36 protein-coding genes (1 of these 36 only partly in view) are annotated in these 41,341 nt (G+C 61.9%); 13 read left to right on the forward strand and 23 right to left on the reverse strand.

Translation table 11 applies throughout. From position 1 onward, the window contains the following. The 3 genes from D0550_RS05195 to D0550_RS05205 all read right to left on the reverse strand — a co-directional run. Window positions 1-849, reverse strand: the 5' portion of a protein-coding gene (locus D0550_RS05195) for an L-lactate permease (protein WP_116808044.1). The gene continues 798 nt to the left of window position 1, outside the view; the window shows 849 of its 1,647 coding nt (coding positions 1-849); the start codon lies at window positions 847-849; the stop codon falls past the left edge of the window. Window positions 850-861: 12 nt separating this feature from the next. Next, window positions 862-1,752 carry a phosphatase PAP2 family protein gene (locus D0550_RS05200; protein ID WP_116808045.1) on the reverse strand — a complete coding sequence of 297 codons (891 nt, stop codon included), beginning with the start codon at window positions 1,750-1,752 and terminating at the stop codon, window positions 862-864. A 118-nt stretch (window positions 1,753-1,870) separates the two neighbouring features. Next, entirely contained in the window at window positions 1,871-2,509 is a 639-nt protein-coding gene (locus D0550_RS05205) for a DUF2799 domain-containing protein (RefSeq protein WP_116808046.1), read from the reverse strand. Between the two features lie 108 nt (window positions 2,510-2,617). On the opposite strand from D0550_RS05205, the gene D0550_RS05210 reads away from it, so the two are divergent. Further along, window positions 2,618-3,421: an agmatinase family protein gene (locus D0550_RS05210; RefSeq protein WP_116808091.1), complete on the forward strand. Its 804-nt coding sequence runs from the start codon at window positions 2,618-2,620 to the stop codon at window positions 3,419-3,421. A 2-nt stretch (window positions 3,422-3,423) separates the two neighbouring features. On the opposite strand, the gene D0550_RS05215 is transcribed toward D0550_RS05210, so the two are convergent. From D0550_RS05215 to D0550_RS05230, 4 genes are all read right to left on the reverse strand, one after another. Next, on the reverse strand, window positions 3,424-4,050 hold the full coding sequence (locus D0550_RS05215; RefSeq protein WP_153067043.1) for a DUF429 domain-containing protein: 627 nt from the start codon (window positions 4,048-4,050) through the stop codon (window positions 3,424-3,426). Between the two features lie 72 nt (window positions 4,051-4,122). After that, window positions 4,123-4,566, reverse strand: a complete 444-nt coding sequence (locus D0550_RS05220; protein ID WP_116808092.1) for an SRPBCC family protein — start codon at window positions 4,564-4,566, stop codon at window positions 4,123-4,125. A gap of 117 nt (window positions 4,567-4,683) precedes the next feature. Next, entirely contained in the window at window positions 4,684-5,823 is a 1,140-nt protein-coding gene (locus tag D0550_RS05225; protein ID WP_116808048.1) for a lactonase family protein, read from the reverse strand. Window positions 5,824-5,919: 96 nt separating this feature from the next. Further along, window positions 5,920-7,827 carry a TolB-like translocation protein gene (locus D0550_RS05230; protein ID WP_116808049.1) on the reverse strand — a complete coding sequence of 636 codons (1,908 nt, stop codon included), beginning with the start codon at window positions 7,825-7,827 and terminating at the stop codon, window positions 5,920-5,922. A 171-nt stretch (window positions 7,828-7,998) separates the two neighbouring features. On the opposite strand from D0550_RS05230, the gene D0550_RS05235 reads away from it, so the two are divergent. Then, on the forward strand, window positions 7,999-8,979 hold the full coding sequence (locus D0550_RS05235; RefSeq protein WP_116808050.1) for a DODA-type extradiol aromatic ring-opening family dioxygenase: 981 nt from the start codon (window positions 7,999-8,001) through the stop codon (window positions 8,977-8,979). A 3-nt stretch (window positions 8,980-8,982) separates the two neighbouring features. Here D0550_RS05235 and D0550_RS05240 read toward each other — a convergent pair whose 3' ends face one another. The 6 genes from D0550_RS05240 to D0550_RS05265 form a co-directional block, all read right to left on the reverse strand. Further along, a complete protein-coding gene (locus D0550_RS05240) occupies window positions 8,983-10,299 on the reverse strand; it encodes a LysR family transcriptional regulator (protein ID WP_116808051.1) in 1,317 nt (438 codons plus the stop codon). An 87-nt stretch (window positions 10,300-10,386) separates the two neighbouring features. After that, window positions 10,387-12,045, reverse strand: a complete 1,659-nt coding sequence (locus D0550_RS05245) for a thiamine pyrophosphate-binding protein (protein WP_116808052.1) — start codon at window positions 12,043-12,045, stop codon at window positions 10,387-10,389. Then, the gene (locus D0550_RS05250; RefSeq protein ID WP_116808053.1) at window positions 12,045-12,920 is read right to left on the reverse strand and encodes a substrate-binding domain-containing protein; all 876 of its coding nucleotides are present in this window, start codon (window positions 12,918-12,920) and stop codon (window positions 12,045-12,047) included. Before D0550_RS05250 ends, D0550_RS05245 begins: the two co-directional genes overlap by 1 nt. 76 nt (window positions 12,921-12,996) lie before the next feature. Beyond that, on the reverse strand, window positions 12,997-13,848 hold the full coding sequence (locus tag D0550_RS05255) for an amidohydrolase family protein (RefSeq protein ID WP_116808054.1): 852 nt from the start codon (window positions 13,846-13,848) through the stop codon (window positions 12,997-12,999). A gap of 37 nt (window positions 13,849-13,885) precedes the next feature. Continuing rightward, window positions 13,886-14,746 (reverse strand): HpcH/HpaI aldolase family protein, encoded by an 861-nt coding sequence (locus D0550_RS05260; RefSeq protein WP_116808055.1) that lies wholly within the window; start codon window positions 14,744-14,746, stop codon window positions 13,886-13,888. A gap of 30 nt (window positions 14,747-14,776) precedes the next feature. After that, entirely contained in the window at window positions 14,777-15,799 is a 1,023-nt protein-coding gene (locus D0550_RS05265) for an amidohydrolase family protein (RefSeq protein WP_116808056.1), read from the reverse strand. A 193-nt stretch (window positions 15,800-15,992) separates the two neighbouring features. Here D0550_RS05265 and D0550_RS05270 point away from each other — a divergent pair, with 193 nt between their 5' ends. Then, window positions 15,993-16,967, forward strand: coding sequence for an ABC transporter substrate-binding protein (locus tag D0550_RS05270; RefSeq protein ID WP_116808057.1), 975 nt, complete (start codon window positions 15,993-15,995; stop codon window positions 16,965-16,967). A 41-nt stretch (window positions 16,968-17,008) separates the two neighbouring features. Here the strand turns inward: D0550_RS05270 and D0550_RS05275 are convergent, their stop codons facing one another. Both D0550_RS05275 and D0550_RS05280 read right to left on the reverse strand, forming a co-directional pair. Further along, entirely contained in the window at window positions 17,009-18,322 is a 1,314-nt protein-coding gene (locus D0550_RS05275; protein WP_116808058.1) for a M56 family metallopeptidase, read from the reverse strand. Beyond that, complete coding sequence (locus tag D0550_RS05280; RefSeq protein WP_116808059.1) at window positions 18,319-18,705, reverse strand: BlaI/MecI/CopY family transcriptional regulator; 387 nt, start codon at window positions 18,703-18,705, stop codon at window positions 18,319-18,321. The genes D0550_RS05275 and D0550_RS05280 overlap by 4 nt, the downstream gene beginning before the upstream one ends. 150 nt (window positions 18,706-18,855) lie before the next feature. Here D0550_RS05280 and D0550_RS05285 point away from each other — a divergent pair, with 150 nt between their 5' ends. The 3 genes from D0550_RS05285 to D0550_RS05295 all read left to right on the forward strand — a co-directional run bounded on the left by D0550_RS05285 (window position 18,856) and on the right by D0550_RS05295 (window position 20,905). After that, on the forward strand, window positions 18,856-19,602 hold the full coding sequence (locus D0550_RS05285) for a MotA/TolQ/ExbB proton channel family protein (RefSeq protein WP_116808060.1): 747 nt from the start codon (window positions 18,856-18,858) through the stop codon (window positions 19,600-19,602). A gap of 111 nt (window positions 19,603-19,713) precedes the next feature. Then, the gene (locus tag D0550_RS05290) at window positions 19,714-20,307 is read left to right on the forward strand and encodes a hypothetical protein (protein WP_116808061.1); all 594 of its coding nucleotides are present in this window, start codon (window positions 19,714-19,716) and stop codon (window positions 20,305-20,307) included. A gap of 7 nt (window positions 20,308-20,314) precedes the next feature. Continuing rightward, on the forward strand, window positions 20,315-20,905 hold the full coding sequence (locus tag D0550_RS05295) for a HEAT repeat domain-containing protein (protein WP_161965645.1): 591 nt from the start codon (window positions 20,315-20,317) through the stop codon (window positions 20,903-20,905). Between the two features lie 129 nt (window positions 20,906-21,034). Here the strand turns inward: D0550_RS05295 and D0550_RS05300 are convergent, their stop codons facing one another. The 3 genes from D0550_RS05300 to D0550_RS05310 form a co-directional block, all read right to left on the reverse strand. After that, window positions 21,035-21,982 carry a HupE/UreJ family protein gene (locus tag D0550_RS05300; RefSeq protein WP_116808063.1) on the reverse strand — a complete coding sequence of 316 codons (948 nt, stop codon included), beginning with the start codon at window positions 21,980-21,982 and terminating at the stop codon, window positions 21,035-21,037. Continuing rightward, a complete protein-coding gene (locus D0550_RS05305; RefSeq protein ID WP_241520729.1) occupies window positions 21,982-22,821 on the reverse strand; it encodes a peptidyl-prolyl cis-trans isomerase in 840 nt (279 codons plus the stop codon). The genes D0550_RS05300 and D0550_RS05305 overlap by 1 nt, the downstream gene beginning before the upstream one ends. 105 nt (window positions 22,822-22,926) lie before the next feature. After that, entirely contained in the window at window positions 22,927-25,179 is a 2,253-nt protein-coding gene (locus D0550_RS05310) for a hypothetical protein (RefSeq protein WP_116808065.1), read from the reverse strand. 207 nt (window positions 25,180-25,386) lie between these two features. Here D0550_RS05310 and D0550_RS05315 point away from each other — a divergent pair, with 207 nt between their 5' ends. Both D0550_RS05315 and D0550_RS05320 read left to right on the forward strand, forming a co-directional pair. Further along, window positions 25,387-26,019: a putative 2OG-Fe(II) oxygenase gene (locus tag D0550_RS05315; RefSeq protein WP_116808066.1), complete on the forward strand. Its 633-nt coding sequence runs from the start codon at window positions 25,387-25,389 to the stop codon at window positions 26,017-26,019. A gap of 3 nt (window positions 26,020-26,022) precedes the next feature. Then, window positions 26,023-28,668 carry a fused MFS/spermidine synthase gene (locus D0550_RS05320; RefSeq protein ID WP_206606099.1) on the forward strand — a complete coding sequence of 882 codons (2,646 nt, stop codon included), beginning with the start codon at window positions 26,023-26,025 and terminating at the stop codon, window positions 28,666-28,668. A gap of 7 nt (window positions 28,669-28,675) precedes the next feature. Here the strand turns inward: D0550_RS05320 and D0550_RS05325 are convergent, their stop codons facing one another. Next, window positions 28,676-30,685: an alkaline phosphatase D family protein gene (locus D0550_RS05325; protein WP_206606100.1), complete on the reverse strand. Its 2,010-nt coding sequence runs from the start codon at window positions 30,683-30,685 to the stop codon at window positions 28,676-28,678. 170 nt (window positions 30,686-30,855) lie between these two features. Between D0550_RS05325 and D0550_RS05335 the strand changes: the two genes are divergently transcribed. Then, a complete protein-coding gene (locus D0550_RS05335) occupies window positions 30,856-31,953 on the forward strand; it encodes a saccharopine dehydrogenase family protein (protein ID WP_116808069.1) in 1,098 nt (365 codons plus the stop codon). Window positions 31,954-31,957: 4 nt separating this feature from the next. Here the strand turns inward: D0550_RS05335 and D0550_RS05340 are convergent, their stop codons facing one another. The 3 genes from D0550_RS05340 to D0550_RS05350 form a co-directional block, all read right to left on the reverse strand. After that, window positions 31,958-32,947 carry a S41 family peptidase gene (locus D0550_RS05340; protein WP_116808070.1) on the reverse strand — a complete coding sequence of 330 codons (990 nt, stop codon included), beginning with the start codon at window positions 32,945-32,947 and terminating at the stop codon, window positions 31,958-31,960. Between the two features lie 199 nt (window positions 32,948-33,146). After that, complete coding sequence (locus tag D0550_RS05345) at window positions 33,147-34,586, reverse strand: alkaline phosphatase PhoX (protein ID WP_116808071.1); 1,440 nt, start codon at window positions 34,584-34,586, stop codon at window positions 33,147-33,149. A 57-nt stretch (window positions 34,587-34,643) separates the two neighbouring features. Beyond that, on the reverse strand, window positions 34,644-35,252 hold the full coding sequence (locus D0550_RS05350; RefSeq protein WP_116808072.1) for a rhomboid family intramembrane serine protease: 609 nt from the start codon (window positions 35,250-35,252) through the stop codon (window positions 34,644-34,646). A gap of 184 nt (window positions 35,253-35,436) precedes the next feature. Here D0550_RS05350 and D0550_RS05355 point away from each other — a divergent pair, with 184 nt between their 5' ends. Then, complete coding sequence (locus D0550_RS05355; RefSeq protein WP_116808073.1) at window positions 35,437-37,311, forward strand: MFS transporter; 1,875 nt, start codon at window positions 35,437-35,439, stop codon at window positions 37,309-37,311. A gap of 119 nt (window positions 37,312-37,430) precedes the next feature. Here D0550_RS05355 and ald read toward each other — a convergent pair whose 3' ends face one another. Then, on the reverse strand, window positions 37,431-38,543 hold the full coding sequence (gene ald / locus D0550_RS05360; RefSeq protein ID WP_116808074.1) for an alanine dehydrogenase: 1,113 nt from the start codon (window positions 38,541-38,543) through the stop codon (window positions 37,431-37,433). 138 nt (window positions 38,544-38,681) lie between these two features. Here ald and D0550_RS05365 point away from each other — a divergent pair, with 138 nt between their 5' ends. From D0550_RS05365 to D0550_RS05375, 3 genes are all read left to right on the forward strand, one after another. After that, window positions 38,682-39,143, forward strand: coding sequence for an Lrp/AsnC family transcriptional regulator (locus D0550_RS05365; RefSeq protein WP_116808075.1), 462 nt, complete (start codon window positions 38,682-38,684; stop codon window positions 39,141-39,143). 170 nt (window positions 39,144-39,313) lie between these two features. Beyond that, on the forward strand, window positions 39,314-40,378 hold the full coding sequence (locus D0550_RS05370) for a phytase (protein ID WP_116808076.1): 1,065 nt from the start codon (window positions 39,314-39,316) through the stop codon (window positions 40,376-40,378). 273 nt (window positions 40,379-40,651) lie between these two features. Next, a partial coding sequence (locus D0550_RS05375; RefSeq protein ID WP_153067044.1) for an IS110 family RNA-guided transposase occupies window positions 40,652-41,341 on the forward strand: 690 nt, incomplete at its 3' end.

Consider the following 41,341-nt stretch of genomic DNA (forward strand, 5'->3'; position numbering starts at 1 on the left):
ATTCTCGGGTTCGCCGCGCTTCGTCGAGCGCCAAATGCTGGCAGGTCGCCACACCCGCAGAAACAACGTGAGCGCGCCCATCGAGCACAGTGCGGCCACGATATCGACCAGCCACGGCCCATGGAAGTTAGCAACGAGATACTGCGGAATCGCAAACGCCACGCCGGCAACCAGGATCGCAGGCCACACCTGCAACATGCCGCGCCACCCGGCGAACGCGCAGATGAGCCAGAACGGCACGATCACCGAGAAGAACGGCAGCTGCCGCCCGATCATGCCGCTCAGTTCGTGCACATCGAGACCGGTCACACTGGCGAGCGCCAGCACCGGCGTGCCCAAAGCGCCGAACGCCACCGGCGCGGTATTCGCGATCAGCGACAATCCCGACGCAGCCAGTGGCGAGAATCCCAGCCCGATCAACATCGCGCCCGTCACCGCCACCGGCGTGCCGAATCCCGCGGCACCCTCGAAGAACGCGCCGAACCCGAAGGCAATCAACAGCAACTGCAGCCGCCGATCAGGCGTGATTCCGGCGATGCTGTCTTGAAGAATGCGGAACTGCCCGCGTTGCTCCGTCAGGCGATAGAGAAAGATCACATTGAGAATGATCCAGCCGATGGGCATGAGGCCGTAGGCTGCACCGAACGCTGCGGCCCGCGTCGCCATGCCCGTCGGCATCCCGAACGCGACAATCGCAATGGCAAGCGAGCTGGCGATGCCGAGCAACGCCGCCGCATGCGCTTTCATTTTCAGAAAGCCGATACACCCCAGCAACACGACGACCGGCACGGCGGCCATGAACGTGGACACAATGGCGTTGCCGAAGGGATCGTAACTTTGTGCCCACATACCCCGCTCCTGCTATGAAATCTTAGTTCCTGTCAAACCTGTGTCCTGCTGCCTGCGGCGGAATGCTTCGAGACCTGCAATCCACGCCGTCAACCAAGCGGCGCCGAATGCGTACCCGCCGAGTACGTCACTGAAGTAATGGACCTGCAATATCACTCGACTGAAACCCACGCAAACGATCACTGTCATGGCAATTGCCGCCACCGGCAAATGCCAGCGCGGCTTGGAGTGAATCACGATCAAGTATGCGAGCAGGCCGTAGACGATGAATGCACCTGACGAATGACCGCTCGGAAAGCTCCAACCGTGCGCGGATGCAAATCCATGCAGATGCTCGGGCCGGGAGCGCTCGAAGATGGCTTTCAACACCACGTTCAGCAGCCCACCGCCAGCAGTCACGACGATCCACGTGATCGCCAGCACCCAGCGGCGTCGAAACAGCATCAACACGGCGACGATTGCGGCCAGTGGTATGAGGAACCCTTTATCGCCTAAGTGGGTAACGACCGCGAAGATGCGCAGCTGTTGCTCGCTCGCGTGCTGACTCAACGCGGCACTCAGGGCGGTGTCGAACTGCTCGAGATCTTCGTCGACACCGATTCCGTCCGCGATCTCCACGAAGCCGACGCATGCCATGATCGCAATCGTCATGCTTAGCAGGACCTGCACCCCCAGCCGGCGCGCGAGTTGCCAGACCCCGTGCACGGCGCCAGGGATTGGCAGCCGCCGGACGTGAGGGCCTATGCCAGCAAGCAATTCCTGCAGACGCCCCATGACCCGAGCGCCATAGCGTTGCAGGACATACCAGAGCAGCCACGCGCCCAGCAGCATGCCGAGCGTGATGACGAGCAGCACGGCCCAGAGATGGACAGCCAGAAATTCTGCAAATTTTTCAGTTGTCATCGTCCAGCGTAGTCGCTCTCGTCATGGCAGGCGGCGATGCGCTGGTGATCGTAGGCTGTTCGCAGGGACGACAGCAATCTGAACGCGGCGATTGGCCCGCCGGGGGGGCGTCCCGGGATCAGGGAATCTGCAAGGTCGCCCGATAGTCCTGCAGGTCGCGCTCGCAATGGACGCGCTCTTCTTCCAGCTGCCGGATTTCTGATTTGAGTTGTCCGACGCGCTCACCGAGATGTTTGACGTCCACCACGGCCTGCGCACGCTCCTCCACCGTCGCGTCACTGCTGATCGCGACCGCCGAGCGTTTGACGATCTCGGATTCGGCCGCACGCAGATCGCCGCGTCGCGAATCCAGCTGATAAGAAACATTCGACAGCCGGGACTCGAGCGTGTACAGCTGACGGCCGGAGTGATAGGCATCGGCAAAGGCCGGATCCAGATCGGACGGACAGATGCCACTGTAGCCACCGCCCTGCGAGCCCAGCCTGAACCCGTTGGCCGGCACGCAGTACTCGCGCAGCCCTTCGGCCCGGCCTGCCTGGTACGCCGTGAGATCCGGAATCACTCCATGCTTCGCGCATGCCTTGCGATGCTGGCCGATGCGATCGCCGGAATATCCAGCAGCGCCATCCTCGAAACCGACAGTGCGCCAGTCCACGGTCAGGCACTCCTCCCGATCCATGGTCGCGCAGCCACCGATGGCGAGCAGCAGCATCGCGGCGCCTGCACGGGCAATGGATGGGATTTTCAGCGTTCGCATGTAAGTCTGCCCTCGACGGAGGCCAAGGCCCCTAAAGTACCGGTGCGTACGGGATCGGCACGTGAGCTATGTCACAATCGCTCGCTCGTTCCCATGGAGCGTCGCCCCATGACCAAGATCGCACTGCTCGGCGTCCCGCACGATGATAACTCTTCCTATCTCAGAGGGCCGGCCGAGGCGCCGGACCTGATCCGTCGCGAGCTGCACAATGACGCGTACAGTCTGTGGAGTGAAACCGGCGTCGACCTGAGTGTGCCCGGGCGGCTGGTGCACCATGGGAACATTCAGTTCACTGGCGACCGCGACCCGTGGGAGCTCATCGAGCAATCCGTCGACAACGCGCTGGGATCGGGCGATCCGCTCATCTGCCTCGGCGGCGATCATGCCGTAACGTATCCCATCATGCGTGCGGTACGCCGTCACCATCCGAGCCTGACGATCCTCCATATCGATGCGCACGCCGACATCTATCACGCGTACCAGAACAACCCTCGCTCGCATGCATCGCCGTTCGCGCGAATCATGGAAGAGAAGTTGGCGGATCGGCTGATCCAGGTCGGTCTGCGGACCATCTGCGACGAGCATCGCGAGCAGTTCAAACGCTTCGGCGTCGAGGTGATCGAAGCCGGGCGCTGGAGCGATTGCATGCGGCTGGAGTTCGAGACACCGGTCTATATTTCGCTGGATATCGACGGCCTCGACCCCGCCTTCGCCCCCGGCGTATCACACCGCGAGCCCGGCGGGCCTTCACCGCGTCAGGTCATCGATCTGATCCAGTCGATCAAGCAACCCATCATCGCGGCGGACCTCGTCGAGTACAACCCTCGCTGCGACATCTCCAATCAAACCGCGCTGGTGGCGGCCAAGATGGTGAAGGAGATTGCAGGGATGATGGTAAAGACCAGGGCGTGAGCTCACCGCGTCGGCACGACGATGATGCCGTCGGCGGCATCTCCGTAAGTGCGGACGCGCCCGAGAAGGAGCGCATGCGCCGTCAATGCGCACAGAGCAGCGTCGCGCAAATCCACATTGGTGAGCGGCCTGGTATCGATGCCCGCTTCTTCGAGCAGCTCGCGACGCCGGCGTACTTTGTCTTTCCTGCCAATCGTCCCTCCCGCCAGCTCACACGCGATCGCGTGTGGAAACGTTTCGAAGCAGACGGGCTTGATGACGGCCTTGCCATCGAACAAGCGAAAGCTCGGCAGCAGCGCCGTGTACATGTCGGCGCCGTTCAACATCCAGCCGTAATAATCCGTAGGATGCCCCTGGGCTTGCTTCAACGTTGGCGTCGAGAAGCACGATAGACGCTTCGCGGCCAGCTCGCGCTCCGCTGAGCGCTGGCGGCCATCGCGGCTCCAGCAGCAAGGCGCATCGATCCCGACAGCCTCCACTTTGTTATCCCGGCACCAGCGAGCAATGGCGTTGAAGTCGCACGATTCCGTGTGCGCGAAATACTTTCCCGCCAGCAAGGCGACTGCGTGAAACCCTTTGCGCCGCCCGCCGACATCGATGCCTGCCGTCACCTGTTCTTTGATTGACATGCACCGCCGATATTGCCACAGCGGCTGTGGCTCGCCCCGGGCCGTCAATGGCCCGAGGCAATCCGCAATCGCTCAGCCAGGGATCTCCGGCTCGACGAGCTTGGCCAGCTGTTCGAGCGATTCCTGCCAGCCGAGGTAACAGGCGTGCACCGGGATCACGTCGGGAATGCCTTCCTGCACGATGTGGATCTCCACGCCAACCAACACCGGCGTGATGACGATGCTCGTCGGCATCTCGCCCGGCAGATTCGGGTCGTCGAAAGTGCTGACGTAACTGATCTTCTCATTCGGCACCAGCTCCTTGTACGTGCCACCGAAGGAGTGCGCCTGGCCGTTGGTGAAGTTGGTGAACGACGCGCGATACTTACCGCCGACCTTGGCATCCAGCTGGTCGACCTTGCAGGTGAAGCCATACGGCGGCAGCCATTTCGCAAAGGCCTGGGCGTCGAGAAATGCGCGATAGACGCGCTCGGGCTTGGTACGCAACACGCGGTGCAGTTTTACAGTGCCTGGCATGGCTCTCTCCTGTGAATCAATGGCGAAAATCGAGCATTCGAGGCAAGGACGACCGAGAGCCACGGCCGCCGACATCATGCTCTGACATTTTGCCCGCCAGTCGATGCCCTACGATGGCTACTCGGAGGCAGACAGGAACGTGACGCTCGACGGCTGCATCACGGGCAGCCACCCTTCACCTGCTGCCAGCTTGCCAGTCGCCGGGTCCACAGAGAATACGTTGATGGAGTTGGAACCGTTGTTCGCCACGATCAGCCAGCGTCCGGTGGGATCGAGCGAGAAATCCCACGGCGTCTTGCCTGTCGCCGCAATGCGCTGCACTTCGGTCAGCTTGCCGCTCTGCTCGTTCACCGCGTACACCTGCAAGGCATGGGCGCCGCGATTGGCTGCATAAAGGAAGCGCCCATCACGACTCGTCTGAATGTGCGCTCCATTCCTCGTCCCCGTGAACGAAGGCCCATCAAGCGATACGATCTGCACCTGCTCGAGTCTGCCGCTCTTCGCATCCCACCGATACGACACGACGTCGGCGCTCAGCTCGGTCACGAGAAACACGAACTCCCCGCCCGGATGAAACGCCAGATGCCGCGGCCCGGACCCAGGCGCCACAGACACGAATGGCGGTGCGCCCGGCGTGAGCTGATGCGTGGCTGAATCGAATCGATAGACAAACACCCGATCGGCACCGAGATCCGCTGCGAACACATATCGATGCGAAGGATCGACGACCACACCATGAGCGTGCGGAGACGTCTGCCGACGATGCGGACCCGTGCCGTAGTTGGCCTGCTTTGCATGAAGCTCGCCGAGACGCCCGTCACTCGCGACAGGTAGCCAACTCACATGGCCCGTGCGGAAGTGAGCGACGAAGATCGACTTCGAGCTCGCATCGAACGTGAGGTGTGTGGCACCGCCGCCGCCTGAAGCGACGCTGTTCAGCACGCTCAATTTGCCCGTGGCTCGATCCGCCGCAAGACTGAAAACACTCGATTCATCCTGAGTGTCACCGGCTGGATCGCTCACGGCATACAGCACAGGCAGCGACGGATGAGCGAGCAGCCAAGTCGGGCGATTGATATCGGCAACCACCCCGCCGGGAGTCAGACGCCCGGTGTTCGAATCGAAGCGCGCGACGGCAATGCCCTGCCCCGGCTCTGTGGCTCGATTCCCGAAATAGACCCAATGCTCATCGGCACGCGACGGCGCAGTGGCGAACAGGAAGCAGGAGACCATCGTCAGCAGCAGAGCGCGCCCCATCGTCACAGACTCCCCGATTCAATAATCAAAGCTTACCTACGCAAACAGTGGCGCCGTGCGGACACAGCGCCACTGCCGCGCTACTCGGCGATCAGCTCAAGGCTTGGGAATGTACAGCGGCATCGCCTCTTCCCAAAGGGTATCGGTGACGGCGTACTTGCCGCTGCCATCGGCATTCATGATCCAGTTCTGACCGTCCGGCTGGAAGGTGTTCTCGTAGAGCGCCACTTCGTCGCGGAAGCCGAACATGCCCGTGCTCCACAGGATCTTGCCGTCGTAGCGCCAGATCGCGTGACCGTCGTTCGCGCCCGAAGTCGTCAACCGCTTCAGGCCCGTGCCGTCCGGCTTGATGGTGAACACATCGAAGTTCGTCTCATCCACCCGACGCGTAAACACGATCTTGCTGCCGTCCGGCGACCAGCTCGGCAGATTGTCCGCCTCGGTGGTCAGCACCTGAGTGGTGCGATCCGTCAGGTTCAGGATGCGCAGGCCTTTCACCGTCTCGCTCCACACGCGATACACGATCTTGTTGCCGTCCGCGGAGTAGCTCGGGAAGCCCGAATGGATCGAGCCATCGGTCAGCACTTCCAGCCCCGTGCCGTCGATGCGAATGCGCTGAATGCTGGCAACGCCCGTGCGACGCTCCTGGAACCATTGGCCGACGCCGAACGCGAGCCATTGACCGTCCGGCGACCACGTCGGTTGAAACGCGCCTGCCAGACCGCGCGCCACTTGATCCGGCGGCAGACCGCTCATCGTCGAATCGTACACGCGACGACGGTTCGCGCCGTCCTGCGCATCCATCACGTCGATGGACGAGTTGATGTGTTTTGCGGTGATGACCAGGGTCGACTTGTCTTTCGACAATTGCGGAAACACGTCGGTGTACTTGTACTCCCAGCCGCTCTCGAAGCTGTACATCGGTGCGTACTGCGCATACGCCGGCAGGAACGAGACTTTCTCGTAGATCACCTTGCCGCTCGTCGAATAGCGCGGCGATCGCCAGCCCTTCATCGCCGCCATTGTACCCGCCGTGGTGTAGATGCCTTCGAGCGGACCGCCCTTGATGTGATACGCAATCGTGGTCGCATCCAAGTATTGCGGGAACACTTTGTAACCGCCGCCGGTGGTGTACTCAGTGCGAACGCCCGTCGTAACGTCGACCGACACGATCTGCGAAGCCACCAACGCGATCCTCTCCGGACGCCGCGCGCCCCAAGTGTCTTCGGTGGTGCTCTCGTAGAACACGACGCGCTTGCTGTCCGGCGACCACGATGGCGAGCCCTGCGAATAGCCGGCGCGCGTCGCGACCTGACGCCAGCCCGAGCCATCGGGCTTGATGACATAGATGCTGTTTTCCTGCGTGCGTTCCCAGCCATGCGGTGCGTCGTGACCGCGCCACTCACTGTTGCGATCGGAGGAGAATGCGATCCACTTGCCGTCCGGCGACCACGCCGGCTTCATGTAGCTGTGCGGCTTGCTGGCATTGAAGGGAATCGAGGCGGTGAGATTCTTCAAGGCGCCGGTCGCAATGTTGAGCGTCCAGACGTTCGTCCAGCCGGTATTGCGCGACGAAACAAACGCGATGAACTTTCCGTCCGGCGAAAACACAGCCGAATCGTCCACGGCCGAATGATTGGTCAGGCGCTGCACGCTCGTGCCATCCGCCTTGACGCGATAGATGTTTGAATTGCCGCGGCCGTCGCGCTCCGACGTGAATACGATCCACACGCCGTCCTTGGAGAACGAGGCGTGATAATCCATCTGCGAGGTGGCGAACAGCGGCGTCTCGCCCGTGCCGTCGGCGTTTGCGATGTACAGGTCGGACTTGGTGGGACCGAGTCGATTCAACAGGATGCTGCCCTTGGTGCCGCCACCTTGCGCGACCACGGCCGGGACAAGATTCCAAGTATTGGCATCTTCAGCTAGAGCTTCCGGGCTGTGCCCGATGTGGGCGGCGAGCAGCGCCACGGAAACCGCACTCAGAACTTTCCTTACGTTCATTGCTTCCTTCCCCCGTTTTGAGCGTGCTTGTCGAACGCCGGGGATCTTTACACCGCAGCTCACACGGGCCCTGATTGGTTTCCAGTCACTGGATATAACTTCGACCGGCGATAGGGCGGCGGCGCGGCGGCGAATGTGCAACGATCACACTTCGCATTCTGTGGAGAAGACATGGCCCGGATAGTCCTTGGTATGGCGGTGCCTCACAGCGGCATGCTCGGCAAAGCCGCCGAGAGCTTGCTGGAGGATGGCGAGCGCGACCGCAAGAATCCGCAGCTGTGGTTTCGCAATCGCAGCTGGACATTTCCAGAGTTGGCGGCGGCGCGCACCAGCGAAGGCCTCGATAAGTACCTGACGCTCGAAGAGCGCCGTGCCCGCATGGCTCGCTGCGGTCAGGCGCTGGAAACGTTGCGTCGTGTGTATCTCGAACATCAACCTGACGTCGCCGTCATTCTCGGCAAGGATCAAAAGGAAATATTCATCGATACGTCGCCGTCGCTGGCGATCTACATGGGCGACACCATCCATAACGGACCGCCGCAACGGGCCGTGTACGCGCCTGATAAACCAGTCACGTACCCCGCGCACCCGGAGCTGGCGCTGCATCTGATCAAATCGTTCCAGGACGCCGGCTTCGACATGACCGAAGTGCTCAAGTGGCCGGACAACGTCTGGATGAAGCCACAGGGCCAGGTCGTGCCGCATGCGTACGGCTTCATCTATCACCAGATCATGCGCGATGACGTCGTGCCGAACGTGCCCATCATCATGAACACGTTCTATCCGCCGAATCAGCCGTCGATGCGCCGGAGCATCCAGTTCGGTAAGACGTTGTTCGAGGCCATCAAAGCCTGGGACAGCGACAAGAAAGTCGCGTTGATCGCCTCGGGCGGACTGTCGCACTTCGTGTGGGACGAGCAGCTCGACCAGCAATTCCTGCAGTATTTCCGCGAGTACGATTTCGAGGGCCTGGCGCAGATCGACAACAACTCGTATCAGTCCGGCACTTCGGAAGTGAAGTTGTACGTGCCGGTGATGGTCGCGAGCTCGCAGCTCGGCTTCAAGATGAACCTGGTCGACTACGTGCCGGTGATTCGCACCGAAGCCGGCACCGGTGAAGGCTTCGGCTTCATGTACTGGTCGGACCGCTGACGTTTATCGGGTCGGCGCCGGTGTCAATGCGGGACGCAGCGCCGACTGAATGCTCTGACTGCCGCTGTGCTTCGATTCAGTCAGACGCTTGAGCACCGTCTCCGGCTTGAGCGAGCCGACCACCTGACGATGGATCAGCTCCAGGAAGTTGGCTTGCAAGTGGGTCGGCAACCAGTTCTCGCGCGTCATCAAGCCGATGTACGGCACCGGCTCGATCGGACCGAACGGTACCGCGGCCAGCGCGTCCTCCTCGTACAACAGCTCATACGAGGTCAGCAGCGTCAGCCGATCGCTCTGGGACAGCAGCAACCGCACCGTCGGCAGCGAGCAGGTCGCAATACGCGCCATCGGCTGGCGGCGACCGTCGAACAGCTTGTCGTAGCGAATGCGCCGCGCCGCACCGGGTGTGCCGATGATCCACTCGTAGTCAGCCAGATCGTCGAGCGTGACATGCGATTTCTGGTGGAGCGGATGTCCGTGGCGCGCGACGACGACGTACGGAGTGGCCGCCAGCGCCTGATGCTTGAGATCGTCAGCGACGCGATCCCTCAACAACCCGATGACCACGTCGACATCACCGCTGCGTAGATAGCGGATCATGTCGTCGGCATTGCCATTCAGGATGCGAACGTTCGCATTCGGGTACATCGAGACGAACTCGTTGATCACCGACGCCAACAGCACGCTGCCGGCAAGCAGCATCGCGCCGATGACGATTTCACCACCGATGTTGCCGCGAGCTGCTTCGACTTCTTCGATGCCCCACTGAATCTCACGCAACGCCAGCTTCACCTTGCGAGCGAACTCGGCCGCGGCATGGGTTGCGACGATGCCGGATGCCGTTTGCGTGTAAAGCGGTGTGCGCAGATTGCGTTCGAGATCTCGCGCGGCCCGTTGCAACGAGGTTTGTGAAACACCGAGCGACCGCGCCGCCTGGGCGAACGAGCCGTTCTCGACGATGGCGATGAGGCTGCGAATCTGCGTCTTTGAAATGCGGCCGGCAATACGCGCGATCGGAATGGGGCGGCTGGGCACGCCGAGCTCGATCAGCGCCTGCTCGAACTGCGCGAACAAGCGCTGCGTGCGGCGATGGAAAATGATGCCGAACTCGTTGAGATAGCTACCGCTGGCGCGCCGGTCGAGCAACGTGACGCCCATCTGCTCTTCGAGCTTGGCGATGGCCTGAGTGACTGCCGGCTGGGACAAATGACATTCGTCGGAAGCCCGCCGCACGCCGTGCAGCTGACCGACGCTGTCGAACACCTTGAGATGACGGATGCTGGTAGGAAACTCCGTCGGCTGCACACTCGACTCGCTCATGCCACCCCCAACTCGATCTGGACGGTGGTTATTCCTGCCGTCCTTATAGTCCGATCCGGTCTCAGTCTAGCCCAGAAAACCCCGTTTTCATGTAACCGTTTGTGACGAAATCCGGAACGCCGGCGACAGCTGCACCGGATCCACGATCAACTCCAGCACCGCCGGCCTGCCGCTGGCCGCCGCCCGACAATAGGCCGCCGGGAAGCATTCTGTGGTTGCGACGCGCTCCGCGAATGCACCATAACTCCGGGCCATCGCGACAAAGTCCGGATTCACGAGGTCCGTCGCGACCACTCGCCCGGGATACCGCCGCTCCTGATGCATGCGAATGGTGCCGTAGGTGCCGTTGTTGACCACGAGCGTGATCACATTGGCGCCGTGCTGAACTGCGGTGCCGAGTTCCTGCGGATACATCTGGAAACAGCCGTCGCCCGCGAACGCGATGACTTCGCGATCCGGATAGCGCAGCTTGCCAGCGATCGCCGCCGGCACGCCGTACCCCATAGCGCCGCTTGTGGGCGCCAACTCCGTGCGCAGCTGCCGATAACGGAAATAGCGGTGCAGCCAGACGGTGTAGTTGCCTGCGCCGTTTGCAATAAGTGCATCGTCCTGCAGATGCTCGCTGAGCCACGCGACGACCGCTGCCATATCGACGAACTTCGACGTCGGCATCACCGGCGTACTGAATTTCACATACGCCTCGCGCGCTTCTCGCAGCCATGCCGTGCGCTTGTCGCGCCCGGCCACGTCGATGCCTGGCAGCGTATTGGCGAAATCTGCGAGACCGCAGGCGATCGCCAGCGCTGGCTGATACACGCGACCCAGCTCATTCGGGTCCGGATGCACGTGAATCAGCGCTTGGTGCGGCACCGTCGGCGTCAGCAACGTATAGCCGTTCGTTGTGTTCTCTCCGAGCCGCGAGCCGATGGCGATCACCAGATCCGCGCTCTTCAGCCGTTCGGTCAGATTTGCATCGGCGCCGAGGCCGAGGTGGCCACAGTAGTTCTCGTGGCGATTGTCGATGAGATCCTGGCGGCGGAAGCTCGCGACCACCGGCAACTCATTGCGACGCGCGAACTCGACAAGATTGCGACAGCTGCTCGCCGTCCAGCCGGTACCGCCCACAACGAGCAAGGGCCGCGATGCCGCGCCAAGCATCGTCGAGAACGCATCGAGATCAGTCGCTCTCGGTGCCGCACTCGCCGCACTGATGGACTTCGCGTACGCGGGCGACGTGACCACTTCCGACAACATATCTTCGGGCAACGACAGTACGACCGGCCCCGCTCTGCCCGACATCGCCACTCGATAGGCTCGCGCGACGTACTCGGGAATGCGAGCCGCGCTGTCGATCTCCGCCGCCCACTTGGCGAGCGGGGCAAACATCGCGCGAAAGTCGACTTCCTGAAATCCTTCGCGATCGCGCGCATGTCGTGCAACCTGGCCGATAAACAGAATCATCGGCGTGGAATCTTGAAGCGCGGTGTGCACGCCGACAGCCGCATGCGTCGCGCCCGGCCCGCGCGTGACGAAGCAGATGCCAGGCCGGCCCGTGAGCTTGCCGTCGGCCTCGGCCATGTTCGCAGCGGCCCCCTCATGCCGAGCGCTGACCACTGCGATCTCGGACGCATCGTGTAATGCGTCCAGCACGGGCAAATAGCTTTCGCCCGGCACGCAATACACGCGATCGACACCCTGCGCGCGAAGCGCCTCTACCAGAATCTGACCACCGCTCGCCCTGTCCATCAAACACCCAGGCCGGCGGTCACATCGTTGAACAATTCATCGACCTTGATCCGGCGCGGGATGATCTTCTGCTCGTACGACCAATCGATGGCCATTTCCAGACCCTTGCGATTGGCCTCCAGGCCCAGCGGCGGCAAGCCGGCCACCACCGACGACGGGGCGTACGAGCGGCTCTCTTTGATCATGCGAGCGATCTCGCGCACGACGTCGGGACGCTGTTTGGTGAGATCTTCGTGCACGACGAACAAATGATTGATCGGAATCAAACCTTCACGCTCGTACCACTGAGCGGCGGCCTTGTGAGGATCCGGCACCAGCGTGCGCACGCGCGGATCCTTCGGCATGTCGACGCCGAGAATGGCGGCAGCGACTTCGCCATTCATCATCATCTCGTCGATCTTGCTGCCCTTCGGCAATTTGCGGCAGTTCGGCGGATCGCTGTATTCGCTCAGATGCGACTCGTCGACCGTCAGCCACGCGACCTTGTCGAGATCCACGCCGTATTCGTGCTGAAGGATGCCGCGCACCCACAGCCCTGTCGTTTGCGCATACGTGCGCACGCCCACGATGCGACCTTCGATGTCTTTGGGCTGCAGCTCACCGTGCTCGATGTTGAAGCCAATGCAGTGATGTTGGAAACGACCCGAGATCGGCGTCGGCAACAGCACCCAAGGCTTGCCATAAGCCTTGGCTTGCAGATACGTGATGATGGCCAGCTCGCCGCAGTCGAAGGCATTTTCGCGCAGCATGGCTTTGAAGCCGTCGTGCGCCGTCTTCGGGCCACGACAATCCAGAGTGACCAGCGGCGAAGTGACGCGGCCATCCTTCATGGCCAAGGTGACGGGGTAATCGGCGAGGTTGGTTCTAAGCTGCATAGGCCGCCACGATGCGCTCGGCGCCGTGGCGGCGCTAATCCAAACCTGATGCTGAGCTATAAGTATTGCGCGCGCATCAAGCCAGTGCGGGATACAGAACCTGAGCTGTCTTGGCGAAGATCCATTCTCTCTCCTGCTCGGACACGCAGGCGAGACTGTGCCTGGCAATTTCCAGATTGCTGCTCAGCTCGCCCTCCGACGCCGGGAAATTCGAACCCCATGCCAGACGATTCGCACCGAACACATCCACCAGCCGCGGGAAGAATGTTTCGGCCGACGCCTGCTCCTTGCGCACGTCGCCGAAGATGCGCGGCGTCAGCTTCAAATAGATATTCTCGAATGGCGCCAGACCGAACAGACTCGACGCCCTCTTGTACGGAGGACCATCGGTCACATCGGGGCGTCCGAGGTGATCGAGCACGATACGCACTTTGGGAAAGCGCTTGGCCAGCCCCGCCACCTGCGCCAGACCGACGGGATCGGTCTGAATGCACATCGACAGCCCCAGCTCGCCGAGCAACTGCCAGGTTGGGAACGAGCGCGGATCATCCAACGTGCTCGGATCGAATGCCGCCGTGCTCCCGCCGGTAAATAGGCGAAAGCCGTTGGTACCGCGCTCGACCCAATGGCGAATCATCTTCGGCGCATCGGGTTGCAGAACATCTACTGAACCCACTGCTGTGAGTCGATGCGGAAATCGGGCAATGGAGTCGCACAGGTAGGAGTTGTCATAGCCGTAGCAGGTCGACGCTTGCACGATCGCGGCCTTGTCCACCCCGGCTTCATCCATCGCAGCGATCAAGCCTTCGGCAGTCACGGGCCGATCCTTGGACCAGTCGGACTGTTTGCCGAACAGCGGCGCGCGCGGATAGCGGCCGATATCGGGCGAACAGATGTGCGGATGTATATCGATGAACCGGGCGACCATGCTTTGTTTCACCTTGTTTGAGACGGTGGCGGTGGGCTCAGCCGCCCGCCAGTTGCCGTGCCTTCTCGATGGCACCGTAAGTCTTGACGGGCGAGGACATGAGGAACGAATAGCCCTGCGCCACCACGCTTTCGACGTTCTTGCTCGTCACATGCGGATGACCGACGCGCATGCCGTGCTTCTTGCACGTGGCGACGATCTGATCCATGGCTTCCTTGACGATGGGATGTTCGTACTGACGCGGTACACCGAGCTCCTGACTCAAGTCGCCCTCGCCGATCAGCACGCAGCCGATGCCGGGCACGTTGCGCAGGATGTCATCGAGGTTCTGCACACCAGCAACGTCCTCGATCATCAGGAACACCAGCACTTCACCCTTGGGATTGAGTGGCCATACATCGGCGCGTGAGTAATATTCCTGCTGCGTGAGTCCCCAATAGCGAGAGCAGGTGTGCGGGCCATCGCCGCGCATGCCGATGGGCTCGTGGTAAGGCGCATCTTTCGGCCGCGGATAACGACAGGCTGACACCGCGTTGTAGGCTTGTTCGGCGGTGCTCACGTGCGGCCACACGACGCCATACACGCCGCGATCCAGCGCCTGCTTCGCGAGCCATTGATTGTTCTCGACGCCATTGGCGGGAATGCGAACGATGGGCGTCACCGTCGGCGCGAGCGTGCCGCTTTCAAGGATCTGCTTGCGGTTCAGCATGAACTGCAGCGTGACCTCGAGTTCCTCGGCATCCCACGAGTTGTGTTCCATCTCGAACACGACGGCATCGTACGGCGCGCTGCTGAACTCGATCGCCGCTCGACGCCCCGGAGGAGCGAACGAGGCATACGCCGGCCGGCCCTGTTCCCAAGCCTTGATGATGCCGTTGAGACGCGGAAGTTCCGACACAGAGACTCCTTCAGACCGTGCAATGAATAGTTACTTGCCGAGCTTCTTCAGCCGCGCATCCAGGCGCGGATAGACACGACGCGCGTTCGCTTCGAAGATCTTGTTGCGGTCCTGTGCCGACAGCCTCGAGCACGCATCCACGTATTTCTTCGTATCGTCGAAATACTCGCCGGTGTCCGGGTCTCGGCCGCGCACCGCGCCGATCATTTCCGAGCCGAACAGAATGTTCTCGATCGGTATGACGTTGGTTAGGAACTCGACACCCTGCTGGTGATACACACAAGTGTCGAAGTACACATTGTTCAACAGCGTTTCGATCTCGCGCTTCTGATCGAGTGCGATCCCGCGATAGCGTCCCCAGTGATACGGCACGGCACCGCCGCCATGGGGAATGATGAAGCGCAGCTTCGGGAAGTCCTTGAACAGGTCGGACAGCAGGAACTGCATGAACGCCGTCGTGTCGCCGTTGATGTAGTGCGCGCCGGTGCCGTGGAAGCACGGGTTGCACGACGAGCTGACGTGGACCATGGCCGGCACATCCAGACGCACCAGCTCTTCATACAGCGGATACCACCAGCGGTCGGTCAGCGGCGGATCCTTCCAATAGCCACCGGAAGGATCGGGACTCAGATTGCAGCCGACGAAGCCGAGCTGCTCGACGCAACGGCGCAGTTCCGGAATACAGTTCTCGGGCGATTGCCCAGGCGACTGCGGCAGCTGGCACACCGGTGCGAAGTGGTTGGGGAACAGCTCGCAGACCCGATAGATGAGATCGTTGGCGACCTCGGACCAGACATAGCTGGTCTGCTGATTGCCGAGGTGATGCGCCATCTGTCCGGCGATCGGCGAGAAGATCGTCAGGTCGCCGCCGCGCTCCTGCTGCATCTTCAGCTGGCCACCGCCAATGGCCGCGCGAATCTCGTCGTCGGAGATCTTCAGCTCTGAGGCTTTTGGTTGGTTGGCCGGCTCGTTGACGGCGGCAAGCTGCCTGGCGCGCCAGTCATGCAGGGTCCGGGGAGCGGTGGTGAAGTGACCGTGACAATCGATAATCATTGCTGCAGCTTGGGCGAGTCGTTGCTCACCACAAGCTAATGCATCCGGGCCGGAATCGATCATTGATTTTGCGGCTGCCCCGATAAGTCTTCCGGGCAGGGAGAACTTATAGCTTGGGGGCGCCTTTTGATTGCACCGGCGGGCGGACGGTTGGGCATTGTTGGCGCGCACGAGACTACCAGGAGAAACTGTTTTGGCTGCCAAGGTGCATCTGAAAATCGCGGTGGCGGACTACCCGCACACCGCCGCCGTGCGCAACGGCTCGATTCCCATCGAAGGCGTCGACGCCGAGATCGTCACGGTCGAGCCGCAAATCGCCGCCTTTCGGCGCATGGTGCGCCAGGTTGAATTCGACGTCTGCGAGCTGGCTCCGACGACCTACATCATCGCCCGCGCCCATGGCGCCCCCTTCGTCGCTTTACCTATCTTCGTCCTGCGCCGTTTTCATCACGCCGGCTTGCTGGTCCGCCCGGACGCGGGCATCGCGACCCCGAAGGATCTCGAAGGTCGCAAGGTGGGCGTGCGGGCTTATTCCGTAACGACCGGCGTCTGGACGCGCGCCGTGCTGATCGATGAGTTCGGCCTCGACTCGTCCAAAGTGACCTGGGTGGTGGACGACGAAGAGCACGTGACACAACTGCAGCTGCCGCCCAACGTGATCCGTACGCAGCCGGGTCGCTCGCTCGCCGACATGATGGCTGACGGCGAACTGGCCGCGGGCTTTCACGGCAATGCGGGCGTTGGTCGCACCGGCAATCCCACCGGTGGCTGGAAGACTGTCGAGGCGCACTATCCCGACCTGTTCCCGAATGCGGAGGCGCTCGAAGCCGATTGGTACCGGCGCACCGGCATCTACCCGATGCATGGGACCATTGTCGTGAAGGACTCCGTGTTGGCCGACTATCCCTGGGTTGCCAGGTCGCTGTTCAAGGCCTTCTCGCAAGCGAAGGATGAATGGCTGAAACGCTTGGATGCCGGCGAAGCAAAGAGCGCGTCCGATCAGAAGTACGCAAAGCTGAGACAGATCGTGGGCCACGACCCGCTGCCCTACGGCATGGCTGCGAATCTGCAGACCATCGAAGCACTCGCCACCACAGCGTACCAACAGAAGCTGACGCAGCGGCCGATGCAGGTGCAGGATCTGTTCGTCGATCCAGAGAAGCTTTGAGCACAATGCAGCCCGCCTCTGTGCGAGGCGGGCTGCCGCATTCAGAGGTAGGTGCGACCTGCTACCAGCTCGCCCGGCACCCAGGCGCAGTCGATATCGCACCCTTGTTTGACGTACAGCTGCAGGTTGGAATTCGTGCGCAGAATGTTCTTCAACAACTCGCGGTACACGCTGCGTTCACTGGCTTCGCTGTCGGAGCGCCAGCTCGCGCGGATGTCGTAGTAGACGCGATCGATCAGCTCGGGATCTCCGTTCACACGCGAGTCGGGATACGCCCGCGCAATCAGATCTCGCAAAGAAACGTGGTCGAGCGACAGGCGGCCGGCGGGATCGAACTTCGCGTCGCGCCACCAAACCGGCTCGGACGATGTAAGCGTGATCGCCTCGAAGATGATGCGCCCGCCATCTGAGGTCGCACGCGCGGCACCCGTGGTAACACCCGCCAGCACGGGGCCATAGCAGAGCGCCATCGCGGTCATCAGCAACAACGCGAAGCGGGGCTGATCGATGGGCGAGGCACGCTCCGGACTCAGAATGGACGTCATCCGCTGCTTCAAATCGCCGCCGCTCGAAGCGGCCACACCAGCAAATCTCGCCGTCACGCCGAGCCGGCAGACGTGCAGCAGCGACTCCGCGTACACCACCTGCTCATGACCATCCTCGATAACCGATTCGTCACAAGCCGCCTCGCGCTCGCGCAGCAGATTCGCGCCAATCCACCACACCAGGGGATGGAACCAGAAAGCCACTTCGATGAGCTTGTGGATGGCGGCGGTCAGATTGTCACGACGGCGGACGTGACACATCTCGTGCGCGAGCACGGTTTGTATCTGCGATGCACTCAGCTCGCGCATGACAGCCCGCGGCAATATCAGCACCGGTCGAAAAACACCGAACACGCCGGGCGTCAGACCCGCTGCAGTGACGCGAACCGGGATGGGCAAATCCATTGGCAAATACGGCGCGGACGCCAGCATCGAACGCATTGCCAGCCATTGCGTCAACCAGCGCAACAGCAGCGCGACCGAGCCCAATGCCCAGACCGTGATCGCGATCGTCGTTAGATTCGGCAGCACCGAGTGATTGAGTCCGCCGACGCCGTCGATAGAAGGCACAAAGAGGGCGCTGCCCGTTTCGATCCACCGCGGCGCCAGCGTGATCGGCGCTGGCAACGACCGGCCGAGGTAATCGCCCAGCTGTTGTAACAAGCTGAACGGCAGCAGGAACTTCAACGACGCGCACAACCAGATCCAGTAACGGATTTCGGCAGCATTGCGCCGGCACACTCGCGTCAGCCCCCATGCCGCAATCAGGACCAAGGTCGATTGCCACAGGTGCAACGCGAGTGCGGTCATGCGCTCTCGTCCTTCTTGCCGATCCCGCGCAGCAGCTTCTCGGCTTCCTTGATGTCACCCATCGTCAGTTTCCCCGACTCGATGAGATGCGCCATCACCGGCTGTGCCCGCCCGCCGAACAGGCCGAGCAGGTCATCGATCAGGCGGCGCTCGGCCGCTTCGCGCGTGATGGTGGCCTCGAATATATGCGCGTTGCTGATTTTCTTGGCGCGCCTCAGCATTTCCTTCGCTTCCAGCCGGTACACCATGGTCTGCACTGTGGTGTACGCAGGCCGGCGCCGCTTTGGGAAGGCATCGTGAATCTCACGGATGGAGCAGGCGCCGTGGGTCCACAGCGTCTCCATGATGGTCAATTCCAGCTTGCTGAGCTTCTGCGACGGCATTCCGACCTCAACCTATCAATGGCAGCCAGCCTACGCCCGTTGTAGTAGATCCTGCAAGTCGCTTGCACAGCTCTACTACAACTGTCATAGTCATTACGACTTCTGTGGTCGATGATGGATGAATATCTTGTAACAACACGAGGCAGTCCCATGGCCAACGATGCAGCAGCGGTCCACAATAAATTCGATATCTTTGGCTTTCTCAAAGAGGCGGACGGACTGGCCTATGCCATCCTGATCATCCTGGTGGTGATGTCATTCGCCTGCTGGTTCATCACGCTGACCCGGCTTTGGGACCAGCGCAGCATCAACAAGGATTTCCAGGAGACGCGCCGGAAATTCTGGACCTCGGGCAATCTGCACGACGGCATTGCAGCGCTCGGTAACCGTGAGAATGTGTTTCGCATGCTGGCCGAGGACGGCATCCGCGCGAAGCAATATCACCAAGGCCATCTCACCGCAGAAATGCCGCTCAACGAATGGTTGGCGATCGCTCTGCAACGCTCGATGGAAAGTGTCACCGCGCGACTTTCAATGGGCCTGGCCATTCTGGCCACGACCGGCTCGGTCTCACCGTTCATCGGCCTGCTCGGCACCGTGTGGGGCATCTTGAATGCATTGACCCGCATCTCCCTGTCCGGCCAGCCCAGCCTCGAACAAATCGCCGGCCCGATCGGCGAGGCGCTGGTCATGACCGCCATCGGTTTGTTCGTGGCCGTGCCCGCGGTCATGGGCTACAACTGGCTGCTCCGGCGTAACCGGGCCATCCAGGAACAGATGCGCCTGTTCGCTGCCGACGTTCACTCCTATCTGGTCGGCGGGGCCCGCTTCGACACCGCTACTCCAGTATCGCGGATCCAGACAAATCGCACGGCACCGGTCGCAAAGACCGCTTGAGCGATTGGCCATCAGCGCTTCGGACGCGCTGATGGGGGTTTCCATACGCCTGTCACAATCCCGACATATCCTGGTCACGGCGACTTTTGCTCACGACAGGTTGTTCGGCTCATGAAACGGTTCGGCAAGGCTCCCGCGCTGCTCGCGCTACTCATTTCGTCCACTCTGACCAGTGCCTCCAGCATGGCCGACCCGTTACATAAGTACGGCAATGAAGGGGCCTGGTGTCATGTCGACAGCGGCTGGCTGTTTCCGCAGGACGTGGGGCATTTCGCGCGGGTGTTGCAGCCATACAATATTGACGGCAACAACGATGCGGGCGCGGAGTATCGCCAGGAGACGGGAGCACTGAAAGGCGCAATCGAAGTGGATGTGTATGCCGCGGACTCGGCGGCGATCGACGCAAACATCGATGGTGCGAAAGCAACGGCGGCGCGTAAGGCGGGTGAAGGCGCGAAGATCGACTCGGAAGCACCGTTTCAACTCGATGCCGCGAAAGACTTGAAGGGCATCAAGATCAAATACGCGACCGACCCGGAAACGCCCGGCGAGCACACCAATCTTTATTACTTCACGACGGGTCGCTGGCACGTGAAGGTACTGGCCCACGCCAAGCTCGCGGACAATGACCACGACGCGGCGCTCGACGCATTCGTGCAAGCGCTGCCGTGGAATTCGCTGGGCACGAACACTGGCATTCACTGAGGCCAAGATGCGACCTTCAGTCATCATCATCGGTTCGACGATGCTCGCCGCCTGCGGCGGCCTTGCTTATATGCACGTGAGCCGAGAGTCGCCTGAGACCGCTGACGTAACATCCGCAATGGCGCGGGCGCCAGAACAACTAGTAGCAGCCGAAACATCGGCAGTCGAATCCGAGGCAACGACAGCGACCAGCACCGCCGTAGCGCCCCCAACGGCATCTGAAACTAAAACCGAATCAGCCGCGGCCGCTGCCGCCGCACACCGACCCACGCGACCCGACACGGTCGAGCAATGGATCAAGGATACGCAAGACAGCGATCCCAAGATTCGCGCCGCCGCGATTGCCAAGCTGGCCAATGCGCCGAAAGCTCAGGCGCTGCCTGCGCTGAAGGACGTGCTCGACACCGGCGAGCCGGAAGTCGATCGTCACATTGCGCTACGTTCCCTGCACTCCCTCGCCTTGCGCGATGGCGACCGCGACAGTCAGGTCAGGGACGTGATGCGCCGTGCGATCTATCACAGCGACAACGACGGCGTCACCCAGACCGCGCAGTCGCTGCTCGACGATGTCGAAGCAGCGCTGACGGAACAGCAGTAGAACTAGAAGCTCGCGGTCAACCGCACGCTGAGCAACTCGACCGGGCACTCAGCCCGGGCCGCGATAAAAAAGGCGGCGCTCAAGGCGCCGCCGGTCTGGCGAATCATGCTGACCATTGCGATGTGTCGTTCACGCCAGGATGCCAACGACGCGATCGATCGACCAATAAGCCGCGAGCCCGCCGATGGCATAGAGCGCCGGTGTCCGCGCAGCGACAAATTGCGGCCGCGTTGCCAGGGCGCGATACACCCCGTAGCAAAGGATCACCACCAGCAGCTGCCCCATCTCCACGCCCAGATTGAATGTGAGCAATGCCACGAACAGATTGTTCTGCGGCAGGCCGATTTCTGACAGCGCGCCCGCGAAGCCCAAGCCATGGATGAGACCGAACAGGAACGCGACCAGTGCCGGCCAGCGCCGTGAAAGCGTTTGATCCTTGTTCAGCGCTTCGCCGGCGACCAGCATGATGGACAGCGCGATCGTTGCTTCCACCGGCGGCGGACGCAGCGTCAGCAAACCCAGCGAACTCAACGCCAGCGTAAGGCTGTGCGCGAGCGTGAAGGCGCTGATCGTGTACACCAGTCGTTTGTTGAAGCCGACCAGGAACAGCAGCGACAGCACGAACAGCAAATGATCGAAGCCGGCGAGGATGTGCTCGACACCCAAGGTCACATAGGCCCACGCGATCTCGCCCATGCCGCGCTTGTCGTCGGCCGAGCCATACAAGTGCACTTCCGGTTGGCGGGTGGTGAGCGTAAACACCCGGTTCTGACCATCGAGCCAGAAAATCTTCACGATGGCGGCCGAGTAGTCCGCGCCGACGCCGTCGACGCGGAGCGTGCCGAACAAGCCTTTCTCGCCGCAGTGGAGCATGTTCATGTCCGCCTCGCAGCTCTCGGGCCACACGGGCGCGAGCACGACGGCGGGCGCCTTGTCGCTGCTGGCCGTCCATTGCCACAAGAATTCGCCCGGCGAGGTCTCGCGCACTTCCATTTCCGCCATGCTCAACTCATGGGCGGAGACGGCGCTGGAAACCAGCGCCAGGAGCGCAAGCAGTAACAGATGAAGCTTGCGCATCACTGCTTCACTCCATCGATCACGATGGTGTACTTCTTTGCCAACACACCGACGGCGGCGCTGCGTTGCTCGGACATCACGGCGTCCGTCCAGTCTTGCGTCACGACGCCACGCAGCCGGTCGAAATCTGCCGCCTCAGCGGCAACGGCGGATTCGAGCCGCATCGCGCGCCAGCCACCCTTGGTCTGCAAGGCACGCCACTCACCCGGCGGCGAGCTTTCCAGCGTGGTTGCGAACTCTTCGCCATAGGCCTGAACGATCGTTGCGTGCGGACGATCCGTGAACACGCGCAGCCCGGCTTGCACGTCAGGCGTAGCTCCGGCATTCAGCGCGCTGACGAACGAGCGCACCGTGGCTTCGGAAACCTCGCCGGACAGCACGGCTTCCTGGAAATTGAATCGCTGTGGAGTGTCATAGCGGGAGCGGTTCTTCTCGAACCATTCGCGCAGCACTTTTTCGTCGTACTCGGGACGCTTGGTGCTGGTATCGACCATGCTCAGCGCCTTGAAGATCACGCGCTCGCGGATGGACTTGTCGCCCTTGTCGAGGCCCAGCGCCAGGCCTTCGCGATATAGCACTTCGTTATTGAGCCACACCTGCCGCAGCGCGCGCAGCTCCTCGGCATTGGGCTTGCGCCCCCGAGCGGCTTCGAACGTCTGCTGAGCTTCGGCGTCCACTTGGGCATCCAGCTCGATGCGATTCGGATCGTCGGCCTGGCCGGCGATCAGCGAGTCGACGCCAAACAGCACGGCGCCGATCAGAATGAAATGAAACAACGGCTCGCGCGTCCAGCGGACGCTCTTGGCCGGCTCGGCGGTCGAGCTGGCAGTCGAACCCATCTCGGAACCCGACAAAACAGATGACATATGTAATCGCCCCGACAGAAACAAAGGAACGCCGCGCGTTGCCGCGCGGCGTTCTGATGGTCTCGATAGCGAGAAGGGTTACTTCACGCCAGCGACAACGACGCCGTTCTTCACTTCGATGAAGACCGGGTTGCTGTAGAACCACAGGTCGGCCCAAGCGGCCACGTCATAGCTGACGTACTGCTGACCCGTGACGGCCGGGAAGCGCGCCATGTGGGCCGGGCAGCCGTCGATGTCGGCGCCGGTGTAGACCGTGTTGGCCGGAATCGGCGTGGACATGCTCGTCGTGCAGGGGATCCGCAACTTGGACGGATCGCTTGCGTTCGTGAAGATGTCCGCGAGCGGGTTGCCGTCCGCATCGGTCTCATAAGGCGTAGACGCCGGCAGGTTGGTGCCACGCAGACGCAGGTACTGCGAGGCCTTCACGCCGGACACACGGAACGATGCGATCTTGTACTCGCCGTCCGACTTCCAGGTGCCGTTGCCAAAGGTCTTCAGAATGCCGGCCGAGGTGTTCTTGGCACCCGCGGGCACGGTGTTCATATCCGGGTTGTCGGACCAGTTATCCGGCCACTGACCCGAGTACTCCGGCGAGCTCGGCTTCTTCATGCCGGTCACCAGACCGCTGATCACGTCGAAGTGATCCAGCTCGGGCTGGTTCATCGGCTGCGTCTTGTTGATCTGGAGCAGCGACGGGTTCGCGAAGGTGTACGGCGAGTAGTTCACGCCGGACGGATCACGCACCACGACCGCCACAACCACGTCGTCGTTGTTGTTGATCTTGAGCTTCTCGCCCATGACCGCGCAGTTCGCGTTGATGTTTACTTCGGTGCCGTTCTTCGCCGCTTCCAGAGCCAGCGCCTCGAGCTCGGCCGCGCCGGCGTCGCCTTTGAAGCGCTTGTCGGAGCAAGCAACGAATGCCAGACGGTCGATCAGCTGACCGGAAGCGGTCCAGCTGTTGCCGCTGCGCAGACCGTCCACGATCTCCTGCGGATTGGCGATGCCACCCTTCTCACGGCTGGTCTGACGCACCATCACGAAGTCGCGCTGATATTCGCCAGGATAGAAGTCCTGGGTAGAACGGCGATCGTCCGGAGCGAAGCTGCCGCGGTTGTGCCAGTCGGAGCTGGCGAAGAACCAGAAGTTGCGGCCGTCGCCCAGCAGCGCGTCCCACACGCCGCCGACCTGCGCGCCATAGACGCCAGTGCCGCCCCAAGTCGTGCTGCCGACGCTGTCGACGCGAACGCCACCGATGCTGTTACGGTCGGGGCTGTATTCGCCGCGGTTGTCAGAAGCGTGGTGGCCAGGCTGCGTTTCAAAGCCGAACGCGATCTTCGGCGCGGCATTGTTGAAGTTACGCAGGTGCTCGATGTTGAAACCGTTGTTGCCGTCCGGGTTGAACGGTCCAGCGCGCTCGAGGTGCGCCGGCACGTAGTAGCTGGTGTACGGATGGTAAGCAGCCATCCACTTCAGCGCGTCGACGGTCTTCTGGTGACCGCGCTCGCCGCTGCCAGCACCGCCGGCCGGGAACAGCTTGGCGGCATTCGGCTTCCAATCCGGATTGTTGGAATAGTCGATGCCCGGGATCGAGCAATCCCAGTTGTTGGCGCCACCGCGGCTGTTGTCGGTGTCACCGCGATCGAAGCAGTACGACCACTGAGCGAGCGCCGTCGCATCGCCGACCGGCACGTAGCTGCCCGGACCCACGGCGCCGTGCTTGCCGACGACCTGGCCGCTGACCACGGCCATCGAGGTGTGCTCGTGACCCGCCACCACGGACTCCAGGCCCGTGAAGATCGGCAGATTTTTCTGGCCGCTCAGATACTCGTTGACCGCATACTGAAATTCCTGGATCGACTGCCAGCGCCACATGCTGGGATTCGCCTGCGAGGCGAGCGCAGTGGTCGAGGTGCCGTTGGAAGAGCCGGTGTTGCCCTTCACGGCGGCGGCGCCAATGCTGTTTGCCCAGGTGGTGGTCGGGCCGCGACCCTGCACGTACGGATACGGCTCCGAGCTCAGCGAGGCGTCTTCGACGAGCGTGCAATTACGATTGCCGCTGCCGCCGTGGCCGGCCTGCACGAACCAGTCGAGACCCCAGGGCGTGTCCTGCGTGTCGACCGACTTCTTGATCATCTTCTGCATCGACAGAGCGCCGTCAGAGCAGGTGGTGTGATTGTGGAAATCGCCGGTCGCGTACACGCCCTTGGCGCGCGGGCCCACGTCCGGTGCGGAGTTGCCCGAATCCTTGGCTGATGCGGCGGCCATCGTGGCCACACTGAGAACCGCCGCGACCGCGGTCGCGATCTGGCTCCGGGTGATTGCAACTGTCATTTGTATCGAAGCTCCCTTCAAGCTGTCGGGTGTTGTGAGAAGGTTCCGCAGCCTAGAGAGCCGATATGACTACATTGTGAACGCTAGATGATGCTTGCACCGCTTTCTGAGAAGTCGGTCGGCACTGCCGTCATAAAGCTGTAGCAATTCGCTTCCTACAATTGAAGGTTGCGCCAGCGCGCGAATTCATCGAAGCAGTCTCTACAAATGTCTGGTACGCCCGAGGTCATTGGCCTTTTTCCCACGCCGTTCATGCGCATTCCCGGCGCGCTCGATCGTCAGCTGGTCGATGGATTGGTCGCGCATTTCAGCGCGCACGCACACACCCTGAACAATTCTTCGGCGAACCTCTCGCACACGACGATGCTGAAGCCCTCGGACAGCCCGCTGCTGATCACCGCGGCAACCGCCATCACGCCCATGCTGAGCGAGTTCGGCGCGTTGCTGTTCGGCGAGCGTCTGCCGTGGGCACTGAAGGAAATGTGGGTAAACCTGCTCGACACCGGCGGCCGCCAGGCCATGCACAATCACGCCAACAGTTTCATCTCCGGCGTCGCGTACTTGACGCCGACGCATCCGGACTCGCGCACGGTGTTCATGAAGTCGCCGGGCGGCACCGAGTTCTCTTTCAAGAACGATCACGCCGGTGTGGTCACGGGTCCGTACAACGCCGAGAAGTGGATCAGCCCGCAGCCCGAGCCGGGCGATATCGTTTTGTTCCCCAGCTACATCATGCACGCCGTGCCGCCCAACCCCGGCGAGCGGCGCATCACGCTGGCGTTCAACGCAATCCCGACGCAGCTGGATTCGTGGGGATACAAGATTGGGTTCAGTGGCTGAAGCATGGCCACCGGCGAGCAATTTCCAAGCGTCCCCGCCTCCGAGGCGGCTCGCGTCGAGGGCGGGCGCTCGCGTCAGATCGCGCTGGCTTGCTTATTAATGGTCGCGTCCGGCTTTGCCGGCCTCGCTTATCAAATTGTCTGGACTCAGCAGAGCACGTCTTGGCTCGGTCACGAATCGGCGGCCGTGCTGGCTGTCGTTGCGGCGTTCTTCGGCGGCTTGGCACTTGGCGCGCTAACGCTCGGCTCACGTATCGATCGGAGCGCGCGGCCGGCTCGGTGGTACGCGGGATGTGAGATTGTCATCGGCGTGTGGAGCCTGACGCTCGCCGCACTGCTCGAGCCTGCGTCGAGCGCGTTGCTTGACTTGATCGGCCCCCAGCCGTCTGCGACATGGCACTGGTTCATCGCGTTCTTCGGCACCGCGCTGCTGCTCCTTCCTGCGACGGTTGCAATGGGCGCGACGCTGCCCGCGATGGAGCGCGTGTTCGCGACCACGCCATCGAGAAACATTTCGATCAGCGCGCTCTACGCAGCCAACACCGCCGGCGCCGTCGTCGGCGTGATCGCCGCCGCGTTCTGGCTCGTACCACAACTTGGGCTGGCGCACTCGGCCCTCGCCTGCGCCCTCCTCAACTTCGCCTGCGCGGCCGCCGCGCTAAGTTTGCGAACGAACGGTGCGAGCCAAACAACGAACTCGACAACAGTTGGCGACGTCGCGCGTCGCCCCTCTCATGTGCTGTATCTGCTTGCTGCCACAGGCTTGCTCGGCATCGGCTATGAGGTGCTGGTTGTTCGGGCGCTCAGCCAGGTCGCAGAGAACACGGTTTATACGTTCGCGCTGTTGCTGGCGGTCTATTTGATTGGCACAGCGATTGGCGCGGCGCTTTATGGGCGGTGGCTGGCTGGCAAACCCTTGTCGAACAACAACTCAGCCACCCTGCTCATTCAAACCCTCGCTGCCACCTGCCTCCTCGGTACCCTCCTGCTCGCCGGCGCCGACGACATCAAGAACTGGCTGATCGCCGCATTCGGCCCAAGCGTCGCATCGGCGCTGGCGGGTGAAGTCGCCATCGCAGTCATCGCATTCTTGTTGCCAACCATCGTGATGGGCGCACTCTTCAGTCACCTCAGCACTACCGCTCGCGACGGTGGCATCAGCTTCGGACACGCCATTGGTGTGAACACCTTGGGCGCGGCAATTGCGCCACTGCTCTTCGGTGTCGTGCTCCTGCCCATGCTCGGCTTGAAGCTCGCCTTGCTGCTCATCTCCGCCGGCTACTTATTACTAGCCGCGCGCAACGCATGGTCCGGCCCTGTGCAATGGACGATGGTCGCAGCGACCGTAGCCTGCGCAATCTGGAGCCCATCGCTACACAACACGCACATCCCGGAAGGCGGCCGTTCAGTCAGTTATCTAGAAGGCGTGATGGCCAGCGTCAGCGTGATCGAAGACGACTCAGGCGTCGCGACACTGCACATCAACAACCGCCAACAGGAAGGCAGCAGCACCACCCTGCTCGCGGATGCGCGCCAGGCACTCCTGCCCATCCTCCTCCATCCCAATCCGAAGCGTGCATTGTTTCTCGGCCTGGGCACGGGACTGACCGCATCCTCGGCGACGTTACAACCCTCGCTACAAGTCGATGTCGTCGAACTGGTGCCGGAGGTGATCGACGCCGCCAGGCACTTCGAGACCTCCTATTCGCGCTCGGCCGATCTTTCACGCATGCACACGATGAGCGCCGACGCACGACGCTTCATTCGCACGAGCGAGCAACGATACGATGTGATCGTCGCCGACAACTTTCATCCAGCCCGCAGCGGCTCCGCTTCCTTATACACAGTCGAGCACTTCGAAGCCGTCCGACAGCGGCTCGCCGAGGAAGGGTTGTTCTGCCAGTGGTTGCCACTGCATCAGCTCGATCTGGACACTCTGCGCAGCATCGTTCGCTCCTTCCTGGCCGTTTATCCGCAGGGCTCCGCAGTACTCGCAACGCTCAGCCTCGATACGCCGACCCTTGGATTGATCGCCCATCGCGATAACGAGCTCTTCAGTCCGGAACAAGTGCGCGCTCAGCTTGCTAGCGCGCAGGCCTACAATGTTGAAAGCTTCGGGATCTCCGACGACCTGGCCTTGCTCGGCAACTTCATCGCCGGACCGCGCTCGCTTGCGACCTTTGCAGGTAGCGCGCCGCTCAACACCGACGATCGCCCCATCGTCGCGTATCGCGCGCCGAACATCACTTACTCGCCCATCTCGACGCCGCGCGAGCGCCTGGTGGAACTGCTCAGCAACGTCGCAGTCAGCCCCAAGGAGATCCTCACGGGCGAGCCAAACTCAGATTGGGATCGCAGGCTCACCGCCTATTGGCAGGCACGCAATCGCTTCATCGAAGCGGGCCGCAACGTGCGCCCGACCTCCGATGTCCGCGACATGCTGGCGCAAGTAGGCGAGCCACTGCTGGAAGTGCTGCAGATCAGCCCGGAGTTTCGCCCCGCCTACGATCCGCTGGTCCGAATGGCCGCCGCCCTCGCCGGTACGGACAACCTGGCCGCACGTTCCTTGTTGAGCGAATTGCAGCGAGTACAGCCTGATCGACCGGAAGCCGCGCAGCTGTTGAATGCGCTCGACTCGCAGCATCAATGAGCGCTGCTTACAGCGACAGCCCGGGATCGCCCTCGATTACCTGCTGCCGCAGGACCGGACGCTCTCCCGCCTTCCATCGATCCACGGTGTGCCGGACCCGATAAAGCATCGGACCACCGTCGTTCACGAAGCTGCGCTCGAGAGGCCTCGGAATACAGACGAACTCACATTCGGCACTTTCGCCACTGACCCGCAAAGTGGCATAGCCATGACCGCCGAGATCGAGGAATTTCAAGTGCGGCGCCAGGCTGGGATTGGAAAGCCGCAGTGCCGCTTGCAGATCGCCGCTCTTTGCATACTCCAGGCAAGTGAGCACCCCATGATGCAGCAGCAGGTTCACTGCCGGCTCCTGCTTGCCGCCGCGGTCCGCGATGTACAGCGCCCGTAGCGGATGATCCTTCGGAAAGCGATGCTCGAATGCTTCGACCAGCCCCGGCGCGGAGATTGACCCAGTGATGAATGCAGCGCCGACCGGATCGAAGGTCGACGGTGGCAATGCCTTGCTGGCGAGCCCTGCCCAGAAGCTGTGACGATCTCCGGAGACAGTCACGAAGTTTGCGATCGCCGCGTCGCGAATGTAATCGTAGATTTCTGCCCGCTCGCGATACGCCGTGCCGTAGTCGCCACCACCCCCGAAACAAGCGTATCCCGCTCCCGGCCAACGCTCGCCCACGCCCGCCGGAAGATTCTGCGGATCGGCGCGCCAGTCCAGCGTGCCGAGTGAGTTGCCCCACACCTTCCAGGTTTGCTTCGACGCCTGCAATGTTTCCAGAAACCATCGCTTCTGGCGCTGGCCGAGGATGGTTTGCGGCGGCCTGCCGCCCTCCCCCGCATCCAGCCGCTCGATGATCTCCTGCGGAATCAGCTCCGGAAAATTCGGATTGTCCAACGCCGCCGCCTCGGGACGGCTGGTCGGCTCTTCGGAACGGTAGCTGTGCTGATCGGTAATGATCAGCTGCAAGTGCTGACCCCATTGCAAAGCGCGATAGCCGATCAAGCTGTCGATGGCGGCAATGTTGTTGGGCTCCGAGCTCAGGCCATGAGCGTCGAATGTTTGCAACGGCACGTCTTTCACGGCCGGCGCCTTGAATCGCTCCAATGATTGCTTACCGGGACGCGCCACGCGCGCTGGCTGATATTCAAACCACGCTTGATTCGCCGCGACCTTGCGCGTCTGCGCCGGGCGATTCTGCCGATCGAATCGTTGCTGCGACTGCCAGCCCATCCACGAGAATTCATGGTTGTCCCACATGGCCACGAACGGCCAGCGTGCCCGCGCCGCCTGTAGATCGGGATCGCGCAGATACGCGCGATACACGGTGCGATAGTCGGCCAGCGTCACCGGAATATGAAAGCGTCCGACTTTCTCACCTTGCGGGTAACGCACAACGTCCCGAATGCGCCGGTCGTAACGATGCCCACCCGGCACGTCCTCGGGATAGTCGATCACCTCATAGATGAAGTCGCCAAGATGCAGCACGAAGGCCAGCTGATCCGCAGCCGCGGCGCGCTCGTCCTCATACATCATGCGACGGTAGGCGTTCTGCGCGCCTTCGCAAACATTCTGACAACTGACGAAGGCGAACTTGACTGGATTGGTATCGCCCGGCGCCGCTGCAGTTCGCGTGCGACCGATGCGACTGCCTCGGCCACTCGCGTCAATGAATCGGTACCAATAAACGCGAGCCGGCTCGAGCCCGGCGACGAGGACGCGACAGGTATGATCCGCCGCCGCAAGCGCGCGCGTACTCGCACTGGCCACCAGATGCTCGAACCTCGGCGTGTCTGAGACTTCAACGGTCAATGGCACCGCTGAAACCTTCGACGGCACCGAAACTCGTGTCCAAAGCAGCACGCTGTCGCTGGTGGGATCACCCGACGCCACGCCCTCCGCAAAGATGTCAGGCGCCTCACGCCACGTGCGAGGCTTTGCGCCTTGCGCAGCCGGCAGGGCCAGGGTCGCGCCCATCGCAGCGGCCGCCTGAATGAGCTCACGCCGGGTCAATCTGTGCATCATCGTGACCTCCTATCGTGACAATCACTATAATGAGCCGCAGCTGCCGAACCAATGGCAGCTCGTCGCGCCCCATGCTCATATCCGACCTGTCTGCACCCCAGGAATGTATCGTGATGGACACGGATGCCTGCGAAATGCTCCCTACCGTCGACAGGTCTTTGAGCTGACTCATGAAGTCAGTAGCCGTTCTTGGCGGGTATGGCAACTTCGGCCGTCGCATCGTCGCGGCGCTGGCACACGAGCCCAACACTCGGGTGTTTGTTTCGGGTCGCGACTTGAAGCAAGCGACTGTCGTCGCGCAGGACATTGGCGGCGCGGCGGAACCCCTTCGCCTCGACGCTCACGCAAGCGACTTCACTGCCGAGCTTCGCAAAGTGAACGCCACTGTGGTGGTTCACACGGCAGGTCCGTTCCAAGGGCAAAGCTACTCAGTACCGCGCGCCTGTGTTGCCGCCCGTGCGCACTACATCGATCTCGCCGATGGACGCGAGTTCGTATGCGGCATCAAAGCGCTCGATGCAGAGGCAAAACTGAATGATGCGCTGGTCGTTAGCGGCGCGAGTTCCTTGCCTGCACTTTCATCCGCGGTCGTCGATGCACTCGGCGCGCAGTTCGCCTCCATTGACAGCATCGATCACGGCATCAGCTCTGGTGCCAGACCGCCCGGCAAAGCGACGATGGATGGCGTCCTCGCCTATGCGGGCAAGCCATTCAAACAATGGCGCGACGGACAATGGCGGCAAGCGCGCGGCTGGCAGGATCTGACCCGTCGTTTGTATCCCACCCCGATCAACGGCCGCTGGATCGCGAACTGCGACGTTCCCGACCTCGACTTGTTTCCTGAGCGCTATCGCCCGGTCCACACCGTGCAATTCCGTGCCGGCGTCGGCCCGGCCTCGAGCATGATCGGGCTTTGGCTCGCCTCGTGGCTGGTGCGGATCGGATTGCTCACATCGCTGCAAAGCTGGGTGCCAACGCTACATCGAACCGCGAGCGCCCTGGCGCGCTACGGCTCGAAGCGCAGCGCCATGCATGTAACCGTTCGTGGCGTCGGACTGAACGGCGAGCCTGCCGTGCGCAACTGGTTTCTGCTGGCCGACCAGGATCACGGTCCCTTCATTCCCTGTTTCCCTGCTATCGCATTGGCGCGCAAGCTGGTGCGCGATGAGATATCGATTCGCGGCGCCATGCCGTGTATGGGCCTGCTCACCGCCGACGATATCATTGCCGTCGGCGACGGGCTCGACCTGCGCGTCGTCGTGGGTTGACGCGTTACTTTACCGCCCGCGGCTCCTTCTTCTCCGCAATGAGCGCGAGCGCCTTGTCCAAGGCTTGCGCCTGATCGACCAACACGTCCGGTTGCACACCCACGCCCTGCCAGTTCTTGCCGGTGATGGGATTCACCGATTTCTCCACGACCGACCACAAAACGAAGTGCGGATGAATGCGCTTGTACGTAAAGGGATGCGCGCCGCCGCCCGATGGCTCACCGACAATGGTCGCACGCTGCAGCGCCTGCAGATCGTAAGCGAGCGCCTCTGCCGCCGAGAAAGTTCGCTTCGATGTCAGCACGTACACAGGCTTGGTCCCGCCGAACTTTGCGCCGGGAACATAGGGCAAGGTGAAGTTCTGCGTCGTCTTGCCGGACGGGCGATGATAGATCCCACTGAGCGGCTGCCGCGTATCGAAGAGATAACTCGCCACTAGTGCGAGTGTGTCCTCGCCGCCGCCATTGCGGCGCAGGTCGATGATCAGCGCGTCGGTGTGAGCGATGACCTGCATCGCTGCGGCAATGGTATCGCCGCCCATGCTGGCCGGAGGAAACACGGCCAGGTCGAGCAAGCCGATGTTGTTGTCGAGACGCTCTGCTTTGCGCACACCGAAGTTCACATGCGCGCCGTAGTAGCGCTCCCTCTCCTGCTCGCTGAACCCGGCGTCCGCCGCGGCTTGATCCGACGGCAGCTCTTTTTCTGAATACTCGACATTGAGATGACCGTCGCCCGTCTCCGCTCGCAACTTATCTCCCAATGCTGCCGCGAACGCAGTGCCGTCGCCTGCGTTCTTCAGCAACTCTTGCACCGACTTGTTACGCAGCTTCGTGGCGACGCGCCGGCCTACGTCCGGATCGATGTACTCTTTTTCCAGATGCGCGATGACCGCATCCAGCACTTGTTTCCGATCCGTATCCGTGACAGGCGCAGCAAATGCGGATGAGATGAAGAGCGCAGCCATGGCTGCGGCAGCTGACTTGATTCCCGGCATGTTTTTCCTGCAAATTCCCGACGAAGTCGTGCTTTACCCATTGGATTGAAACGCCGGCAAGCCGTTCCCGAGACCCGTACCGGGCCTCACCCGATCGTGCTCTGCCTCGTTTCTTACTGCTCGAAGATCTCTGATGCCGGTGCCGCGATAATCGTCGCAGGACTGAGCGTGAAAGACGGCGCCGTGGGCTATGTCACCCTTACAGCGCGCCGCTGTCCCAAGGACCCGTGATGGCGAGCGTGATACCCGGCGTCTGCAGGTTCGCGAACAACCACCTGTCGTAAAAGCACGCGCCACACCACTCGGTGTTGGCGTAATTGCCCGCTGAGACGAGCTTGGCAACCTGCCCCAATCCATTCAACGCCGTGTCGGCCTGCTGCAACTGAGCAGCGGTGAAGTTCATGCGGTTCTCCGCAAAGATGAACGTGCCGCCGTCTTGTGTCAGACCGCGCAGACGCTGGGGGCTGTTGCCACCGTCTTCACACAACACGATGCCGCCACGCGGGCTGACAGTGATGGTGTCCGGATTGTTGGCCTCGTTGTTGCCCACGCCGGCACCAGCGGAATTGAACACCATCGTCAACGCCTCGCGATTCGGGTCGTAGCAGAACACTTGACCCTGACGAGCGACGCCGCCGCTCGTGCTGACGAAGTAGATCTTGCCGCTGTCGTAGTAAGCACCTTCCAGACGCGCGAAGGCAGCGCGGCTCGGAGCGGAGTCGTAGACGCGACCATTGAGCGCTTCAACATCCGTCACCTGCACCCACTCGACGTCCCAGGTAGTACCCGCGGGGAAATCGAGATACACGTCGTTCAGGCCGCTGAAGTTGAAGTCGTCGGCGCCCGCTACCTTGAGCGCCCACAGCGTGCCTCCCAGCTGCAGCTTGCCGTAATGATTCGGCACGAACTTGTAGAGCGCGCTCGGCGTGGCGTCTTCTGTTTGATACACGATGCCGGTGATGGGATCGACAGCAACGGCTTCCCACGCCGACTTGCCCATCGCATACAGCGGCTGACCCGTGGCCGCGCCGTAGCCAGGCACTTCGAAGATCCAGCCATGCCGCACGCCGGCTGGAGAAACATCGCCGGTTTCTTCGCAGCTCAGCCACGAGCCCCAATATGTGCGGCCGCCGTCGCAGTTACGCACTGTGCCCGTGAGCGAAGCGTGGGAACCGGTGAACTTACCCGTCACGGTATCGAACAATACATTGGTCGTGCCGCCGCGAGCATAGGTCGGATCGTAAGCAGCGGGCGCATTGAACGCGACGCCGTCGGTGCTCTGTTCATGGTTGCGAACCAGCACGATCTGGCTGGCCTTCGCCGCGACCACGGCCATGCCGTCGTGCCGGCTGGGCGTGAGCTGACCGTCACTCATGGGCTGACCGGTCCAGCCGAAGCTGCGATACGTGAATCCGGCGGGCAACGCGATCAGCGGCAGGCCGGTAGTGAGATCGTTGACCGGAGCGACCGGCCCATAGTCCTCGGAATACGGCAGCTGCGCCGCACCCGCTTCGCGACGCGCAAGCATCGCAGCAAAAGAAATCGACGCGACCCCCACCACACCGTTGCGGATGAATTCACGACGATTGCACACGGGACGAACTTCATCCGTGCCCGGATCACGAGTTTGATCGGTCATTGCTGAGCCTCTCAACTTTCTCGAGATGAACCGCGGCCGGCAGCCAACGTGTGAAGCTTAGCGGCGCCTGCGTCGTTGCGCCTGCCAGTAACGGATGATCACGAAGCCGGTGGCCATGCCACCCAGGTGTGCGAAATGAGCGACACCAGCCATGGTCTGCGTCACGCCCATGACCAATTCGAGAATGCCGTACAACGTGACGAACAGCCACGCCGGCATCGGGATCGGCGGAAACAGGAGCAACAACGTGCGCTTCGGGAACGCCATGCCGAATGCCAGCAGCAAGCCGAAGACGCCGCCCGAAGCTCCGACCATCGGTGAAGGCGGACTACTCGCCGCAGTGACGACGATGAGATGCATCATCGCGGCACCTATCACGCACAGCAAGTAGTACACCAGATAGCGCCGCGTGCCGAACAACCGTTCGATATCGGAACCGAACATGTACAACGCGAACATATTGAAGAACAGATGCGCGAACCCGCCGTGCATGAACCCGTAAGTCAGCAACTGCCAGACATGGAATGCGGGGTAGCCATACTGCGCCCCCTGTGGCGGCCATAATGCGAACAGCACGTCGATCAGCCCGCCGAGCAGATATTGCAGGCCGAACACGACGACGTTGAGGGCGATCAGTATTTTATTGACGGGCGTAATTGTCGGCATCGACGCTCTATGCGGGCGAACCGGGATCGGTTAAAGCAAGCTCCAAAACAAAAGCCCACCATGCGGTGGGCTCATAAGGGGATCGAGGTTACAGCAAGGGGTCCTGGATTTCGACCGTGGCCGGGCGCAGCAGTTCCCCCCAAACGTGTAGGATGCCGCCCAGGTCGGACTCACGGTCGAGCGAATGGCCGAACAATCTCAGTTCAAACTGCTGTCCCAACGCCGCTTCCTGCCGTTCTTCGGCGCCCAGGCGCTCGGCGCGTTCAACGACAATGTCTACAAGAACACGCTGGTTATCGTCGCAACCTACCACGCCACGAGCTATACCCGGCTCGAGCCGGCACTGTTGACCAATGTTGCAGCCGGACTGTTCATCCTGCCGTTCGTGCTGTTCTCCGGCATGGCCGGACAACTGGCCGACCGCTACGACAAGTCGCGCATTCTGAAGTTCGTGAAGGCCGCCGAAATCGCCATCATGGCGATCGCCGGCCTCGGTTTCGCCACACACAGCATGGAAGTGTTGCTCGCCGCGCTGTTCCTGATGGGCATGCACTCCACGTTCTTCGCGCCGGCCAAATACGGCTTGTTGCCCGAAGTACTGCGTAACGCGGAATTGGTCGGCGGCAACGCCATGGTGGAAATGGGCACGTTCGTGGCCATCGTGCTCGGCACTTTGGTCGCCGGATTGCTCGCCGCCGACGGCAGCATTCCACTAATCATCACGACGCTCGTGGCAATCGCATTGCTCGGGTTCCTGAGCAGTCTCGCGATTCCAAAACTGCAACCGGCGGCCCCGACGCTCGAGATCGATTGGCGCCCCTGGACGTCGACCTGGGAAAACCTGCGCGCTGCCCGTGAGTCACGCACCGTGTTTCTTTCGATCCTGGGCATCTCCTGGTTCTGGTTCTATGGCGCACTGGTGCTGGCGCAGTTGCCGCTCTACACCAAGGACGTGCTCGGCGGCAGCGAAGAGGTCGTCACCGTCCTGCTCGTGATGTTCTCCGCTGGCGTCGGCATCGGCTCGTTGCTCTGCGAGCGCCTGTCGGGAGGCAAAGTGGAAATCGGCCTGGTGCCGTTCGGCTCCATCGGCCTCACGGTGTTCGCGGTCGATCTGTTTTTCGCGACGCCGGCGCTGGTAGGCAACAACTTGTCGGCGCGCGACTTCATCCAAGCGGCAGGCTCGTGGCGCGTGCTGCTGGACATGGCACTGATCGGCATGTTCGGCGGCCTGTTCATCGTGCCGCTCTACGCAATGGTTCAGCAGCGCACGCGCCGCGAGATCATGTCGCGCGTCATCGGCGCCAACAGCATTCTCAACGCGGTATTCATGGTCGTTGCAGCCGGCTTTGCCGCACTCGCACTGCACGCTGGAATGACGATTCCGCAATTGCTGCTGTTGACCGGTGTGCTGAACGCGTTCGTCGCCATTTACATCTACAGCCTGGTACCCGAATTCCTGCTGCGCTTCGTCGCGTGGCTGCTGATCCACTTCGTATATCGGCTCGACCGCCGCGGCATCGAGAACATTCCCGAAAGAGGCCCGGCGCTGCTGATCTGCAATCACGTTGGCTTCGCCGATGCCATCGTGATCTCGGCGGCTTGTCCGCGGCCGATTCGTTTCATCATGGAAAGCAGCATTTTCAAGATTCCGGTGCTGAGCACCCTGTTCCGCGGCATGAAGGCAATTCCAGTCGCGCCCCAGAAGGAGGATCCGGAAGTCTACGAGCGCGCGTTCCAGCTGGTGGCCGCCGAGCTGCGCGCCGGCAATCTGGTTTGTATCTTTCCCGAAGGCCGGCTCACACCTGATGGCGAGATCGGCGAGTTCCGCGCCGGCATGATGCGCATCTTGAACGAAACACCAGTGCCGGTGGTGCCGTTGTCGTTATCGGGCCTGTGGGACTCGATGTTCTCGCGCAAATACAAACAAGTGTGGCAACGCTGGCCGCGTCGCTTCCTGGCCAAGATCACATTGCGGGCCGGCGCGCCGATCCCGGCCGAGCGGGCCGACCTGCAAAGCCTGCGCCAGCGAGTCGTCGAGCTGCGTGGCGCGGCTCAGTAAATCGACCCAAAAAAAAGCCCGCCATAAGACGGGCTCAACAGGGGGATCGGAGTGTCAACGCCGGCTATGACAACACTGTGGCGCTACGTTGACACTTGTTCAAAGGTACTGCCTGGTCGTCAAGCAGCGACACGATACGGCTGATAGGCCAGTTTCAAATCGTTGGCCACGGCCTCACACGTGATGGCGCCGGCATGAACATTCAAGCCCGCCGCCAGATGCGGATCGGCAGCCAGCGCCTTTTCGACGCCAAGATCGGCCAAAAGTTTCACGTAAGGTAGCGTTGCGTTGGTCAACGCGAACGTCGAGGTGCGCGGCACGGCGCCGGGCATGTTGGTCACGCAGTAATGAACGACCCCATCGACCACGAACGTCGGATCGGCGTGCGTCGTCGGTCGGCTGGTTTCAAAGCAGCCACCCTGGTCGATGGAAATATCCACCATCACCGCGCCCTTCTGCATCTTGCTCACCATCTGGCGCGTCACGAGCTTCGGCGCAGCGGCACCCACGATGAGCACCGCGCCGATGACCAGATCCGCCTGAGTCACCAACGATTCGATCGCTTCGGCGGTCGACGCCATTGTCTTCAAGCGCCCCGCGAACAACGCATCGAGCTCACGCAAGCGCTTCAACGAGCGATCGATCACGGTGACATCGGCACGCATGCCGACTGCAATCTCCGCCGCCGCCGCACCCGATACGCCACCACCGAGCACCACAACTTTCGCGGGCGCCGTGCCCGGCACGCCACCGAGCAACACACCCAATCCACCATTTGCCTTCTGCAATGTCATCGCACCGACCTGCACCGACATGCGCCCCGCGACTTCACTCATCGGCGTGAGCAGCGGCAACGAACCATTCGGCGCAGTGACTGTTTCATAAGCGATGGCCGTCGCACCCGACGCCATCAACGCATTCGCCTGCGCAGGATCCGCGGCGAGATGAAGATAAGTAAACAGAACCTGACCCGGGCGCAGCATCTGACACTCGACCAGCTGCGGCTCCTTGACCTTCACCACCATCTCCGTCCCGTCGAACACTTCCTTCGCGGTCGGCACGATCCTGGCCCCCGCCGCGACATAGGCCGCGTCCTCGACTCCGATACCGGCACCGGCCGTGCTCTGCACCAGCACCTGGTGACCCGACGCCACCAGCTCGCGCACGCCGGCAGGCACCAAACCCACGCGATATTCGTGATTCTTGATCTCTTTCGGGACGCCAATACGCATAGAACCTCGTGTGAGCCCGACACCAGGGAAAAATGTAGGGCCGTGCCGGCGCAGGAAGCTGCCACAATCAGGCGCTATCCAGGGACTTTGTGGCAGACTCTGCGACAGTTCTCCTGGATCTTGACGGCTTCTTGCGCCATGAAATTCGATCGCTTCGATCGCGCCATCCTCCAGGCGCTACAGCACGAAGGCCGCATCCCGAACAGCGCACTCGCCGAGCGCGTCAATCTGTCGGAATCCGCCTGCCTGCGCCGCATCCGCCAACTCGAGGAATCGGGCGTGATCGAGGGCTACACCGCGCTGATCAGCCAGCAGAAGGTCGGCTGCCCGGTGAACGTGGTCGTCAACATCACCCTCGACCGGCAGGACGAAACCGACCTGCGCAAATTCGAAGAGGCCGTGCGCAAGATTCCCGAGGTGATGGAGTGCTACCTGATGACCGGCGACTACGACTACGTCATTCGCGTGGTCGTCGCGGATACGGCCGACTTCGAACGCCTTCACAGCAGGCACCTCACCCGCCTCCCTGGCGTGGCCCGAGTCCATTCCAGCTTCGCGCTGCGCACTGTGCAAAAGGCCCGTGAGCTGCCAATCCGCTGATGCCAGATGACAGTGACGTTACGGAACTGACCCCCCGCTGACGACGCTCGACAGGTGCCCGTCAGCCGGCGGCGGGTACAGTGAATGCAACGACGTAGAAGAATCGCAACATCCGCTCGCTAAGATTTCATCTGTCATACCGGCGCACCATGCGTCGGCGGAGTCCTTGAATGTCACGTTTGGTTCCTTGCGCCCTATCGCTCGCCCTGCTCGCCGGCTGCGGCCTCACCCAGAACGGTCTCCCGTCGAAATCCGCAAAGCCCGTGTTCGCATCCGTTGAGACAGAACCCGTCGCCAGCTCGAATGATGCAGCCGACGATCCGGCCATCTGGGTGCATCCGACCGATCCTTCCCGCAGCCTGATCATCGGCACTGATAAGAAGAACGGCCTCGAGGTTTACGACCTGACCGGCAAGCGCGTGCAGCGGCTGCCCGATGGCCGCATGAACAACGTCGACCTTCGCTACGACTTCCCGCTCAGCGGCCAACAAGTCGCGATCGTCGCTGCCACCAACCGCACTGATAAAACGCTGGCGTTGTATGCCGCGGACGCCAATGGCCGGCTCAGTAACGTTGCCGACGGCAAGATCGCCACTGGCATGCCCGATCCGTATGGCTTGTGCATGTATCGCAGTTCTGACGGCGACTACTTTGTGTTCGCCAACGATGCCGACACCGGTCACTTCAAACAATGGCAGCTCGAAGCGCGCGGCGAGCGCGTTGGTGCTCGCTTGGTTCGTGAGTTCGGCGTTGGCTCACAGGCGGAAGGTTGTGCGGCGGACGATGGCACAGGCGCTCTGTACATTGCCGAAGAGGACGTGGGGCTTTGGCGTTACTCCGCTGCGCCCGATGGCGGCGATGCTCGCACTTCTATTGATACGGTGGCGAAGGGCCACCTGACCGATGATGCCGAGGGTGTGACCATCTACTACGGCCCCGGCGACAGCGGCTATGTGATCGTGTCGAGTCAAGGCTCGAATGATTACAACGTGTATCAGCGCAACGGTGATAACAAGTACATCGGCAAGTTCGCCATCGTGCAGGGTCCGGAGAGGATTGATGGCACGAGCGATACGGATGGCATCGACGTAACGAGCGCTTCGCTTGGCTCCGCGTTCCCTCATGGTGTGTTTGTGGCGCAGGATGGAAAGAACACGTCTCCCGCCGCGGCGCAGAACTTTAAGTTGGTGCCGTGGGAGCGGATTGCTGAGGCGTTGGGATTGCCGGCGCTGTAAGAGGTTTGGCACGGGAAGAGACGGGGCGACGGGCCCGGCCATGTCGGCGTGCTGCGCGAGCTGCTGCGGGGCACGCCGCCCTTACCAGAGGTTTGTTCGCCTGCCGGCGCGCACATACAGATCAAGGTGGACGTTTCAGCCGCAAGTGGACATCGAGCAGAGGTACTTGCGGCAGCGGAAGTTTCCGCGGAAATGATGGGATGGACTCCCCCTGGTCTTCGGCATCATTGTGCCAACTGATGTTGAGGGTCAGTACGCCAAGAGGAGTCCGCCATGCATGCTACAACCTGTGCTGTGGATCTCGCAAAGAACGTGTTCCAGCTGGCGTTTGCCGATGCGGATTGGAAGCCCTGTGGCACGCAGCGTCTGACACGAGCTCGGTTTTCTCACTGCTTCGACAACAGCGCGACGTCGTTAGTAGTCATGGAGGCGTGTGGCAGCGCGCATCATTGGGCCAGACAGATTAGCGCCCAGGGGATCGAGGTGCGGTTGCTGCCGGCGCACTATGTCCGCCGATATCGGGTGCGCAATAAAACCGATGCAGCGGATGCGGCAGCACTGCTGGAAGCGGCGCGCTGCGCGGACATTCAGCCGGTGCAGATCAAGTCCGTCGAACAACAGGCTTTACAAAGTCTGCACCGCGCGCGTGCCTTATGGATGAGAGACCGAATTCGGCAGATCAATGCGCTGCGCGGATTCTGTCGCGAGTTTGGTGTTTACGTTGCTCAGGGTGCGCGACTGGGGTTGGAGCAGATGGGACGCTCGCTCGCTGATCCAAGGTCGACACTGCCCGAACTTCTGCGCCCGACGATGCGTACGATGCTTGAGGACATTCGATTGCTCGAGGTTCGCATCAGTCAGTTGGAGAAGCAGCTCACCGAGGTGGCAAAGCAATCCGCGACGTGCACAAGATTGATGTCGATTCCGGGCGTCGGTCTGCTCACTGCCACGGCCATGGTGGCC

The organism is Steroidobacter cummioxidans (assembly GCF_003104955.1).

Bases quoted from the DNA above. Each gene is read 5' to 3' on its own strand.
- D0550_RS05200 (WP_116808045.1), bottom strand. From the start codon at position 1,752: ATGACAACTGAAAAATTTGCAGAATTTCTGGCTGTCCATCTCTGGGCC.
- D0550_RS05205 (WP_116808046.1), bottom strand. From the start codon at position 2,509: ATGCGAACGCTGAAAATCCCATCCATTGCCCGTGCAGGCGCCGCGATG.
- D0550_RS05210 (WP_116808091.1), top strand. From the start codon at position 2,618: ATGACCAAGATCGCACTGCTCGGCGTCCCGCACGATGATAACTCTTCC.
- D0550_RS05215 (WP_153067043.1), bottom strand. From the start codon at position 4,050: ATGTCAATCAAAGAACAGGTGACGGCAGGCATCGATGTCGGCGGGCGG.
- D0550_RS05220 (WP_116808092.1), bottom strand. From the start codon at position 4,566: ATGCCAGGCACTGTAAAACTGCACCGCGTGTTGCGTACCAAGCCCGAG.
- D0550_RS05225 (WP_116808048.1), bottom strand. From the start codon at position 5,823: ATGGGGCGCGCTCTGCTGCTGACGATGGTCTCCTGCTTCCTGTTCGCC.
- D0550_RS05230 (WP_116808049.1), bottom strand. From the start codon at position 7,827: ATGAACGTAAGGAAAGTTCTGAGTGCGGTTTCCGTGGCGCTGCTCGCC.
- D0550_RS05235 (WP_116808050.1), top strand. From the start codon at position 7,999: ATGGCCCGGATAGTCCTTGGTATGGCGGTGCCTCACAGCGGCATGCTC.
- D0550_RS05240 (WP_116808051.1), bottom strand. From the start codon at position 10,299: ATGAGCGAGTCGAGTGTGCAGCCGACGGAGTTTCCTACCAGCATCCGT.
- D0550_RS05245 (WP_116808052.1), bottom strand. From the start codon at position 12,045: ATGGACAGGGCGAGCGGTGGTCAGATTCTGGTAGAGGCGCTTCGCGCG.
- D0550_RS05250 (WP_116808053.1), bottom strand. From the start codon at position 12,920: ATGCAGCTTAGAACCAACCTCGCCGATTACCCCGTCACCTTGGCCATG.
- D0550_RS05255 (WP_116808054.1), bottom strand. From the start codon at position 13,848: ATGGTCGCCCGGTTCATCGATATACATCCGCACATCTGTTCGCCCGAT.
- D0550_RS05265 (WP_116808056.1), bottom strand. From the start codon at position 15,799: ATGATTATCGATTGTCACGGTCACTTCACCACCGCTCCCCGGACCCTG.
- D0550_RS05275 (WP_116808058.1), bottom strand. From the start codon at position 18,322: ATGACCGCACTCGCGTTGCACCTGTGGCAATCGACCTTGGTCCTGATT.
- D0550_RS05280 (WP_116808059.1), bottom strand. From the start codon at position 18,705: ATGCCGTCGCAGAAGCTCAGCAAGCTGGAATTGACCATCATGGAGACG.
- D0550_RS05285 (WP_116808060.1), top strand. From the start codon at position 18,856: ATGGCCAACGATGCAGCAGCGGTCCACAATAAATTCGATATCTTTGGC.
- D0550_RS05290 (WP_116808061.1), top strand. From the start codon at position 19,714: ATGAAACGGTTCGGCAAGGCTCCCGCGCTGCTCGCGCTACTCATTTCG.
- D0550_RS05295 (WP_161965645.1), top strand. From the start codon at position 20,315: ATGCGACCTTCAGTCATCATCATCGGTTCGACGATGCTCGCCGCCTGC.
- D0550_RS05300 (WP_116808063.1), bottom strand. From the start codon at position 21,982: ATGCGCAAGCTTCATCTGTTACTGCTTGCGCTCCTGGCGCTGGTTTCC.
- D0550_RS05305 (WP_241520729.1), bottom strand. From the start codon at position 22,821: ATGGGTTCGACTGCCAGCTCGACCGCCGAGCCGGCCAAGAGCGTCCGC.
- D0550_RS05310 (WP_116808065.1), bottom strand. From the start codon at position 25,179: ATGACAGTTGCAATCACCCGGAGCCAGATCGCGACCGCGGTCGCGGCG.
- D0550_RS05315 (WP_116808066.1), top strand. From the start codon at position 25,387: ATGTCTGGTACGCCCGAGGTCATTGGCCTTTTTCCCACGCCGTTCATG.
- D0550_RS05320 (WP_206606099.1), top strand. From the start codon at position 26,023: ATGGCCACCGGCGAGCAATTTCCAAGCGTCCCCGCCTCCGAGGCGGCT.
- D0550_RS05325 (WP_206606100.1), bottom strand. From the start codon at position 30,685: ATGATGCACAGATTGACCCGGCGTGAGCTCATTCAGGCGGCCGCTGCG.
- D0550_RS05335 (WP_116808069.1), top strand. From the start codon at position 30,856: ATGAAGTCAGTAGCCGTTCTTGGCGGGTATGGCAACTTCGGCCGTCGC.
- D0550_RS05340 (WP_116808070.1), bottom strand. From the start codon at position 32,947: ATGCCGGGAATCAAGTCAGCTGCCGCAGCCATGGCTGCGCTCTTCATC.
- D0550_RS05345 (WP_116808071.1), bottom strand. From the start codon at position 34,586: ATGACCGATCAAACTCGTGATCCGGGCACGGATGAAGTTCGTCCCGTG.
- D0550_RS05350 (WP_116808072.1), bottom strand. From the start codon at position 35,252: ATGCCGACAATTACGCCCGTCAATAAAATACTGATCGCCCTCAACGTC.
- D0550_RS05355 (WP_116808073.1), top strand. From the start codon at position 35,437: ATGGCCGAACAATCTCAGTTCAAACTGCTGTCCCAACGCCGCTTCCTG.
- ald (WP_116808074.1), bottom strand. From the start codon at position 38,543: ATGCGTATTGGCGTCCCGAAAGAGATCAAGAATCACGAATATCGCGTG.
- D0550_RS05365 (WP_116808075.1), top strand. From the start codon at position 38,682: ATGAAATTCGATCGCTTCGATCGCGCCATCCTCCAGGCGCTACAGCAC.
- D0550_RS05370 (WP_116808076.1), top strand. From the start codon at position 39,314: ATGTCACGTTTGGTTCCTTGCGCCCTATCGCTCGCCCTGCTCGCCGGC.